This is a genomic window from Streptomyces rectiverticillatus, from assembly GCF_013394065.1.
In the GTDB taxonomy this organism is placed as follows: Bacteria; Actinomycetota; Actinomycetes; order Streptomycetales; family Streptomycetaceae; genus Streptomyces; species Streptomyces rectiverticillatus.
Genome location: NZ_CP040752.1, coordinates 1 through 56515, shown reverse-complemented (window position 1 = coordinate 56515; position 56515 = coordinate 1). Strand labels below are relative to the sequence as shown.

Annotated in this window: 53 protein-coding genes and 3 pseudogenes; 36 read left to right on the top strand and 20 right to left on the bottom strand. The window is 70.2% G+C overall.

Annotation, left to right across the window (positions count from 1 at the left end):
* Positions 1–69: 69 nt before the first annotated feature.
* From FGW37_RS00280 to FGW37_RS00270, 3 genes are read right to left on the bottom strand one after another with little or no spacing between them, the layout of a single operon-like run.
* Positions 70–1362, bottom strand: coding sequence for an FAD-dependent oxidoreductase (locus FGW37_RS00280; protein WP_179079169.1), 1293 nt, complete (start codon positions 1360–1362; stop codon positions 70–72).
* A gap of 6 nt (positions 1363–1368) precedes the next feature.
* Positions 1369–2751: a cytochrome P450 gene (locus tag FGW37_RS00275; protein ID WP_179079168.1), complete on the bottom strand. Its 1383-nt coding sequence runs from the start codon at positions 2749–2751 to the stop codon at positions 1369–1371.
* The gene (locus FGW37_RS00270; protein ID WP_179079167.1) at positions 2748–4844 is read right to left on the bottom strand and encodes a prenyltransferase/squalene oxidase repeat-containing protein; all 2097 of its coding nucleotides are present in this window, start codon (positions 4842–4844) and stop codon (positions 2748–2750) included. Before FGW37_RS00270 ends, FGW37_RS00275 begins: the two co-directional genes overlap by 4 nt.
* Positions 4845–5249: 405 nt before the next feature.
* Between FGW37_RS00270 and FGW37_RS00265 the strand changes: the two genes are divergently transcribed.
* From FGW37_RS00265 to FGW37_RS00215, 11 genes are all read left to right on the top strand, one after another.
* The gene (locus tag FGW37_RS00265) at positions 5250–6311 is read left to right on the top strand and encodes an NAD-dependent epimerase/dehydratase family protein (protein ID WP_179079166.1); all 1062 of its coding nucleotides are present in this window, start codon (positions 5250–5252) and stop codon (positions 6309–6311) included.
* Positions 6308–7759: a cytochrome P450 gene (locus tag FGW37_RS00260; RefSeq protein ID WP_179079165.1), complete on the top strand. Its 1452-nt coding sequence runs from the start codon at positions 6308–6310 to the stop codon at positions 7757–7759. Before FGW37_RS00265 ends, FGW37_RS00260 begins: the two co-directional genes overlap by 4 nt.
* Positions 7756–8940, top strand: coding sequence for an aromatic ring-hydroxylating oxygenase subunit alpha (locus FGW37_RS00255; RefSeq protein ID WP_218650556.1), 1185 nt, complete (start codon positions 7756–7758; stop codon positions 8938–8940). The genes FGW37_RS00260 and FGW37_RS00255 overlap by 4 nt, the downstream gene beginning before the upstream one ends.
* Positions 8937–10472: an FAD-binding oxidoreductase gene (locus FGW37_RS00250; protein ID WP_179079164.1), complete on the top strand. Its 1536-nt coding sequence runs from the start codon at positions 8937–8939 to the stop codon at positions 10470–10472. The genes FGW37_RS00255 and FGW37_RS00250 overlap by 4 nt, the downstream gene beginning before the upstream one ends.
* A 54-nt stretch (positions 10473–10526) precedes the next feature.
* Positions 10527–11036 (top strand): EXPERA domain-containing protein, encoded by a 510-nt coding sequence (locus tag FGW37_RS00245; protein ID WP_179079163.1) that lies wholly within the window; start codon positions 10527–10529, stop codon positions 11034–11036.
* Positions 11033–11944, top strand: coding sequence for a class I SAM-dependent methyltransferase (locus tag FGW37_RS00240; protein WP_179079162.1), 912 nt, complete (start codon positions 11033–11035; stop codon positions 11942–11944). The genes FGW37_RS00245 and FGW37_RS00240 overlap by 4 nt, the downstream gene beginning before the upstream one ends.
* A gap of 16 nt (positions 11945–11960) precedes the next feature.
* The gene (locus tag FGW37_RS00235; RefSeq protein ID WP_179079161.1) at positions 11961–13334 is read left to right on the top strand and encodes an FAD-dependent oxidoreductase; all 1374 of its coding nucleotides are present in this window, start codon (positions 11961–11963) and stop codon (positions 13332–13334) included.
* A 25-nt stretch (positions 13335–13359) separates the two neighbouring features.
* Positions 13360–14712 (top strand): phosphatidylethanolamine N-methyltransferase family domain-containing protein, encoded by a 1353-nt coding sequence (locus FGW37_RS00230; protein ID WP_179079160.1) that lies wholly within the window; start codon positions 13360–13362, stop codon positions 14710–14712.
* Positions 14713–15721: 1009 nt separating this feature from the next.
* A complete protein-coding gene (locus FGW37_RS00225; RefSeq protein WP_179079159.1) occupies positions 15722–16288 on the top strand; it encodes an RNA polymerase sigma factor in 567 nt (188 codons plus the stop codon).
* Positions 16285–17283, top strand: a complete 999-nt coding sequence (locus tag FGW37_RS00220; RefSeq protein ID WP_179079158.1) for a CU044_5270 family protein — start codon at positions 16285–16287, stop codon at positions 17281–17283. The genes FGW37_RS00225 and FGW37_RS00220 overlap by 4 nt, the downstream gene beginning before the upstream one ends.
* Positions 17284–17700: 417 nt before the next feature.
* Positions 17701–18027, top strand: a complete 327-nt coding sequence (locus tag FGW37_RS00215) for a hypothetical protein (protein ID WP_179079157.1) — start codon at positions 17701–17703, stop codon at positions 18025–18027.
* 215 nt (positions 18028–18242) lie between these two features.
* Here the strand turns inward: FGW37_RS00215 and FGW37_RS00210 are convergent, their stop codons facing one another.
* Positions 18243–18386 (bottom strand): zinc-binding dehydrogenase, encoded by a 144-nt coding sequence (locus FGW37_RS00210; protein ID WP_246430178.1) that lies wholly within the window; start codon positions 18384–18386, stop codon positions 18243–18245.
* A gap of 205 nt (positions 18387–18591) precedes the next feature.
* Positions 18592–19284 carry a TetR/AcrR family transcriptional regulator gene (locus tag FGW37_RS00205; protein ID WP_179079156.1) on the bottom strand — a complete coding sequence of 231 codons (693 nt, stop codon included), beginning with the start codon at positions 19282–19284 and terminating at the stop codon, positions 18592–18594.
* 54 nt (positions 19285–19338) lie between these two features.
* Here FGW37_RS00205 and FGW37_RS00200 point away from each other — a divergent pair, with 54 nt between their 5' ends.
* Positions 19339–20463 carry an FAD-dependent oxidoreductase gene (locus tag FGW37_RS00200; protein ID WP_179079155.1) on the top strand — a complete coding sequence of 375 codons (1125 nt, stop codon included), beginning with the start codon at positions 19339–19341 and terminating at the stop codon, positions 20461–20463.
* Between the two features lie 594 nt (positions 20464–21057).
* On the opposite strand, the gene FGW37_RS00195 is transcribed toward FGW37_RS00200, so the two are convergent.
* A complete protein-coding gene (locus tag FGW37_RS00195) occupies positions 21058–21621 on the bottom strand; it encodes a putative immunity protein (RefSeq protein ID WP_246430177.1) in 564 nt (187 codons plus the stop codon).
* Positions 21622–22009: 388 nt separating this feature from the next.
* Here FGW37_RS00195 and FGW37_RS00190 point away from each other — a divergent pair, with 388 nt between their 5' ends.
* A complete protein-coding gene (locus tag FGW37_RS00190; RefSeq protein WP_179079154.1) occupies positions 22010–22162 on the top strand; it encodes a hypothetical protein in 153 nt (50 codons plus the stop codon).
* Positions 22163–22230: 68 nt separating this feature from the next.
* On the opposite strand, the gene FGW37_RS00185 is transcribed toward FGW37_RS00190, so the two are convergent.
* Positions 22231–22680: a winged helix-turn-helix transcriptional regulator gene (locus tag FGW37_RS00185; RefSeq protein ID WP_179079153.1), complete on the bottom strand. Its 450-nt coding sequence runs from the start codon at positions 22678–22680 to the stop codon at positions 22231–22233.
* A 131-nt stretch (positions 22681–22811) separates the two neighbouring features.
* Here FGW37_RS00185 and FGW37_RS00180 point away from each other — a divergent pair, with 131 nt between their 5' ends.
* The gene (locus tag FGW37_RS00180; RefSeq protein WP_179079152.1) at positions 22812–23732 is read left to right on the top strand and encodes an NADP-dependent oxidoreductase; all 921 of its coding nucleotides are present in this window, start codon (positions 22812–22814) and stop codon (positions 23730–23732) included.
* A gap of 269 nt (positions 23733–24001) precedes the next feature.
* Here the strand turns inward: FGW37_RS00180 and FGW37_RS00175 are convergent, their stop codons facing one another.
* From FGW37_RS00175 to FGW37_RS00160, 4 genes are all read right to left on the bottom strand, one after another.
* The gene (locus tag FGW37_RS00175) at positions 24002–24490 is read right to left on the bottom strand and encodes a transposase family protein (RefSeq protein WP_281394918.1); all 489 of its coding nucleotides are present in this window, start codon (positions 24488–24490) and stop codon (positions 24002–24004) included.
* A 5-nt stretch (positions 24491–24495) separates the two neighbouring features.
* Positions 24496–24720: a hypothetical protein gene (locus FGW37_RS00170; RefSeq protein WP_179079151.1), complete on the bottom strand. Its 225-nt coding sequence runs from the start codon at positions 24718–24720 to the stop codon at positions 24496–24498.
* Positions 24721–25000: 280 nt separating this feature from the next.
* On the bottom strand, positions 25001–25741 hold the full coding sequence (locus tag FGW37_RS00165) for a dienelactone hydrolase family protein (RefSeq protein ID WP_179079150.1): 741 nt from the start codon (positions 25739–25741) through the stop codon (positions 25001–25003).
* Positions 25742–26185: 444 nt separating this feature from the next.
* Positions 26186–26422, bottom strand: coding sequence for a hypothetical protein (locus tag FGW37_RS00160; RefSeq protein WP_179079149.1), 237 nt, complete (start codon positions 26420–26422; stop codon positions 26186–26188).
* Between the two features lie 197 nt (positions 26423–26619).
* On the opposite strand from FGW37_RS00160, the pseudogene FGW37_RS00155 reads away from it, so the two are divergent.
* The 5 genes and pseudogenes from FGW37_RS00155 to FGW37_RS00135 form a co-directional block, all read left to right on the top strand.
* Positions 26620–26882, top strand: a pseudogene (locus FGW37_RS00155) (DUF6596 domain-containing protein); the annotation flags it as partial.
* A gap of 392 nt (positions 26883–27274) precedes the next feature.
* On the top strand, positions 27275–28183 hold the full coding sequence (locus FGW37_RS00150; RefSeq protein WP_425506464.1) for an ABC transporter ATP-binding protein: 909 nt from the start codon (positions 27275–27277) through the stop codon (positions 28181–28183).
* 36 nt (positions 28184–28219) lie between these two features.
* Complete coding sequence (locus tag FGW37_RS00145) at positions 28220–28975, top strand: ABC transporter permease (RefSeq protein WP_179079147.1); 756 nt, start codon at positions 28220–28222, stop codon at positions 28973–28975.
* Between the two features lie 123 nt (positions 28976–29098).
* A complete protein-coding gene (locus tag FGW37_RS00140) occupies positions 29099–30382 on the top strand; it encodes a wax ester/triacylglycerol synthase domain-containing protein (RefSeq protein ID WP_179079146.1) in 1284 nt (427 codons plus the stop codon).
* Between the two features lie 138 nt (positions 30383–30520).
* Positions 30521–31600 (top strand): NADAR family protein, encoded by a 1080-nt coding sequence (locus FGW37_RS00135; protein ID WP_179079145.1) that lies wholly within the window; start codon positions 30521–30523, stop codon positions 31598–31600.
* A 155-nt stretch (positions 31601–31755) separates the two neighbouring features.
* On the opposite strand, the gene FGW37_RS00130 is transcribed toward FGW37_RS00135, so the two are convergent.
* A complete protein-coding gene (locus FGW37_RS00130; RefSeq protein WP_179079144.1) occupies positions 31756–33324 on the bottom strand; it encodes a sensor histidine kinase in 1569 nt (522 codons plus the stop codon).
* Positions 33324–34013, bottom strand: coding sequence for a response regulator transcription factor (locus FGW37_RS00125; RefSeq protein WP_179079143.1), 690 nt, complete (start codon positions 34011–34013; stop codon positions 33324–33326). The genes FGW37_RS00130 and FGW37_RS00125 overlap by 1 nt, the downstream gene beginning before the upstream one ends.
* Before the next feature lie 616 nt (positions 34014–34629).
* Between FGW37_RS00125 and FGW37_RS00120 the strand changes: the two genes are divergently transcribed.
* Entirely contained in the window at positions 34630–35910 is a 1281-nt protein-coding gene (locus tag FGW37_RS00120) for a glycosyltransferase family 4 protein (protein WP_179079142.1), read from the top strand.
* A 579-nt stretch (positions 35911–36489) separates the two neighbouring features.
* Here FGW37_RS00120 and FGW37_RS00115 read toward each other — a convergent pair.
* Positions 36490–37332 (bottom strand): sigma factor, encoded by an 843-nt coding sequence (locus tag FGW37_RS00115; protein ID WP_179079141.1) that lies wholly within the window; start codon positions 37330–37332, stop codon positions 36490–36492.
* Between the two features lie 97 nt (positions 37333–37429).
* Between FGW37_RS00115 and FGW37_RS00110 the strand changes: the two genes are divergently transcribed.
* The 4 genes and pseudogenes from FGW37_RS00110 to FGW37_RS00095 form a co-directional block, all read left to right on the top strand.
* Positions 37430–37798, top strand: a complete 369-nt coding sequence (locus tag FGW37_RS00110; RefSeq protein WP_179079140.1) for a hypothetical protein — start codon at positions 37430–37432, stop codon at positions 37796–37798.
* 108 nt (positions 37799–37906) lie between these two features.
* Complete coding sequence (locus tag FGW37_RS00105; protein WP_179079139.1) at positions 37907–38560, top strand: DUF6228 family protein; 654 nt, start codon at positions 37907–37909, stop codon at positions 38558–38560.
* A gap of 796 nt (positions 38561–39356) precedes the next feature.
* Complete coding sequence (locus FGW37_RS00100; protein ID WP_179079138.1) at positions 39357–39680, top strand: hypothetical protein; 324 nt, start codon at positions 39357–39359, stop codon at positions 39678–39680.
* Positions 39681–40070: 390 nt separating this feature from the next.
* Positions 40071–40592 (top strand): annotated as a pseudogene (locus FGW37_RS00095) (IS5 family transposase); the annotation flags it as partial.
* A gap of 60 nt (positions 40593–40652) precedes the next feature.
* Here FGW37_RS00095 and FGW37_RS00090 read toward each other — a convergent pair.
* Entirely contained in the window at positions 40653–41027 is a 375-nt protein-coding gene (locus FGW37_RS00090) for a MerR family DNA-binding transcriptional regulator (RefSeq protein WP_179079137.1), read from the bottom strand.
* A 75-nt stretch (positions 41028–41102) separates the two neighbouring features.
* Here FGW37_RS00090 and FGW37_RS00085 point away from each other — a divergent pair, with 75 nt between their 5' ends.
* Positions 41103–41831: an SDR family oxidoreductase gene (locus FGW37_RS00085; RefSeq protein WP_179079136.1), complete on the top strand. Its 729-nt coding sequence runs from the start codon at positions 41103–41105 to the stop codon at positions 41829–41831.
* A gap of 272 nt (positions 41832–42103) precedes the next feature.
* On the opposite strand, the gene FGW37_RS00080 is transcribed toward FGW37_RS00085, so the two are convergent.
* Positions 42104–42520 carry a MarR family winged helix-turn-helix transcriptional regulator gene (locus FGW37_RS00080; RefSeq protein WP_179079135.1) on the bottom strand — a complete coding sequence of 139 codons (417 nt, stop codon included), beginning with the start codon at positions 42518–42520 and terminating at the stop codon, positions 42104–42106.
* A 56-nt stretch (positions 42521–42576) separates the two neighbouring features.
* On the opposite strand from FGW37_RS00080, the gene FGW37_RS00075 reads away from it, so the two are divergent.
* Positions 42577–43107: a DUF6790 family protein gene (locus FGW37_RS00075; RefSeq protein ID WP_179079134.1), complete on the top strand. Its 531-nt coding sequence runs from the start codon at positions 42577–42579 to the stop codon at positions 43105–43107.
* Between the two features lie 498 nt (positions 43108–43605).
* On the opposite strand, the gene FGW37_RS00070 is transcribed toward FGW37_RS00075, so the two are convergent.
* Positions 43606–44010, bottom strand: coding sequence for a helix-turn-helix domain-containing protein (locus FGW37_RS00070; RefSeq protein WP_179079133.1), 405 nt, complete (start codon positions 44008–44010; stop codon positions 43606–43608).
* A gap of 116 nt (positions 44011–44126) precedes the next feature.
* Between FGW37_RS00070 and FGW37_RS00065 the strand changes: the two genes are divergently transcribed.
* Both FGW37_RS00065 and FGW37_RS00060 read left to right on the top strand, forming a co-directional pair.
* Positions 44127–45050: an LLM class flavin-dependent oxidoreductase gene (locus FGW37_RS00065; protein WP_179079132.1), complete on the top strand. Its 924-nt coding sequence runs from the start codon at positions 44127–44129 to the stop codon at positions 45048–45050.
* A gap of 37 nt (positions 45051–45087) precedes the next feature.
* Positions 45088–45228, top strand: a complete 141-nt coding sequence (locus FGW37_RS00060; protein WP_179079131.1) for a hypothetical protein — start codon at positions 45088–45090, stop codon at positions 45226–45228.
* Between the two features lie 30 nt (positions 45229–45258).
* Here FGW37_RS00060 and FGW37_RS00055 read toward each other — a convergent pair whose 3' ends face one another.
* On the bottom strand, positions 45259–46203 hold the full coding sequence (locus tag FGW37_RS00055) for a methyltransferase domain-containing protein (protein ID WP_179079130.1): 945 nt from the start codon (positions 46201–46203) through the stop codon (positions 45259–45261).
* Positions 46204–46667: 464 nt separating this feature from the next.
* On the opposite strand from FGW37_RS00055, the gene FGW37_RS00050 reads away from it, so the two are divergent.
* The 4 genes from FGW37_RS00050 (at position 46668) to FGW37_RS00035 (ending at position 50708) form a co-directional block, all read left to right on the top strand.
* On the top strand, positions 46668–47549 hold the full coding sequence (locus FGW37_RS00050; protein ID WP_179079129.1) for a hypothetical protein: 882 nt from the start codon (positions 46668–46670) through the stop codon (positions 47547–47549).
* Positions 47550–47943: 394 nt separating this feature from the next.
* Positions 47944–49239: a helix-turn-helix domain-containing protein gene (locus FGW37_RS00045; protein WP_246430176.1), complete on the top strand. Its 1296-nt coding sequence runs from the start codon at positions 47944–47946 to the stop codon at positions 49237–49239.
* Between the two features lie 57 nt (positions 49240–49296).
* Positions 49297–49797, top strand: coding sequence for a hypothetical protein (locus FGW37_RS00040; RefSeq protein ID WP_179079127.1), 501 nt, complete (start codon positions 49297–49299; stop codon positions 49795–49797).
* 50 nt (positions 49798–49847) lie between these two features.
* Entirely contained in the window at positions 49848–50708 is an 861-nt protein-coding gene (locus tag FGW37_RS00035; RefSeq protein WP_179079126.1) for a nucleotidyltransferase domain-containing protein, read from the top strand.
* Between the two features lie 237 nt (positions 50709–50945).
* Here FGW37_RS00035 and FGW37_RS33030 read toward each other — a convergent pair whose 3' ends face one another.
* Positions 50946–51191: a hypothetical protein gene (locus FGW37_RS33030; RefSeq protein WP_246430175.1), complete on the bottom strand. Its 246-nt coding sequence runs from the start codon at positions 51189–51191 to the stop codon at positions 50946–50948.
* 558 nt (positions 51192–51749) lie between these two features.
* On the opposite strand from FGW37_RS33030, the gene FGW37_RS00025 reads away from it, so the two are divergent.
* From FGW37_RS00025 to FGW37_RS00010, 4 genes and pseudogenes are all read left to right on the top strand, one after another.
* A complete protein-coding gene (locus FGW37_RS00025; RefSeq protein ID WP_246430174.1) occupies positions 51750–52388 on the top strand; it encodes a DUF6193 family natural product biosynthesis protein in 639 nt (212 codons plus the stop codon).
* Positions 52389–52532: 144 nt separating this feature from the next.
* Positions 52533–53074: pseudogene (locus FGW37_RS00020) on the top strand (transcriptional regulator).
* A gap of 250 nt (positions 53075–53324) precedes the next feature.
* Positions 53325–53894, top strand: coding sequence for a maleylpyruvate isomerase N-terminal domain-containing protein (locus FGW37_RS00015; protein WP_179079125.1), 570 nt, complete (start codon positions 53325–53327; stop codon positions 53892–53894).
* A gap of 362 nt (positions 53895–54256) precedes the next feature.
* Positions 54257–55201: a hypothetical protein gene (locus tag FGW37_RS00010; protein ID WP_179079124.1), complete on the top strand. Its 945-nt coding sequence runs from the start codon at positions 54257–54259 to the stop codon at positions 55199–55201.
* Between the two features lie 138 nt (positions 55202–55339).
* Here FGW37_RS00010 and FGW37_RS00005 read toward each other — a convergent pair whose 3' ends face one another.
* Positions 55340–56158 carry a hypothetical protein gene (locus FGW37_RS00005; RefSeq protein ID WP_179079123.1) on the bottom strand — a complete coding sequence of 273 codons (819 nt, stop codon included), beginning with the start codon at positions 56156–56158 and terminating at the stop codon, positions 55340–55342.
* Positions 56159–56515: the final 357 nt, after the last annotated feature.

Genomic DNA, 56515 nt, shown 5'->3' with positions numbered 1-56515 from the left:
GGGTCGGCACCCGCCGCCGGTCGGAGGGGCGGCGGCATCCGTCCCCGCTTCCATATCACTTGCCCCATATCACTTGCCCCAGCCGTGCCCCGGGGGACGGCTCATCCACCGCAGCCAGCCGAGGTAGTCCCCGCAGGCCTGTACGGACGTGCGCCATGGGTTCGTGCGGCACCGGCCCGTCACGAGTTGTTCGTGCAGGGCGTGACCGGCCACGTGCAGGACGGCGCCCGTCAGGGGGAGGGGGCCCAGCTCTTCCGCGCACAGCAGCCGCATCATGCGTTCGCGTTCCGTGCCGCTGGCGCGCAGGACGGCGTACATGCTGCGGCGCAGATCCCTCGTGGTCCGGCCCGGGTCGCAGAAGATGCGGTGCAGGGCGGCAGCGAGGTGTTCGTGCGGCCGCACTGCGGCCCGTCGGCGTCGGCCGTGAGCGGTGACGTCCTCGGTGCCGGCGAGGCATTCGGCGTCGCGCAGGCCGATGGTCAGTCCCGAGGCGGTCAGCGGGTGACAGGTGCCGACCGCGTCACCGACCAGGACGTGGGGCTCCCGGCCGTGGAAGGTGCGCAGCCGGACCCGGTTGGCGGCCCACTGCACCGCCTCCTTCCGTTCCAGGGCCGTGCAGAGGAGCCCGGCCAGGTCGGCGGGGAGGAACGGGGAGTAGACGCGCCGTACGTAGGACGGCAGTTCCGCGGCGCGCCGACGTGACAGGGGGACGTCCACGGTCACCCGGACGGTGTCGTCGTCCAGCCGGTAGGCCAGTACGGGGCCGGGGCCGCCCGCGAAGACGTGCCCGTACCCCTCTGCGGGGAGAGCGAGGCCGCGCAGCAGCACACCGGCCGTGCGCGAGACGGTCGTTGCCGGCGCGGCGCAGTGGATCGTACGCCGCACCACGGAGGACTGCCCGTCGGCACCGACGACGCGCCACACGCGCGCGTGCCGCTCGGGTCCGCCCTCGCGGGTGTAGGTGACCGTGGTCCGCCGGATCGAGGTGATACGCGTGCCGAGAGCGAGGGTGATGGCGGGGTCGTCCGCCGCGACGGCCCGGAGGGTGGCGACGAGCTCGCAGTGGCGTGCGGTGGCGGCCCGGTCGCCGCGCGGGCAGGGCAGCGTGATCGGCGGGCTGCTGTCCTCCGGGTGCAGGATGAAGCCCAGGGCCGGGAGGAAGGAGGGCGCGGGCGTGCCGACGCCGAGCCTGCGCAGCACGGCGACTCCGCCGGGGTGGATCCACTCCCCGGCCAGCCGCGTGGGCGGCCGGCGCGAGGCCTCCAGGAGCAGGACGCGGTGGCCGGCGCGGGCGTGGGCGAGTGCGGCGGCGCACCCGACCGGGCCCGCGCCGATGACCGCGACGTCGCATGGCGGGCTCATCGGTGGTCAGCGTTTCCTGCGGCGGTAGCGCACCGTGCACGGCTGCCGGGGAGGGTGGAACACCGAGGCGCGGACCTCGCGGACGTCGGGACCGGCGAGCTCCAGGTCGAAGGCGCGCAGGAGGACGCTCCAGATCACCTTGATCGCTTGCTGGGCGAAGGCCGGGCCCAGGCAGGGGTGACGGCCTCCGCCGAAGCCGATCAGGGCGTGGTGAGCAGTGCCGTGTTCCGTACGATCCGGAAGGTACTGGTCCGGAAGGTAGCGGTCGGGATCGAAGGCCCCGGGGTCGCGGAACACGTCCGGCAGGCGATGCGACGCTCCCGGCGAGGCGCACACCAGGTAGCCGCGCGGGACCCGGTAGCCACGGATGCACAGGTCTCGTACGGCCAGGCGGGGGAGCAGCCAGATGGCCGGGTGGAGGCGCTCGGCCTCCAGGAGGCAGTGGCCCAGGCGCTCGAGCTTGTGGAGCGGGGACAGCGTGGTCGGCGGATAGTCCGTGAAGGCGCTCTCCTGCTCCGCGCGCAGGACGGGAAGCCACTGGGGGTGCTGGAGCAGAAGCACTCCGGTCCAGGCGGCATGGATCGTGATGGGAACCGCGGCGAACAGCCAGGAGAGCATGAGGGCGGCCGCGGTCTCTTCGTCCAGGGAACGGCCGTCCGGGCCCTCGGCACGCATGAGCTCCTCGAAATGGCTGCGCTTCTTGCCCTCGGGGCGGTCGCGGGGAGCGATCTCCTTGATGGCACGGGTGAGGGTCTCACGGGCGCGGTCGGCCCGGCGGTGGTGGGGCAGGAAGGGGCGGGGGCCGATCGCGAAGGACATGAAGAAGGAGGCTTCCAGCCGGCTCAGCAGCGCCGGGAGCACCGGGGCCAGCGTCCGGCCGAACCGTGGTCCGATCAGGCAGTGGGCTGAGATGCGCGCGGTGATGTCGCGCATCACTGCCATGAGGTCGAACGTGCCGTCCCCGTTCCACGGGGCGACGTACCGCTCCATCTGATCGAACATGATCGCGGCGTGCCGGGTCAGGGCGTCCCGCCGGAGATGGGGCAGCAGCAGGGAGTGATGCCACGTCATGACATCGGCGGGGGCGTTGAAGCCCACTCCCCGGCCCAGCAAGGGGGCCAGGAGCGGCTCGTAGACGGGACGGCGGTCCGCTTCGGTGTCATCCAGGCTCAGGACCACGGCATTGGCCTGCGGCCCGCAGAACGAGGCCACGCGCCGGCCCGGCAGTGAGAACGTCACGGCTTCGCCCTGCCTGCCGTGCGCGCGCAACAGGAAGCCCACGGGGTCCTGGAAGAAGGGGATGGCGTGACCGATCACCGGCAGCCCCCCGTCGGCCTTGGGGAGGTTCCGTCCTCCGGGCTGTGCGGCAGCCTGCGCGTCGGTGGTCATGGTGCACCTGCGGGTCCATCGGGTCCTGCGGGTCCTTCGGACGCGACCGGCTCGGCGGTGGTCGAGGGAGCGGACAGGGCGACGGCCCGCAGGTAGCGGCCGACGGCCAGGGCCGGGAAGTACACCGGGTAGAGGTGGTAGACGAGCATCATCGTGCCGAAGAAGACACCGTTGACGTGGCCACCGGTCCAGGAACCGTCCGCTTGCTGGTGGGCGCACAGCCAGCGGATGCCGTTCTCGACGACGGGGTGCCGGGGGCCGAGGGTGTCGAGCCCCGCCAGGACCGCCCAGGCCGTCATCTCGGGCAGTCCTGTGTCCAGCGCGAGGTACCGGCGTTCGAGGCAGCTTCGCCAGTCCTCGCCCCAGGAACCGTCCTTCAGCTGGGACCCCTCCAGCCAGCGGGCCAGCGCGACCGGCGCCGGGTCGTCGGCCGGAACCCCCGCGGCACGCAGCCCGCGGGCTGCGTGGAAGGCGGCGTAGGTGTAGTTGATGCCCCATGTTCCGCTGAACGACCCGTCGGGGTGCTGGCACGCGCGGATGTAGTCGATGCCTCGGGCCATCGCCTGTCCGGCACGGCGGCGCGCGACCGGTTCCAGCAGGGGCCGCATGCGCGACAGAGCGGTGAGGACGGAGCCGGTGCATTCGACCGACGACGTGTCGGTCATGCACCCGGCGAACATCTCCGTCGGGTTGAGGGCCTCCAGCCAGGTGCCGGCACGCCGGCGGTCGAGGGTGCCGAACCCGCCGTCGGGGTTCTGCCGGTCCAGCACGACGTTCAACGCGCCGTGCAGGGCCGGTCGGCCGAGGCGGGCCGAAACCGGAACCCGGTGGCCGCCGGGGCCCGTCACCTCCTGTGCCTGCAACAGGGCGCCCACGGCTTCGGCCGTGCAGTCGCTGACGGGCCAGCGGCTGTCGCCGTCGGAGAACGCCCAGCCGTGGCGGACGGTGCGCAAGGGCGGCACACGTCCGCTGTAGGTGGTGATCTGCGCCTTGCGCAGGAAAGCGTGTGCTCGGTCGATCGCGGAGCCCAGCCGGCGGTCCGGTCCGTGGTCCGCCCCTGCAGCGCCTCCCGACAGGAGCGCTTCCACGGCGAAGGAGGTGTCCCACACCACGGACCGGTCCCCGCAGATGCGCAGGCCGCGCTTGCCGTCCTGCCAACACCAGTAGTGCAGGCGGGCGACGGCGTCGTCCAGCAAGGGGTGGTGCCGGTCGCGGGCGAACAGCACCAGGCACTCCACCAAGGCGTTCACCGAAGACAAGCCGTGGTGCGGTGAGGCGTGCTGCTCCTCGACGACCGCGCGGTGACAGCGCTCCAGGGCAGCGCGGCGCAGGCGGCGGCTGTGCACCCGCTCCCACCCGCGCAGGCACCCCTGCAGCACGCGCAGTGCGGGGCCTCCGGCAACGTACACGTCGGTGCTTCGGCCGGGTGGCACACGGGCTCCTGCGCCCTGGCCGGCGAACAGCTCGCGGCGGAGGTCGCGGACGACGGGACACGGGTCCGCGCGGAACTTCGCGCCGTACAGGTAGGCCATGCCTTGGTAGAGCATCCGGGTCCAGCCCAGGAGCCGTTCGGGGTGCAAGGGCGCCCACGCGGGCAGAAGCATCGCCTCAGGGGGAACCGGCGCCACCTGACGGTAGGGCACCAGGCCCAGCAAGGCGAGCCAGAAGAGCCCCCATTGCGGAACGGAGCGGCAGCCGCCCGGCTGAGCGTGGAGCCACTGCCGGGCACCGGCGGCGAGTGGTTCATGGGGTTCTGTGCCGAGCAGGCGCAGGGCCACGTAGGCCAGCGTCGTGGCGTACGGCGACGGCGGGCCCTGCGGGTGCATGCCCCAGCCTCCCTCAGCCGTACGGGTCGCCCGGAAGCCCTGGAGGATCGCCTTCCGTGCCCGCTCGTCCGGAGGGCGTTGCAGGACGTGCAGGACGATGACGTACTGGGAGAGGATCATGGTGCTCCACTCCATCTCGCCCTCCCACGCACCCCTTTCGTCCTGGAGGCCGAGCAGGCGCCCGCAGGCGGCGTCGTACGTGCGGTGCGCGCCGGGCACGGGCGCGAAGGCCTCGGGGCCGCCGGTGGCGGTATCGGGCATCGCCATGTGCCGTCATCCTCTTTCGGATCTGCCGGGGTACGCGAGCGACTATGGAGAATCTGCCTTCCGCTTCTGATCGATAAGCCGCCGAGGGAGGAGAAAAGAAACTCCCTATAACATGGAAATCTGATGGCCTTATGATTGGCTGCGTCATGGTACGGAGCTCCTGTGATGCTCGTCCGTGAGGCGGTCGGGAGAGGAGCGCGGCTGAATCCGCGCGCCGCCTTCGAGTTCCCGTGCGACCCCGGGTGCGGGATTTTCACCCGAGGGGCCGGGAAGCCTTCCCGTGCATTACCCACAGGATTCGCAGGACCACTGCGGGATGCGCCGAAGCAGTGCCGGGCGTTCTGCCGCCGAGTGGAATCCTTTAGACGGAGGTGTGGCTCCCGAAAGCGGTGGAGGGGGAGATCCGTGATCCTTGTGACAGGCGCAAGCGGCCACCTCGGTGCGAACCTTGTGCGGCGTCTGCTCGCCGACGGTCATGAAGTCCGGGTACTCGTCCGGGCCCCCGGAACGGCCGCCCCGGCCCTGGCCGGACTCCCCGTCCGCCGGACGGTCGGCGACGTGCGCGACCCCGCGGCGGTCGAGGCCGCCGTCGAAGGCTGCGAGAGCGTGTACCACTGCGCCGCGCGCGTCTCGACCTCGGCGCGAGGGAGTCGTGACATCCACGCGGTCAATGTGCTGGGCACGCGCAACGTGCTGGATGCGGCGCGGCGGCACGGCGTGCGCCGCGTCGTGGTGACCGGGTCGTTCAGCGCCACGGGCTCGACCCCGGGCCGGGCGAGCACGGAGCGCGATCTGCACTATCCGTCCGGGCCCCACACCCCGTACACGCGCAGCAAGGTGCTGGTGGAGCACGAGTGCTGCAAGGCCGCGGCCCAGGGGCTCGACGTGGTGGTCGCCGTATCGACGGCGATCATCGGCCCGCACGACTACGTCCCGTCCCGGATGGGGCGCGTGCTGCTGGACTTCGCCCACGGAAGGCTGTTCGCCTACGTCCCCGGTGGCTTCGAGTTCGTCTCCGTCCAGGACCTCGTGCAGGGCCATCTGCTGGCCATGGAACGCGGCCTGCCGGGACACAAGTACCTGCTGTCCACCGAGTTCCGCACGGTCGACCAGATGATGGACCTTTACGCGCAGGTCACCGGACGCCGCAAGCCGCGCCTGCGGATGCCCGCACCGGCCATGGGGGTGCTGGCCCGGCTCGCCGAGGGACCGCGGTCGGTGCTGACACCGCACCGCGAGGCGCGCTTCACCCCCGCCGCCGTGCGCTTCCTGCGCTCCGAGCGGCGGGCGGACTGCTCCCTCGGCCGGGAGGTCCTGGGCTACCGTCCCACGGACATCGCCACCGCCGTCGAGCAGGCCTACCGCTGCTTCGCGAACCGCGGACTGGTGGAACCGCGCGGGGCGGCGAGGCCCGCGCGCGGCCCCGCCGGGCGGCGCGGGCCCGTCGTGGGGGCGGGGCCGCGATGACGGCCGGAACCCACGAGCCGGGCAGCCGGGAGTGCGCTCCCGCACCTCGCCTGCCGGGCCGTCACCTGCCGTGGCTGGGCCCGCTCCCGGCGTTCCACCGCGACCCGGTCGCCCTGCTGCGCGCCGCGCGGGAACGGGTCGGCAACGCATTCTCCTTCCCCTTGCTGGGCCAGGACGTCGTCTTCGTCTGCGGACCCGAGGCGCATGCCGAGGTGTTCGAAGCGGACGAGGCGGTCCTCAGCCCGCGCGAGGCGTACCGTTTCATGAAGCCGGTCTTCGGGCCCGGGATCGGATACGACGCCGCCACCCCGGAGGAGATGGACGCGCAAATCGCCCCCATCCGGCCCGCACTCGGCTCCCGGAACCTCGACGCGTACGCCCGCGTCATGGAGGCGGAGGCGCGGGCCCAGGTGGCGTGCTGGCCGGCGGCGGGCGAGATCGACCTGCTCGCCGAGCTGAACCGGATGAGCGTGGCCATCGCCACGCGCTGTCTCATCGGGGAGGAGTTCCACCGCCGCATGGGCCCGGAGCTGCCCCGTCTCTACCACGAGCTGGAAAGCGGCGTCCGGCTCGCGGGCATGCTCAGCCCGAGACTGCCGATTCCCGCCTTCCGGCGCCGCGACCGGGCCCGCGCGGCCATCGCCGAGGCCATCGGCGAGGTCATCGCAGAGCGCCGCTGCAGGCGTCCCGGGGACGAGCCCGCCGGCCTTCCCGGCTCCGCTTCCGCCGGCCTCCCCGGCTGCGTTTCCGGAGCCGTCCGCGAACAGGACATGCTCGCCGTGCTGCTCGCGGCCCGCACCGAGGACGGCCGGCCCCTGCCCGATCCCGTCGTCACCGGCATCCTCATCGGAATGATCTTCGCGGGCCAGCACACGAGCGCGGTGCTCGCCGCATGGACCGGCGTGCTGCTCATGCGCCACCCGCAGTACGTCCCGCGGCTGCGCGCCGAGCAGGAGGAAGTGTGGCCGCCCGGCAGCCGGCTCGGCACCGGTGCCCTGCACCGCATGGAACTCCTCGACAGCTGTGTCCGCGAGGCCGAGCGGCTGCACCCGCCGCTGATCCTGCTGATGCGCAAGGCGCTGCGCGACACCGCGATCCGCGGCCACCGCGTGCCGGCCGGGTCGCTGGTCATGATCTCGCCCGCGGTGGCGCACCGCATGCCCGAGGTGTTCCGGGACCCCGACCGCTTCGACCCCTCCCGCTACGGGGCCGGGCGCTGCGAGCACCGCCGCCCCTACGGCCTCATCGGCTTCGGCGGGGGCAAGCACCGCTGCATCGGGCTCGCCTTCGCCTACCTCCAGGTCAAGGCGGCGTGGAGCGTCCTGCTGCGCGAGGTGGACCTGTGGCCCGCCGAATCCGGCTACGCGCCCGACTACTCGACCTTCGTCCCCGCCCCGAAGGCCCCCTGCACCGTCCGGTACCGCAAGCGTTCCGCGGAGCCGTCGTGAGCGGCGCCACCCGGCGCGTCCGCCCGGCGCCCGCGGCCCCCTCCGGACCGCCGGCGTTCGCCGAGGCCCGGAGCAAGCGCGCCAAGGTGCGAGCAGCCGGCATGGACCCCGACTACTGGTACGCCGTCGCGTACGAGAGCGAACTGCCCCGCGGCACGACCCTGGCCACCCGCTTCTGGGGCCATCCGATCGTGGTCTACCGCGGTACGGAGGGCAGTCTGCACGCCCTGGAGGACCGCTGCGCGCACAGGCAGCTGAAACTTTCCGCAGGCGAGGTCAACGGCTGCCACCTGACCTGCACGTACCACGGCTGGACCTATGACGGCGACGGCAACGTCGTGCACTACGCCCACGACCTGTTCGGCCGCGCCCGGCCCGAGGTCAAGGTGAGCGGCTATCCGGTGACCACCCGGCACGGCCTGGTCTGGATCTTCCCCGGTGACCCCGCCCTGGCCTCCGTGCGGACCGTCCCGGCCATCCCCGAGCTGTCGGGGAGCAGGCCGTGGGCCCGGCTGGACGCCTCGTACACCTGGCAGGCCCACCACTCAATGATCATCGACAACGTCAGCGACTTCTCCCACAGCTATCTGCACCGCCGCTACCGCCCTTTCTGGGACGCCAAGCTCACGCACCACGAGCTGACCGGGGACCGGGTGGAGCTGTCGTACGAGACCTGCGTGGGCGGCGGGGGCCTCACCTCCCGCTTCGTGGACCGGCGCCATGTGGACACCACCTCCATCGACCTCGCCTTCGACTACCCCTACCAGCGCTCCGACACAGGAGGGTCGATCAAGCACTGGTGCTTCGTGCTGCCGATGGACCGGCGCACCAGCCGGGTGTTCTTCGTCTTCTACTTCGACGCGGTGAAGGTCCCCGGCACCCGGCGGGCGCTGCCCCGCCGGCTGCTGCCGCTGTTCATGTGCCTGGCCGGCGCGCTCGTCGTCAAGCCGCTGCTGTGCGAGGACGGCGTGGCCGTCGAGTCGGAGCAGCTCGGCTACGAGATGCACCACGCCGCCCCGATCGTCGAGCTCAACCCCGCGGTGGGCCTCTTCCAGGACCTCACCATCCGCAAGTGGCAGGAGTTCCTCGACCGCGACCGGGCCCGCCCCCGCCCGTCGGGCATCGCCCTCGCCGACGGGCGCGTCGTCCCCGGCCCCCGCCACAGGAAAGGACGCCCATGAGCCGGACGCCCGTACCCCGTTCCGCCCGGTGGCTGGCCGACCACCGCTGGCTGTACGTCGTCCCGGTCCTGCTGCCGCTGTCCAAGGCGTACGCACTGGCCGAGGCGCTGTCCGCCCGGCTGCGCAGCCGCCGTGCGGGCGCCGTGCGGCGCCACCGGCGCCGGGTGGCCCTCATGCAGGCCCGCGTGCGCGAGCACGCAGCGCAGGGCGGGGAAGGCCGGAGCGGGGGAGGGCTGATGTGCACGGCCCGCCCGCAGTGGCGGTCGATGTCGCATTCCCGCAACAGGTTCTACAAGGACGGGGCGTTCCTGGTCCCGGCACAGCTGGACGACATCCTTCAGGTGGATGCGCAGCGCAGGACCGTGACGGTCGGTCCCGCCGTCACCATGGGACGCCTGATGGCCGGGCTGCCGGACGGCTGGACCCTGCCGGTCGTGCCGGAGATGGAAGACCTCACCGTCGGCGGCCTCGTCATGGGCTACGGCATCGAGACGTCCTCCCACCGCCACGGCCTGTTCGCGGACAACATCGAATCCTGCGAAGTCCTCCTGGCCGGCGGTGAGGTCGTAGTGGCGGACCGCACCCGCCGCGCGGACCTCTTCCACGCCCTGCCGTGGAGCCGCGGCACGCTGGGACTGCTGACCTCGGTCCAGCTGCGGATGATCCCGGCCTCCCCGTGGGTCCGCCTCGCCTACCACCGGCTCGGCAGCGCGGCCGCGCTCACCGACTGCCTCGAGTCGTACTCCTCCGGCCCGGCCCCGCCCGACTTCGTGGAGGGCTTCCGCTTCTCGCCGACGGAGAGCGTCGTGGTCACCGGGACGCTCGCCGACCGCCCGCGCGGAGACGGCACGGTCAACCGGATGGGGCGGTGGCACAAACCCTGGTTCCACGAGCACGTCCGGGCGCAGTGCCGGCTGCGGCGCAACGCCGAGTACGTGCCGCTGCGGGACTACTACTTCCGGCACAGCCGCAGCATCTACTGGGCGGCCGAGATGCTCGTCCCGAGCGGCAACCACCCGCTGTTCCGGTACGCCCTGGGCTGGCTCATGCCGCCCAAGGCCGCGTTCCTCAAGCGCACCGAGACGCCGGGCATCCGCCGGTTGTACCTGCAGAACACGGTGACACAAGAGGCCCTCGTGCCCGTGCGCGCGCTGCCGGAGGCGATCGAGAAGTGCCGCGAGGCGTTCCACGTGGACCGCATGTGGCTGTGCCCGGTGACGCTGCGCCGCTCCGAGCCGGAGGGCCTGGTGAGCCCCGGCACCGCGGACGGCCTCTACGTCGACATCGCCGTCGTCTTCGAGACGCCGGAACCGGTCCGGCTCGGGCGCCGCTGGGACGTCCGGCAAGCCACCAGGGAATTCGAGGCATGGCTGCTGTGCAACGGCGGGTTCCAGGTCCCCTACGTGGCCTCGCACATGACGCGCGAGGAGTTCTGGTCCATGTTCGCCCACCGGCCCTACCTCGCCGCGCGCAAGAAGTACGGAGCGGAGGGCGCCTTCCTCGACATCTACGACAAGGTGAGCTCCAACTGACCCCTCAGGAGGGCGACGACCGTGCCACTATCCCCGCATCCGGCGCCCCCGCCGGTGCGACGTCCGGCCCCGCGCGACCGTCCGGTGCTGGGCTTCCTCGCCTTCTGCCTCCTCGTGGCGCTGTCCATGGAGCTGTACTTCGTCCTCCACTTCCAGGACATCGACGAACGGCACGACCTGCCGGCGCGCGCATTCCAGATCTACGGAGCGGGGGACCGGACGTACTCCGGGCAGGGCGACACCTATCTCCCCTTCGCCCTGGAGACCATCAACGTATTCCTCGTCCAGACACTCAACTGCGCACTGGCCTACGCCATCGTGCGCCCGCGTGCCTGGCGCCACCCCCTCCAGCTCGCCGTCGGCTCCTATCTCTCCGGCTCGGTCGTCATCTACTTCTGGCACGCCCACGCCGCGGGATACCCCGACATGCCGGAGCACCGGTTCTGGAACTACTTCCTCTTCTACGCCCCGAACCTCCCCTGGCTCGTGGGCAGCCTCTGGATGGCCGTCGCCTCGTTTCGGACCCTCGTCCGGTCCGTGAAGGAATGGGAGACCTCCCGATGACCGAAACCACCGAGGCGGCGCTCGAGCGCTACCGGCAACTGGCCGCCGCGGGCGGCGCCGCCCGCACCGGCCACTACCGCGACCTTGTGACGTCCTACTACGACCTGGTCACGGACCTGTACCTGGAGGGCTGGGGGGCCTCCCACCACTTCGCCCCCGTGAAGCCCGGCGACTCCCACGCCGACGCGCTGGCCGCGCGCCAGAAGTTCCTCGCCGGCCGTGCGGGCCTGCACCCCGGTATGAAGGTCCTCGACGTGGGCAGCGGGGTGGGCGGCCCGGCGCTCAACATCGCCGGCGCCTCCGGCGCCCACGTGACCGGCCTGGACATCACCCCGGTGCGGGTCGAGCACGCCCGCCGGCGGGCGTGCGACCTCGGACTGCAGGAGCGGACGGCGTTCGTCGAGGGCGACGCCATGCACATGCCCTTCGAGGACGCCTCGTTCGACGTCGTCTACGCCGTCGAGGCCATCTGCCACACGGCCGACAAGGACCGCAGCCACGCCGAGATCGCCCGGGTCCTCAAGCCCGGCGGACTCTCGATCGGATACGAGTGGCTGGCCGCCGACGGACTGTCCCCCGCAGAAGTCCACCACCTCATCGAGCCCGTCTGCCGCTACTACGCCCTGCCGCACCTCGCCACGCCCGGACAACTCGCCGACCAGCTGCGGCGCGCAGGCCTCACCGACGTCGTCGTGGGCGACGCCGAAGCGACAGGAGACCTCGCCTCCACCTGGGACTACCTGGACCAGCTGGCCGATCTCGGCGAGCAGCTCGACGACTGCCCCGTCAGGAAGTTCATGATCCACGGCGCCCGCGCCCTGACGCGGGCGGCACGGGAAGGCGCCTTCCTCATCGACTTCTGGGAGGCGCGCAAGCCGGAGGCCGGGCCGGGAACGCCCGCCGTGTGAGGCAAGGGGGTGCGCAGTGCGGGAACGGATCGCGATCGTGGGGGCCGGTGCGGCCGGTCTGGGGGCCGCGTGGGCGCTCAGCCGCCACCCCGACCGCTTCGACGTCGAGGTGTACGAGGCCGCCCCCACGCTCGGCGGCAACGCCCGGACCGAGGACTTCCCGCAGCGGGACGGCGGTACCGTACCCGCGGACATCGCCGTCACCGCCTTCATCCCCTCCGTCTACCACCACTACGCCGAACTGCTGCGCCGGCTCGGCATCGAAGCCGTCACCAGCCGCTTCAGCTACGCCGTGCACTACGGCGACGACGTCTACGCCCACGACCTCGACACACCGTTGCGGCGGAGACTGGCCGGCGACATCGCCGCCTTCCGGCGCCTGCTGCGCACCGTCGGAAGGTTCAACACCCTCAGCAAGCGGCCGTCGTTCACCACGGCGGTGTTCAACCCGTTCAACTACGTCACCATGCGCCGGACCCTCGACCTGTGGGGCATCTCGCAGGAGTTCCGCTACAAGATCCTCAAGCCGCTGTTCGTGAACTTCGTCCTCGCCTCGGGCGTCTTCGCCATGCCGGCTTCCGTGTTCGTCCGGTACATGGACTTCTTCGACGTCGAGCACAGCACGCCGATGGTCACCTGGCAGGGCGGCACCCGCGCCGTCTACGCCCGCCTCACCGAAGGGTTCACCGATCGCATCCGTACCGGGCGCCCCGTGACGGAACTGTTCCGCCGACCGGACGGGGTGCGGGTACGCGACGCGAACGGAGTGACCGAACGATTCGACCAGGTGATCCTGGCCTGCAACGCCGACCACGCCCTGGCCGTGCTCCGGCCGCCCGGCGCCCTGGAGCGCCGCGTGCTCGGGGCCGTGCGCTACGAGTCCGGGCCGCACCGGGACGCGGTCGTGCACACCGACGCCTCACTCCTGCCGGACGACGAGCTGGACGTCTCCGCCACCCGCAGCACGTTCGTGCGGCACTACGGTGACCGGCCCGACAACTACGAGATCACGTATGTCATGCACAACCAGCAGCCCTGGGGCGACGGCGCCGCGTCGCCCCGCCTGGTGACCTACAACGCCCGACGGCAACCGGACCCGGACAAGGTCATCAGCCGCCACCGGTTCCAGCACGTCGTCCACGACGTGCGGCACACCGTCCTGCTGCACGCGCTGATGCCCCTGCTGCAGGGTCGCCGCAGGACCTGGTACTGCGGGGCCCACACCACCTTCAACAGCCAGGAGCACGCCTTCGTATCGGGTCTGGCCGTGGCCCGCCAGCTGGGCGCGGACTACCCGTTCCCGGCGGACACCGAGGCCGCCCGGTGGTTCGACTTCTACGGCCGCATGTGTCTGGGCGTGCGCTTCCGCACCGTCCGCCGGCGGACGTGACCGGCCCCGCATCAGAAGAGGCCCCATGGCGAACCGTGCACCGACGAGCCCGGCGTCCGCCGCCGGAACGCCCGGCTGGACCGGTAGCCCGCGGGGTCGCCTGGCCCGGACCGTGCGCCGCACGGTGGGCCCGCTGACCCTGCTGCTGATCACACCGCCGATCGTGCTGCTCCTGTGGGCGCTCGTCGTCGCGTTCGACGGCGCCTGCCGGCCGCTCGCCGAGCCGGCGCGATGGCCCGCCCTGGTGTCCGCGCTCCCGTACCCGAGCCCGTGGGCGGCCCTCACCATCACGGGCTTCACCGTGTTCGAAGCGGCGCTGCTGCGTCTGCTGCCGGGCCCTCAGTGGCAGGGGCCGGTCACACCGGCCGGCGTCCGTCCCGCCTACCGTGCCAACGGCCCGGCCGCGCTGGCCGCGACCCACGCCGCGTATCTCGCCGCGTCCCTGGGGCTCGGCTGGTTCCCGCCCGGCGTGCTCTACGACCGCTCCGGCGAGCTGCTGGCCACGGCATGCGTCCTGGCCTGGGCGCTGTCGGCCGCCCTGTACGTCAAGGGCCTGCGACGGCCCTCCGGGCCCGATCACGGGACGACGGGTCACGTGCTCCTCGACGTCTTCCGGGGCACGGAGCTGCATCCGTCCCTCGGCCGCATCGATCTGAAGCAGCTCTTCAACTGCCGGGTCGGGATGATGTCGTGGGGGCTGCTGCTGGTGTCGTTCGCCGCCGCACAGCACGAACGGTTCCACGGCATCTTGTCGTCGATGGCGGTGGCGGCCGGGCTGCAGCTCGCCTACATCGTGAAATTCTTCCACTGGGAGACCGGCTACTTCGCGACCCTCGACATCACGCACGACCGCTTCGGGTACTACCTGTGCTGGGGCGTGACGGTATGGCTGCCCGGCGTATACACCCTCAGCACCCTCTACCTCGTCACCCATCCGCGCCGCCTGCCGCTGTGGGAGACCGTGCTGCTGCTGACCACCGGACTCGTCGCGCTCGCCGTCAACTACTCGGCCGACGAACAGCGCCAGCGCGTACGGCGCACCGGCGGCGACACCCGGATCTGGGGGCGCCCGGCGAAGACGCTGCCCGCACGCTACGTGACGAGCGACGGGAGGGAGCACTCGACGGTGCTGCTCTGCTCGGGTTGGTGGGGTCTGTCCCGGCACTTCCACTACCTGCCGGAGCTGGTGCTGGCCGTGTGCTGGGTGACTCCGGCCGGCGGCGCCCGGATCCTGCCCTACTTCTACCCGGTGTACCTGGCCGCCCTGCTGGCCGACCGCGCCGGCCGCGACGAGCGACGCTGCCTGCAGAAGTACGGCGACGCCTACCGCGACTACTGCCGTCGGGTGCGCTGGAAGGTGATCCCGTACCTCCACTGAGGGGCGCACTCGCCGGCCGCGTAGAGCGGGTCGGGCGGAGAGACTGAGGAGTAGCCGCGGGCGGTGTCCCGGATGCGTCCAGGGCGGTTCAGGTGCAGTCTGGATATGTGTCCGGATTTGCGCGGATAGTCGTGCACCCGCCGTCGCCGTCCGGTGGCCGGCGGGTGACGGTCGGCGCTGAGGTTCTGGGCGTGGCGTACGGCGTCGTCGACGTGCTTGTGTTCTTGAGGCGTGCAGGTGCGGATCCGGACGAGGTTCAGCTGGATGATCCGAAACAGATCGAGTGGCTCGGTGGCGGGCCTGGGGTCTGGTCATGACAGCGGCCTTGACGTGGGTGTAGATCGCCGTGGAACCGTCGCACTCGTGGCCGACTTGCTGTTGGATGGGCAGCCCGAGCGCGGCCCGGTATGTCGTCCATCACTGGCAGCACGTTCTGCCGTCGCGGCGGCCGGCCCTTCTTTGCCTTGCCTTGGCGGACGTTGAGCGTGCGTGTACCAGCTGAACTGCGGAGCCTTCGGGTTCCGTCCGAAGCCGACCGGATCGAGCTTGGACGACTCACGCCTCACGCCGCCGAAGGCCCCATCCGTAGATGACCTTGAAAAGGGTCGCGTCGCGGTAGGCGGCGAGAGCGCCCTCGCGCTACGCGCGCACCGCGCGGTCGACCTGGCCATCGGCGTAGTCGAGGAAACGCTGGAGTTCCTCCCGCGTGGGTCGGGCCTCTGGCTGCCCTCGTAGTCCTGCAGGTGCGGGATGGTGTTCCACTCATGGCAGATCGCCACAGGGAAGGCGAGGTGGGCGGGTCGTCGGCGCAGGTGTCGGCGTGCCACTTTGCGGGGGAGCGGCCGTCGCCCGGGGGCGGCAAAGGCGATGCGACGGGCTGACCTGACGGGCGCCGTCGTACCGTAAGCGGCCGCCATTGCCTGGCTCCCGGGCCGCGAACGCTTTTGCGGGGCGGACACAAGAAGGGGGAGGGGGCCGCGGAAGGCGTGGCCCGTGGAAGGGGAGGTCCGTGGCGACGGACGAGGAACTGCTGGCGCGCTCGGGAACCGACGCGTCGGCCTTCGAACCGCTCGTGGAGCGCCATTCGAGAGCGCTGCACGGCTACTTCGCGCGGCGTGCGCCCGGCGCGGCCGACGACCTGCTGGCCGAGGCGTGGCTGCGGGCCTACGCGGGACGCGGCACCTACGACGCGGCCCGCGGGCCGGTTAGGGCGTGGCTCTTCGGCGTGGCCCGCAACGTGCTGGCGGCGCACTGGCGCGGGCAGGAACGGCCCGCTGCCGCTGCCGCTGCCGCGTTCGTCGGCGAGGCGAGCAGCAACCCGTGGCAAGCCGTCGACCGGAGGCTGGACGCGGCGGCGGTCGCGCCGCTGATGCGCCGGACTTTGGCCGAGTTGCCGGCAGTGGAGCGGGAGCTGCTACTCCTGATCGCGTGGGAGCAGCTCAGCCCCACCGAGGCCGCGGCCGTCGTCGGCATCCCCGCGGGGACGGCCAGGTCCCGGTTGCACCGGGCGCGCACCCGGCTGCGCGCGGCGCTCGGCCCCTCTGTCCCGCTTTCCCTGACAGGAGACCTCGCATGACCGGGCAGGACAGGAACACGGACGACGCTGACTTCCTCGACTTCCCCGGTGCCGGGCGGTTGAGGTCCGCGGGTAAGGTCGCGCCGCCGTCAGCGGACGCGGTCGCCGCGGCGCTGGCGGCGGTGCGGTCGGCGGCCGGCGGGGCGGAGGCGGACGGGCCGGCCGTGGAACTCGAGTGGGAGCCGGAGGCGGTGGTCGTCCCGGTGCGGACGTGGAGGCGGCGGCTTCCCGTGCTCGTCTCGGTGGCGGCGGTCCTGGCGATCGCGCTGGGTGTCGCGTTCCAGCCCTGGTCGGACTCCGGGGACGTGCAGGTCTCCCCGGCGGCGGAGCGGACGGGGACGGCGACCGGGACGGCGCCGACGCCGGCGCCGTACTGGAAGGTGCGGACCTTCCAGTGGAACCGGAGCGCCGAGAAGGACGAGCGGGACGAGTCGTACGAGACCGTCTGGCTGAGCCGGAGCGGCACACGTGGGCAATTCGGTGACGGACCGGTCCGGGAGTACTCCCAAGGGGAGGTGGCAGGGACGGCCTACTGGGTCGGCCGCCATCCGATCATGTGGGACGAGCTCGAGAAGCTGCCCACTGACCCGGCGGCGCTGCAGGCCCGGCTCGTCGGGAAGGCCACCGGGGAGTCGGTACCGGAAGCGCTCTTCGACGGCATTGAGGATCTCCTCGCCCGGTCCCCCGCCGAACCGCAGCTGCGGGCCGCGCTGTTCAAGGTCCTCGCCGGGATTCCCGGAGCGCGGGTGACGGAGGGGGTGAAGGACAGCACCGGGCGAACCGGCACGGCCGTCGACCTGGACGCCGGTACCTGGCTCCGGCGACTGATTATCGACACCGGGGCGCTCCACGTGCTGGAGTCCGTGGACACGGCGCGGAACGACGGCCTGAAGTGGGGGACGCAGAAACTCCGGGCCGGGGACCTCATCCACCGCACCACCTACCTCTCCGTCGGGCCCGCCTGGGAGGCACCGAAGCCGTCCCCGCGGCCGTAGCGGCCCCCTTCCGCATCAGGCCTTGCCTTCCGGAGATTCGGCCGCAGCCAGTCGCTGCTGGACGCGATCGGCAACACCGCCGGGACGCCGCCCTCGCCCGGCGCCGCGCGGAACAGGAAGCCGCAGGGCGCGAGGCGAGGCGGCCGGTGTGCAGGGACTGAGGGCAGAAGTCCACCGATGACCAGTGGGAGCGGGTCGATTTCCGGGACTGGAACCAGCCGCAGCAGACCCGCCCGCCCGCCGCGGGCCCAGGGTCGCCGCCGGGGTCGGATCTCGTCGAACTGAAGGGTGGCCGCGTCAAGTCCCGTCCAGCCGTGGCCGAGTCCTCGTCGTCGTGGCTTCCGGCCGGCCGGCCGCCTCCTTGGCCGCCAGCGGGCGGCGACCTGTGGCGGCGCGGCCTCGGGGCTCATGCCGGTGGTGACCTGTCCGGAGTCCAGGGTGCGGGCGTACGTGCTCGGCCCGTACGCGGCGAGCGCTTCGCCGAGGGCGGCGGCTACGGTGGCCGCCGCCCTCGGCGCCCCACGCCTGGGCGTCGGCGGCATCCAGGGTGATCGTGACGAGCACGGCCCCGAGCTGGTAGACCCGCCCGGCAACGCGGTGGCCAGCGCCCGACGCAGCTCCGTCACCGCCGCATCAGCCAGTGCACATGCGGCGAGCACCACCGCCTCGGCGTGCTGCTCCGCTCCCGGCTGGGTCTCGGAGGTCGGCTCCCTCACCACCTCGGTCTCATCCCGCACGCCCTAGCGGACGGTAATCCAAGGTGCGGCTGGACGGTGCGGTGGGCACCGACGATGCGGCGCACTGAGACCCGCCAACTTCAAGTCGCAGGTCACATTTGTCAGTGGCCAGTTGGCATTCCCGGCTGGCGGCCACCTGATGGGGAGTCATCTGGCCGCCGGTGGTGACGCTGCGTTGATGTTCGGGGATGCGTACTCGCTGCTCGCCTCGGGCAGCCGCGGCTAGGGCCGGAGCACGATCTTGCCGTAGGTGCGCTCCTGTTCCGGCTCGCGGAAGGCGTCTTGCACCTGTTCCAGCGGGTAGGTGCGGGCGATCGGCACTTCCAGCTGCCCGTGCTCGGCAAGCTGGGCCAGCTCGCCGAGCACGCCGCCGCACCTTCTTCCTGGGCCGCTACGCCTTCCCGCAACAACTAGGGCGCCGGCTTGCGGCCCTTCCGCGACCCGGCTCAAGAAGCAGACGCACCTGCCGCGCCCTGATGGCAGCACCAACGTTGTGAAGGGGTGGCGGCGCAGGCCCGCACGCCCGTGGACACCGACCTCGGCCTCGCTCACCTTCGGCAGGAGCTGAGCGTCACGCCGGCGGCCGGGGGAGTTTGGCGGCCACGGCGTCGAGGACCCAGTCCAGGCCGGTCGCGAAGGATGTCTCGGCGTCCACGTCCGTGCCGTCGTACACGGCCCTGGCAAGGGCCGGGAAACGGCCCGTGGCCAGCATTTTCGTCATGTACGGGCCGCGGGCGCGCTGCCAGTCGTGCTTGGACAGGCCGGTGGCGCGCTCGGCCCTCAGGTTCGCGATCTCGCGCCTGATCGCGCCCGTGAAATAGGCACTGACCGTCTCCACGGCGCGCATGGCGGTGTCGATGTCGGCGAGGCCGTCGAGGGCGGCCAGCGTGACCTCGCCGACGGCGAGGCCGTTCGGTCCCAGGGTCGGGCGGCCGCCGAGCAGGTCGGCCAGCCATTCGTGCCGGAGAGCGGTCTGCCTGGTGCGGTGGGCGAGAATACGCAGCGCCTCCCGCCAGTCTCCCGGCTGCTCCTCGGGGAGGATCTCGCCGTAGACCTCGTCGATCATGAGGTCGAACAGCTCCTCCTTGGTGGAGATGTATCCGTACAGCCGCATCGGACCGGCGTTCAGCCGGGCGGCGACCTTACGCAACGACACCGCCTCAAGGCCGCCCTCGTCGGCCAGCGCGACGGCGGCGGCGACGATCCGCTCCCGGTCGAGCGGCACCGGGCGAGTCGGCGGCTCCGGCCGGTCCCAGACAGTCATGGACACACCCTACTTGTTGCGATGCACCGCAATGGAGCAATACAGTGTATCGATATGAGACACCGCATCGCCGTGGTCGGGAGCGGACCCGCCGGCCTGACCTTCGCCCGCGTCCTGCACCGCCACGGTCACCCCGTCACCGTCCTCGAACGCGACCCCTCGCCCACTGCCCGACCCCCGGGCGGCACTCTGGACCTGCACGAAGGGCTGGGCCAGCGCGCGCTGGAGAAGGCGGGGCTACTGACGGAGTTCCAGGCACTGTCCCGTCCCGAGGGACAGGCCATGCGCATCCTGGACACGGACGGGACCGTCCTGCGCGACTGGCTGCCCCGACCGGACGACCGGGCCAATCCCGAGATCGATCGCGGGCAACTGCGTGACCTGTTGCTCGGCCCGCTCGACGTCCGCTGGGGACGGGGCGTGACGCGGGTGGTGCCGGGGCCCGCCGAGGGCGTACTGGTCCATTTCGCGGACGGGCAACGGGAGACGTTCGACCTCGTGGTCGGTGCGGACGGCGCCTGGTCCAAGATCCGCCCGGCAGTCTCGTCGGTGACGCCGCACTACACCGGCGTCACCTTGGTCGAGACCTCCCTGGACGACGTCGACGCCCACCACCCTGACCTCGCCCGGTTGATCGGCGACGGTTCCGTGGCTGTGTACGGCGTGAACCGCGCTCTCGTCGCCCAGCGCAACAGCGGCGGCCACGTCAAGGTGTACGCCCAGTTCCGCGCGCCGCTGGACTGGCACGCAACCGCGAACCTGGACCTCGCCGACGCCGAGGCCGTGCGATCGAGCCTGCTGACGCTCTTCGACGGCTGGGCCGCTCCCGTACTCGAACTCCTGCGCCGGGGCACCGATTTCACCCACCGCCCCCTCTACGCCCTGCCCGTGTCCCACACCTGGACTCATGTCCCCGGGGTGACGCTCCTGGGCGACGCCGCCCACCTGATGCCCCCCTTGGGGGCGGGCGCGAACCTCGCGATGCTCGAAGGCGCCGAACTCGCCGAGGCCATCGCCACCGGCCCTGGAGATCTGGACGAGACCGTCCGCGCCTTCGAGGAACAGATGTGGGCACGGGCCGGCCGGTGGGCACAGATAACGACAGCCGGCCTGGAACGCCTGGTGAGCCCGGACCCCGCCGAAGCCCTCGCCCTCTTCGACCAAGTCCAGCCATCCTGATTGCCAAGCGCGAGAGCACCAGCACTAACAGCTCGCCACCGTTAGACGAACGCACGAACGCCGGCTCCGAGCGCAGCCCTCAGCCCGCTACCGCCAAAATCCGGTCCGATCCTCCTCGCAGGCCTACCCGACGGCGTTGCCGGGGAAGCCACCGACGCGCCTATGGCCAGACACGCGCCGCGCAAATCGGACCCAAGAGTGTCGGCGGAGAGTGACGGTGGAGGTGGCCGTACGTGGGGAATTCTCAATGGCCGCCGACACACATTCTGGCCCACCTGCGCGCCGCTGGTTCTCGGCGCCCCTCGCCGACCTCGGCTTCCGCGGCCTGGACAACGACGTACGCGACCCCGTGATCGTCACCGGCTTCCACGCCAGCCACACCCACAAGCTCACACCCGGCCAGAGACGCCGACCGAGTCCTCGCCACCGGACGAGCACTGGCCGAGTACGGCTTCGCCCACCTCAAGAACTGGCGAACCCTCACCAAGCTCCGCACCGACCTCGCCCGCGCCACCCACCTCCTGCGCGCGCCCGGTCGTACTGACGAACCCCGAAGTCAACCGCTGAAGGATGTGCGGCCGCGCCATCTGAAAGTCACTCAGCGAAGGTGAGTGAACGAAGGTCAGCGTCCAGCATGCGGATCAACTCACCGACTCGTCCGCCGCCGCTCGGCGCCGCGGGGAACCGTTTGAGCACGTCAACGACGATGGGGGTCGCACGATGCACCGTCTGCTCAAGGTGCCCGACGCCAATGCTCCGATCGTCGTCGGCGACGAGTTCGGCTGCTCTGGCCGCATAGGCGCCGGCTCCGAGAATGTGCTTGACCTGGGTGGCCTTGGCCAATGGGTGCAGGTAGGCGGCGCCTGCCGCGGACGTCGCTGCCCACGCTGCCTCGCGCGCAGCCGCAGTGTCCGCGCTCTTGGCTGCCTTGAGGGCCGCCGACGCTGTGTCGCGCAGAGATTTTCCGCGTGTGCCGCCCTGGGCGAACTCCCACGCGGCACTGACAGCATCTCGAGGCCGCGAGTCGCCCGGCTGATCGGTCTCGAATATCTCGAGCACCACCTCTGCACACGTTGCGGCGAACGTGGCGACCTCACGAAGGTCCTGCTTGCTCAGAACGATCTCGTTCGCTTCCGCTGTCATCGTTTCATCTTCCATGATCGGACTGAGCGGTGGGGCGGCTCGGGGCCGCCCATGCCGACGGGCAAGGAATCGTAGAAGGCCGTCCGGCCACAGCGAGCAGGAACCGGCCGGCCGACGACTCCGTCAGACGATCTACTCCGCAGACTGCCGCCCACGGCCGGCACGAGCATCCCTGAAGCCCGTCATACGCCGCATGGCCCCGGTGCGCACCATGATGCGCACCGAGGTGCCATCTGGTTCCGTGTGGTGGGCTACACGTCTCGTGCATGTAGGTGGGGGCATGCTGGCTGTGAGGACCAGGGCCCCGGGCATCGCGCCCGGCGACCAGCACGCCGTTCTTCGACCGCTTCCACCGAGGCCCCCGGACCAGGGCGACGTCCGGCTCCGGCCTCGGTTGGCCATCGTGCACGACATCGCCGCGGCCGACGCCGGAAGCGTCTTCGCCACCACGGCGACCGGCGGCGGCGCGGAGGTCGGCTTCACCCTCCCGCCCCACGGCCATGACGGGCGGACGAACGGTCCGACGGCGTGGAGAGGTTTCCGCAGAGCATCGTGAACCGGCGGTGGGGGCGGGGGAGGGAGGCGTCTCGGTGCTCGACGCCGAAAAAGGGAGGACGTGACGCGTCACGAGGGTGATCCGAACGAACGCCCCGGGTCGTCGGCCGTCCGCACGGCCTCCACCTCCGCTGCCGCCCGCCGGTCGTAGGTCCGGCGGGCGGCGAGTACCTCGCCTTGGTGTTTCTCGGACCAGTCCTGAATTGCCGTCAGCAGGCCGGTGAGGCTGCGGCCGAGCTCGGTGAGTTCGTAGACGACCTTCGGCGGGATCGTGGGGTAGACGGTGCGGGTGACCAGGCCGTCGCGCTCCAGGGTGCGCAGTGCTTGCGTGAGCATCTTCTGCGTGACGCCGTCCAGGCTGCGGCGCAGTGCGTTGAAGCGCAGCGGCCCCTGCTGGAGGGCTCCGACCGTGAGTAGTGCCCATTTGCTGGTGAGTAGCGACAGCACCGGGCGGGAGGGACAGGTCTGGAAGTAGGCGTTAGCGCCACCGTATTGCCGCAGGTCATTGCAAGTATCCATAGGGAACCTGGGTATCAGGAGGGTGCCTTCTTCTCAAGTGCCGGTGTCTGGCGCAGGCTGGTGTGCGCCGCGCGGCGACCGTGAGAGATCAGCGAGACGATCAGTAAGAGGGGTACGTGATGGGTGTGCGTATGCGCGCTGTCAGTCAGCTTGCCTTCGGCGGTCCGGAGGAGTTGCGCGTGGCGGAGGTGGAGCGTCCGGAGCCGGTGGCCACCGAGGTGCTGGTGCGGGTCGAAGCAGCCGGCGTGAACCCGGTGGACGCGAAGTTCCGGGCAGGCGCGGTCCCTTGGGGGACGCTGCCGTTCATCCCCGGCTGGGACGTGTCGGGGGTGGTCGAGGCGGTCACCCCCGGCGTCACCCGCTTCGCGCCGGGCGACGAGGTGTACGGACTGGTGCATTTCCCGTGGCGCGGCGGCGGCTACGCCGAGTACGTGACCGCACCGCCACGCCATCTGGCCCACAAGCCCGCCGCCCTCACCCATACAGAGGCCGCGGCACTGCCGATGGCGGCGCTCACCGCCTGGCAAGGCTTGGTGGACACGGCGCGGGTGGCGAGCGGGCAGCGGGTGCTGGTGCTCGGGGCGGCCGGCGGGACGGGTCACCTGGCCGTACAGATCGCCAAGGCCTTCGGCGCGTACGTCATCGGTACCGCGCGGGCCGAGAAGCACGCGTTCGTGCGCGGCTTCGGCGCGGACGAGGTCGTCGACTACACCGCGACCGATGTCGGTACGGCCGTACGGGACGTCGACATGCTCTTCGACCTGGTCGCAGGTGACGACGCGGCGCGGGCGGTGGAGGCGCTGCGGCCCGGCGGGATCCTGGTGAGCGCAACACGTGCGGCGGCCGTGCCGGGCCTTGCCGAGCGGGGGGCTCGCTTCGCGAGCCTCGGCGTCGAGCCCGACTACGCCTCGCTGGAGAAGCTCAACGCGCTCATCGCACAGGGGCGGCTGCGGGTGCATGTCGAAGGCGTCATGCCGCTGACAGAGGTGGCCGAGGCTCACCGTCTGATCGAGAGCGGGCGGGTGAAGGGAAAGATCGTCCTCGTTCCCTAGGACGGGACTCCGTCGGGGCGGGCAGGGCGGCGGCGTACGGGCTGCCCGCCGGGGGTTCCTTCCGGCTGTCGTGCGTTGACCGCACTGAATGGGCGCGCTGCACAGGCCGACCCGCACCTGGTGCACCGCACCGACCCGTGATGCGGTGCGCACATGCGAGGCGGAGTGAGTCCCCGTCAACTTTAAGTCGCAGGTCAAAGGGCTGGTGTGATCGGTTCCCGTGCTTCTCGTGCTGGTCGCGGGCGGAAGTCTGCGGACAAGATCGGCCGTCAGCGGTCGACTTCGAGGTTCGTCAGGACGAGCAGAGCACGCAGGAGTTGGGTGGCGTGGGCGGGATCGGTACGGAGTTTGGTGAGGATCCGCCAGTTCTTGAGGTGGGCGAAGCCGTGCTCGACCGGTGCGCGTCCGACGGCGAGGACGCGGTTAGCTTCCTTCTGACCGGCGGTGAGTTTGTGGGTGCGGCTGGCGGTGTAGCCGGTGGTGATCACGGGAGCGCGGATGTCGTTGTCCAGGCCGCAGAAGCCAAGGTCGGCCAGAGCGCCGAGGGCGGCGGCGCGTAAGTGGGCGAGGATGTGGTCGTGGCGGGCGGCGGTGTTGTCGTGGGTGCGGCCGGGCCGGGCGGCGGATATCCAGATCAGGCGGCCTCTCTCGTCGGTCAGGGCGAGGAAGTGCAGGCCGTGGCTGCGGTGTTTTCCGGAGTAGTTGCGCCGGTCGGCCGGTCCGGTGCGGCGCTGGGTGCGGATGAGGGTGCCGTCGATCAGAACTACCTCCCCGCCCCGGCTCGTCCGGCCACCTGCCCGGGCGCCGGCAGGTCCGAGGCGCGTTCCTCGGCGAGCTGTCCGGACACCCGTTCAAGGACCCGTTCGGTGACAGCTAGCTCATTCCGCTCAGCCCGCACCTCCGCCAACTCCTTGGCCAGCTGTTCTTCAATTTCGTCCAGTGCCGCGCGCCGCGCGGTGATCCGTTCCAGCAGCTCGGGACCCAGCATGCACAGATCGTAGAAGCCGGTTAATGGGCTTTTCCGGAAAAGGGTGTGATCGAGTGGCTTTGTTAACGAGCCGACAGCACCTGTACACGAGGTCGGATTGGGCAGCACTCGAAGCTCTGCAGACGTCGAGCAATTCATGGCTTCGGGCACCACGGGCCCCTGCCAAGGGTCTGGCAAGGGCCCGTAGCGTAGAGAGCCGAGGAGGGCCGGGACCTGTCCCTGGATGAGCAGCATCCTGGCCAACACGGCTACCGTCTGCTGGTGGCCTGACGGCCCGGCGTCACTTCAGGTGTCGGGTGAAGAACTGGGCCGCGGCGTCCCCCGCGAACTGCGGGACGCCGGTATGCCCGCCCATATTGGCATGCAGCGTCTTCTCCTTGGAGCCGAAGGCGTCGAACAGGTTCAGGGCCGCCTGCCGGTCGTTCCCTTCGTCGTCCCACTGCAGCAGGACGTGCAGAGGAATGGTGACCTGGCGGGCCTCCTCGACCGTGGCGCGAGGGACGAAACTCCCGGCGAACAGAACAGCGGCCGAGATGCGCGGCTCCACCACCGCCAGCCGGGTCCCAATGGAGATCACTCCCCCCGAGTACCCGACCGGGCCGCCGATCTCGGGCAGCGACAGCAGGGCGTCCAGGGCGGCCTGCCATTCCAGGACCGCCTTGTCGACCAGGGGGAGGATGAGGGCGTCGATGATCTCGTCGCTGACCGGCTCGCCGGCCTCCATAGCCCGGCGCAGGTCGGCGAGGGCCTGCTCGGCGGTGGGCAGGCGGGGCCGGTCGCCGCTTCCGGGGAGCTCGATGGTGGCCGTGGCGAAGCCGTCAGCCACGGAGTGCCGGGCTCGGGCCACCAGTCGGGGGTACGTCTTGCGCAGCCCGAGAGGAGGGGGGCTGAGCAGAATCAGCGGCGCCGGTGCGGATGTGGATGCGGATCCGGGCGTCCACAGGATGCCAGGGATCTCGCCGAGGGTGAATTCGCGCTCGAGGACAGCGTCGTCGAGACGCTGTTCAGAAGTGAATCGCATGGCCGTGCCTTTCGGGAGTGCCATTGAACGGCCCTCCCGGACGACCTATCGCCCGGCCGTGACCCCGGAGGGGAGCACCCATGTCGATACGTTCACGGGTACCACCTCCTCACTCTCTTGCACGGCCTCCGGAAACGTAGCAGTGGCTGCCGCGCCCGCCAACGGGTTTTTTGCGGAGGCTCTGTGGCCGAACACCACGGCGTCGGAGTCACGCCTGTCACTGCTCGGGAAGCGCACGTCCGCCACCGATGCGAGCACCGAAAAACCGGCAACCAACCGCTGACGGACGATCTACTGCGCAGACAGCCGCCCATGACCCAGCGCGTGAGCACCCTGAGCACCGGTCACACCAGCCCTTTGACCTGCGACTTCAAGTTGACGGGGGCTCCGTGATGTGCACCGGATGGGCATCCACCGCACCGCACCCGGTGCACGGAGGCGCGCTTACGGGTACGCACCGGTTCCGGAGTGGACCGTGCGGGCCCGCTCCAGATGTTCGTCGCGGATCGTCTCCAGGGTGTCGGTCGTGCCGTCACTGTCCGGGATGACGTTCACGACGAAGCGGATGATGCTGCGGGCGATGCCCGGCGCCGCCGTGGTGGGGGAGTCCCGGGCCGAGATGATGTCCTCGGCCAGTCGCAGCATCAGGAAGGCCGGCTTCGGCTCCTTCCATGGAGCCATGTCCTCGCCCCCCTCGTCTGGGCCGGTAACGACGCCGACCACAGTGCGACCTCGCCCCTCCGCCGGCTCTCGTCGCGGATGCCACGAGACGGCTCGCCGCCCCTCGTCGACAAGGGTCCGAAAAAAGATCTGACGGTGATGCCCGAGGCGACCATGGCGATGGGGGTCCCCCCATGCCGTTCAGGCTATGGGGGAGCATCAGCCGGGCCAAACGCATCGTGGCCGAGCACGGTTCGACCGGCCCGGCGATGTCGCCACCGTGCTGCGTGTCCTGTACCTGGTCTTCAACGAGGGCTACTCCGGCGACGTCGACCTCGCCGCCGAGGCCATCCGCCTCACCCGGCAGCTCGCGGCCCAGGTCGACCACTCCGAGGTGGCGGGGCTGCTCGCCCTCATGCTCCTCCACCACGCCCGGCGCGCCGCCCGGACCGCGCCTGAGGGCAGCCTGGTGCCGCTCGCCTCTACGCCGAAGCCGCCCGCGCAGCCCCCAACCTCGCCGAAAGCAACCACCTGCCCCGCCAGGCCGCCCGCCTCAACGCCCGCCGACGCCGCTGACGGGTCACGCTCGGTTCAGCCTGCGGCGCCAAGCGCGCCGCCGTGGCCAATGACCTGGGACGCTGTCGGCCTGTCGGCCTGTCGGCCTGTCAGCCTGTCGGCCTGTCGGCCTGTCGGCCTGTCCGGCTATCCGGTCGGGTGGTGGCTGCTGATGCAGGCGTCCGCGCGCCCGCCATTACGCGGAGAGTGCTCTCTGCGCGGGTGGACAGCGCCGCACGCTTGCCGGATGGGGTGATTCCTGGCCGTGGTGCGTTGACGCGTCTATGCGACTGGGCACGTTCCTACCAGCGGCTTCGCATGAGGACAGGGGCGGATGCCGCGGTTGTCCGCCGGGGAGGGGCACGCATGACGAGTCACGCTGCGCATGCCGGACCACCGGAGGGTTCTGTCACCAATCGCTGCGCGCAAGGGGACCAACCGATGGTCACCACCCGCGGCCCGGCACAGCCACACCCCACCGTTCCCGCGTCACGCCCCGGCGGCGACACGGTAGCCGTCGACATCACTGATCTGTGGATCTGCCGAGGCCGGCACACCATCCTGCGCGGCGTCGACCTCGCCGTCGCCCGCGGCTCCATCACCGGGCTGGTGGGCCCGAGCGGGTGCGGAAAGACGACGCTCATGCGCGCCGTCGCCGGCACCCAGCGGATCGCCCGCGGATCGATCCGGGTCCTGGGGCGGCCGGCCGGCGACGCCTCCTTGCGGGGGCGGATCGGCTACGACCCACAGGCGGCCGCCTTGCACGCCGACCTGACCGTCACCGAGGAGCTCCGGTACTTCGCCGCGGTGCTGGGCGCCCCGCGCGGCGACGTCCAGCGCGTCATCGCCGAACTGCACCTTGAGGACCACGCCGGTCAGCTCATCGGCAAGCTCTCCGGCGGCCAGCGTAGCCGGGCCAGCCTCGCCGCGGCCCTGCTCGGCACACCGGAGCTGCTCATCCTCGACGAGCCGACCGTCGGCCTGGACCCCTTGCTCCGGGACGAGCTCTGGCACATGTTCGGAGCCCTGACCGAGTGCGGCATCACCCTGCTCGTCTCCACCCACGTGATGGACGAGGCGGTCCGCTGCCCGCACATCGTGCTGATGCACCACGGCAACGTGCTCGCCTGCGCAAGTCCCGCCGAACTGTGCGCCGGCACGGGGCGAACCGGCCTGGAGAACGCCTTCAAGGACTTCATCACGGCGAGCATGAACGGACCGCGATGACAATGAACGGACCGCGATGACAATGGACGGACCGCGATGACAGCGGTGCGGGCCTTGCAGGCCTCCGCGACAGTCACCCTGTGCACCACCCACCGCGTCCTGCGCCAGCTCCTCCACGACCCGATGTCGTTGATCATGACGCTGGCGGTCCCCGCCCTCCTGGTCGTCCTCGTGCGCTTCATCCTGCCGACGCAGGACGCCTTCCAGCGCTCCGCGCCCGCGCTGCTCGGTCTCTTTCCCCTCGTCCTCGTCTTCACCCTGGCGGCCATCAGCACACTGCGGGAACGCTCGGCCGGCGTGCTCGAACGTCTCATGCTCATCGCCCCGCGCAAAGTGGACCTGTACTTCGGCTACTCCCTTGCCTACGCGGTCATCGCCCTGCCGTCGACCGCGCTGACCATCTGGATCTCCGTCGACTGGCTCGGCCTGCGCGTCAGGGGACCCCTGTGGCCCCTGGGCCTGGCAGCCCTGGCCTCCGCGTTGTTCGGCCTCGGCCTCGGCCTGCTCGCCGGAGCCTTCGCCGGCAGCGAGATGCAGGCCATGCAGTACGTTCCCGTCCTGATATTCCCGCAGGCCCTGCTGTGCGGCCTGTTCGCCCCCCGCCGCTCCATGTCCCGCCCCCTGCAGGCCGTCTCGGATTTCATGCCGCTGTCGTACGCCGTCGACAGCCTCACCACATCGGCGCGCGCGCTCAGGCCCGACGACACCTACGTCCGCAACGTGGCCATCCTGGTCGGCAGCGCACTCGTCACTGTCGTCCTGGGAGCACTGGCCCAGCGCAGAACCCTGTGACGACCTCCCCCCTTCGCGCTGACGGCGTACGCGCACGCCCGCACACAATCACGGCCGGACACCACACCGGCACCGTGCCGAGCGAGAGGCCTTCACCAGGTCATGAGTCCCCATGAGTGCCCCATGAGTGACACAACAGAGCACTGCCACCTGCCGCTGACGGTGGGCGATCGCATTCTGGCCCTCCACGCGCGAAAGGTGAAACACGCCGCCCACGCGCAGATCGCAGCGGTGGCCCGCATTCCGCGCCCCGCTCCGAACCGGACGGAGTACGAGCGGCTGGTGCGCGAGGCAACAGCCCGGGCACCGGTTCTCCGCTACCGAGTGACGGGAACGGGATGGAGGTCGCGATTCGGACCGGATCCCCGGTTCAACCCGCTCCGGCATCTCGAATTCGTCCACGCCCTGCCGGGCCGGGCCGCGGAGCAATGCCTGCAGGAAGCGCGGGGCCGGCCGCTGCCGAAAGGCAGCCCGCTGTGGAGCCTGCAGGTGGTCCATGGCTATGCCCCGAACGAGCACATCGTGTGCCTGCGCATGGAGCACACCATGTTCGACGGCATGGGGGCTCTCCAAGTCCTGGCCGCCTTCTTCGCGGCGCGGAACCTACCGGCCCCCTCCCCACAGCCTCCTCCCGACTTCCCTCCGCTCTCTGTCATCCGGCGCACACTGCCGCCCCTGCACCAAGTCGCCCGGCCACCCGCCCGGTGGCTACCGGCCAAGCCTTCGCGCAGGCACGGCCTGACCCATCACACCCTCACCCTGGATGTGACGCTCTACCGGGACATCAAAGACCGCACCGGTGCGACCACCGCACAGGTCAGCACTGCCGCCCTCGCCGGCGCCCTGCGCGCCTGGGCACCCCAGCACTGGGGCACCCCCCTGGCCCGTCGGCAGCGACACGGCCTGCGCACAGGAATGACGCTCAACGTTCGCCACCCCCTCAACCCGAGTCCGCTGGGCAACCACGTGGGCGTGTTGCCGGTGACCCTCCCCTGCCCCGAAGCCGACCCGCTGCTCCGCCTGGAACAGGTCATGGCACGCGTCAACCAGCGGAAGAAGGACGACTACCGGCGAATGTGCCGCTACGTCAACAACCTGGCTCCTGTCCCTGCGTGGCTGCTCAGCCGAGCCGTCCGGTCGGTGACGCCTCTCCTTCCTTGGAACATCGGCGTCACCATGATGCGCGGCCCCGGCAACCGCCCCACCGTCGACAGCCTGCCGCTGACCCTGAGTGGCCCAGTCGTCCTGCGCCCCGCCCTCGGCGTCGTCGGATTCATGGCGTACCGCGATGCCGTCGCAGTGACGCTGACCTTCGACCACATGGCCCCCGCGCACGTCGGTCGACTCGCCTGCCTGCTGCCGTACGCGCTCACCGAGCTGCATGCCCGCGTGTCCGGCGCGGCGTGACCCGAACCGACGGCCACGCCCCGACGGATCCCACTACAGGGCGAGGAGGCGGTCCATACCTGTCCCGGCGCCTCGACCACTCGGCCGTGGCGAAGGGCCGGTGGCTCGAGGCCGTGGCGAAGGCGGCAGAATGACCGGATGTCCTCCGAAGACCGGCTCACTCATCGCATGGCGGACGGCGTCCGCGTCCCGGGCACGTGGCGGCACGCCTTCATCCGCAACGGTGACTACCACCTCACCGACCTCGTCGTGTACGCGGACGGACTCGTCGACTGCTGGGGGCTGGTCACCTTCGAGGAGTTCGAGGAGAAGGTACGGAGCGGGTGGGTGGCCGTCGAACCGCCGGCCGGAGCCCGCGCCTCCGCCTACGGGATGGCATCGTGGCGGTTCGCCGAGCCGCGGGCGTGGATCAGCGCCGATGACCTGATCGGCGAGGTCCGCGACACCATCGACCGCCTGAACGGCCGCCCTGACTCCACGGACCGGTGCCTGGCCGCCGTCGACGTCTTCCTCGCCGACCGGACGGAAGAGAACCGGTCCGCCGCCCGTGCCGCCTACCTGGCCATCCCCGAGTCCCAGCGGATGTACGCACTCGGCGACATGGACCAGCACGACATGCCGCTGCACGCGCTGGTGGAAGGGCCCGGCTCCGGGGAGATCACGCCGGAGGAGTACGAGGAGGCGCTCGCATACTTCGACGAGTGGGGGCCGGGGGAGAAACCGGGGGACAACCCGGCCCGGGCCCCCGAGTCGCACGCGCCGGCGATCCAGCTGGACGAGTGGTTCGTGCGAAAGCCGGAAGACGCCCCGGGCCGGAAGGGGCTCCGCAACGACTACCCCGCGCCGATCGATGCCGACGGCGTCACCTATCCGTCCGTCGCCCACGCCTACTGGGCGCTGTCGGTCACCGACCCGGAGGTCCGGGCCGCGATCGCGGCGGCGAGCTCGACGTATGCGGCACGCGGCCTGGCCGCAGGCACAGCGCGCCGCGAGGGGTGGGAACAGGTCCATGTCGCCGTGATGGCCGGTCTACTGCGGGCCAAGTACGCCCGATATCCGGAGCTGGCGGAGATCCTGGTCGACACGGGCGATGCCACCCTGATCTACGCCGACGGCAGCTCCCGGTTCTGGGGCAACGCCGGCGGCAGCGGACGCAACTGGGCGGGACGGCTGCTGGAGCTGGCACGCGCCGAGCTGCAGATGAATCGATTCGGCTGACAGCCGTGTATCTGGCGGTAGGGGGAGGGGGCCACGGGGTGTGGTTGGCCGGCTGGTGGCACCGACCAGCAGAGCCGTCCCGCCCTGGCCGGCTCCCCCGCGACTCGCCCGGGTGGTTTCCCCGGTAGGGGTCCGTGATCGGCCGGGCAACCGGTTCATGGAGTGGTATCCGGTGAGCCAGGGAGGAGCAGGGTGAAGGTGGTGCCGGGGTGGGGGTGGTCGGAGTGGGCGGTGAGGGTGCCGTGGTGGCGTTCGGCGATGTCGCGGGCGATGGCGAGGCCGAGGCCGCTGCCGCCTGTGTCGCGGGTGCGAGCCTCGTCGAGGCGGGTGAACCGCTCGAAGATGTGCTCGTAGTCGTCCGGGGCCAGGGGCGTGCCGTCGTTGTGGATGGTGATGGTGTGTGCTCGGCCGTCGGTGGTGATGTCCAGGGTGACCGTGGTGTGTGCGTGGCGTACGGCGTTGTCGAGGAGGTTGCGCAGCAGGCGGTGGAGCTGTGCTCCGTCGCCGCGGACGGGGGCCTGGCCTGGGCGGGCGCGCAGTGAGACGGGGTGACCGCGGTGCTGGTACTCGTGGACGAGTTCCGCGGCGAGGCCGGCGAGGTCGATCAGGGAGTGGGTGGCGGGGTGGTCGGGGCGGGCGAGTAGGAGCAGGTCTTCGGTGAGGGTGTGGATGCGTCGCGTGGCGGAGAGGGCGTTGTGGAGCGTCTGGTGCGCGTCGATGGTGTCGGGGTGGGCGAGAGCGGTTTCGAGTTCGTAGCGCAGCGCGGCGATGGGTGAGCGCAGTTCGTGTGAGGCGTCGGCGACGAAGCGGCGTTGGGTTTCTACGGCGGTTTCCAGCCGGTCCAGTGTGGTGTTGGTGGTCAGTGCCAGGAGGCGGACGGGGTCGCGGGCGTCGGGGACGGGGACTCGGCGGTCGAGGCTGGTGTCGGTGATCTCGGCGACTTCCTGCCGGATGGCCTCGACCGGGCGCAGGGAGCGGCGTGCGGCGGTCCAGGCGAGGGCGGCGACCAGCAGCGCGGCCAGCGGGACTCCTGCCATGAGCGGGGTGCGCAAGGGAGCGGCGGCCCGTTCGGCGTCGTCCGAGGGCACGAGGACGTAGAGGGTGGAGCGGCACGACCGGTCGGCTTCGGTGGGCAGGCGGCATGCGTGCGCGGGGGTGTGCACGGCGGTGGCGAAGACGGTGGTGGTGCGGTGGGCGAGAACGTGGGCTTGCCGGTGGGCGATGAGAGCCTTCTGCTCGGCAGAGGTGTCGCTGCTCGGTGGCGGCTTCAGCGTGCCGTCGGGACGGTGGAAGCGGCTGTGGTCGCGTTCGTCGACCGCGCCGATGTGGACCGTACCCCGTTGCGGGCTGCCGGTGGCCCGGCGGGGAGGCGGGACGGGGGGCGGGGGGAGCAGAGCCGGCAGGTCGGTGAGGTGCTGGGTGCCGCCGGCCGCGGCGATGGTGCGGCCGACCCGGTCGATCTCGATGAGGGGCCAGCCGCGCAGGGGGTCGCTGAGGATTTCCTTGCCTTCGGCAGCTTGGGTGGCAAGTTGAACGGACAGCTCGAAGGCCCGGTTGTCCGTCGTGCGGTAGGCGTCCGCGCGGACGTGCTGGAACAGCCACCACGCCCCGGTGCCGAACAGCACGAGGGCGGCGATTCCCGCCACGAGTGCGATGCGCGCCTGTCCGGGCAGGCGGTGGAGCAGGGCCGGTGTGCGACGCGAGGGATGCTGCCGGGCGGTCATCAGGGTTGTTCACGGGGCGTGAGGCGGTATCCGCGTCCGCGGACGGTTTCGATGCTGTGGGTGGCGAAGGGGGCGTCCACTTTCTTGCGCAGCGCGGAGATGTAGACCTCCACGATGGCGGTGCCCCCGGTGTAGGCCGGGTCCCAGACCTCGTCGAGGATTTCCTCCTTCGATACCGGGCGGTCCGGTGCGTGCAGCAGACAGGTGAGGATCGCGAATTCCTTCGGTGTCAGGGCGAACTCGACGGCGCCCCGGCCCGCGCGGCGGGAGGTCACGTCCGCCCACAGGTCGCCGACGCGCAGCACGGACCGGCCGGTCGCGGCGGCGGTGCCCCTGCGCAGCAGAGCTCGCAGCCGTGCGAGCAGGACCACCGAGGAGAACGGCTTGACCAGATAGTCATCGGCGCCGGTGTCCAGGCCCTCCGCCTCGTCGTACTCGCCGTCTTTCGCGGTGAGCATCAGCACGGGCGTGTGGACGCCCGCGGCGCGCAGAGCGGAGCAGATGCGGTAGCCGTTCAGGCCGGGGAGCATGATGTCCAGCACGATGACCGAGTGGCCGCCGGTCAGGGCTCGTTCCAGTCCGGTGGTGCCGTCGCGGACGAGTTCGACGCGGTAGCCCTCCGCTGTCAGGCCGCGGTGCAGGGCGGGCCCGAGCTGCGGATCGTCCTCGACGACCAGGATGCCTTTCACAGGGTGCAGCCTGTCATGCTGTACGCCTTTTCCCTAAAGATGACCTTTAGGTTTTTTAGATCATCTTTGGGTTGGTTCATGCATGCTGTGTCTCCGCCACACCGGACGGAGGCGCCCTTCTGCGCACAGTCAACCAGGGCCCGGCGGGTCCGTTCCGGGCCGGCCCCTGCCGCACCTTGATCGCCCGGAAAGCTGTCCTCATGCCGAGCTCCGCCGTTCGTCCAAGCCACCGCGGCGTTGCCCGGCGGTGGCTGACAAGGAGTGACCACGGCACGTTGCGCGGTCACCGGGGCGGCCCTCCCGAGCGGGTGCGGGCCGCGACTACCGGCCCCGGCCCACGACGCCTCGCGTCGGCCCGGGCGCGTGCCAGGCATCGGCGACCGCGTCCTCAGCCAGGCATCCCCCGCATCGTCCACCCCGTTCCCTAACCCCTACGCCGGCACCGTCCCCCACCGTCCCCAGGACCGCCGACGGGCCGGGTGCCCGGGGGCGCGACTTGCCCACCGTCCCCCGACTCCTGTCCCCGGCCGCTCCGCGTCCCGGCACCGTCCACCGTCCGTGACCCTCTCCACCGCCCGTGACCCTCTCCACCAGCCAGCCGGAGGTGTGCAAACGCATGCGTATTTCCTTCCTGCTCCACAACGCCTACACCATTGGCGGCACGATCAGATCGACGTTCAACCTTGCCTCCGCACTGGCCGACCACCACGACGTGGAGATCGTCTCGGTCCTCCGCTACCGCAAGACGCCGGCCATGGGGGCACCACCGCGGGTGCGGCTGACACATCTGGTGGACCTGCGCCGCGGTTCCGCGCACTACGACGGCGACGATCCCCGCCACGCCCAGCCCGCCCGGGTCTTTCCCCGCGCGGACGGCCGTCACCGTCAGTACAGCCGCCTCACGGATGAACGCATCGGCCGCCATCTCTCCTCCCTGGAGGCGGACGTGATCGTCGGCACCAGACCGGGACTGAACGTGCACATCGCCCGGCAGGCCCACCCCGCCGCCATCAGAGTGGGACAAGAGCACCTCACCCTCTCCGGTCACGGGCTGCGCATGCGCCACGAGATACGCCACCGTTACCCCTTGCTCGACGCGCTGACCACCGTGACCGAAGCCGACGCGCGCGCCTACCGGCAACTCGGTCTGCCCGGCGTGCGGGTGCAGGCGATTGCCAACAGCGTCCCCGCCATGACCACAAGGCCGGCCGAGCACACCGGCAAGATCGTCGTAGCCGCGGGACGGCTCGTCCCGGTGAAACGCTACGACCTCCTCATCAAGGCCTTCGCCGGCGTCGTCGCCTCCCACCCGGACTGGCAGCTGCGGATCTTCGGCAGAGGCGACACCACCGGCAACGAAAGACGCGCCCTGAGCACCCTCATCGACCACCTCGGGCTGAACGGCCACGTCTTCCTCAACGACCATGTCGGCGCACTGGCGACCGAGCTGGGGAAGGCGTCCATCGCCGTCTCCGCCTCCGACCGGGAGTCTTTCGGCATGACCATCGTCGAGGCCATGCGCTGCGGCCTCCCCGTCGTCGCGACCGACTGCCCCAACGGGCCGCGCGAGATCATCACCGACGGCGTCGACGGACGCCTGGTCCCTCCCGGCGACGCCGAAGGGCTCGCCGCCGCGCTGCGCGACCTCATTCGTGATGCCTCCCTGCGCCGGCGCATGGGAGAGGCGGCCGGGCGAAACTCGGTCCGCTTCGCCCCGGACCACATCGCCGAGCAACATCTCGCCCTCTACCAGGACCTGCTCAAGCGCGGCCCCGGCAAACGCTCACTCAGCCCGCTGCGGGAAGCCGCTCACCGGACGCGTACCGCGGCCATCGACACCGCGCACACCCTACGGTCGACTACACGCCGGGCGGCAAGGAGCCAGCCCGCCGGTTGACCCGTGTGCTTCCCGGTGCGTTCCGGCGGCGGGCGCGGCGGTCGCTCCGGGCGGGTCAGGCGGCCCGGTGGAGGCCGAGCGCCCTGGATGATCTCCTTGTCGTCGTAGGCCCTCGATGCCGGGCCGGCCAGGGCGGCGGAGGCGGTGAGGAAGATGGCGCGTTCGGGCTGCTTGTTTCCTCGCCGGGAGGGCTGTTCGCCGCAGATCGACGCCTCCCGCGCGGCCAGGGGTGTAGTGGTAGGCCCGGTGTCAGGAGAACGAAGTGTCATCGACGATCCATAACCGGTCCGCGGCGTCGATGGTCGGCCGGTCGGCTCAAGGCCGAGCAGAGAGCACGGCCACGGGGATACCCGCCGGCCCGCCGCCGACGAGACGCTGAATAACGGCACCGGCTGCGCAGGGTGAGGTCGGTCCGGTAGTACAAGGACATCAGCAGCACCCGGCCCGCAGGCGGGCAGGCACCACGGTCGGCTGATCCCTGGCCCGTCACCGCCGCACTCGCGTTCCCCACACCCGATGAGCCTCACCACTTCGGTCATACCTAGGAAATGCCCTGGTCACAGGGTTCTGCAACGCGCTTTAGCCGGTTCTCCCGCGCCACGGCCGCAGCTTCTCCGGGTTGCGGACGGCCCAGATCCGGGTGACGTGCCCGTCGAAGACGTCGAACGAGGCTACGGTTACGACGAGGCTGGCACGCCGGGCCACCAGGCCCGGCACACCGTTGACCGACCGTTCCAGGAGTTCGAGCCCCGGCGCCTTGTCGGCAATGGCGGTCATGTACTGGGCGATGCGTGCGCCGCCCTTGACCGGGCGCAGGACGGTGCCGACCATGCCGCCGCCGTCGGCGGTCATCACGGCAGCCGGGTTGAGGAGACCGATAAGGGCTGCGATGTCCTTGGTCTCCCATGCCTCTTTGACGCGCCGGACCACGTCGGCCTGGCCGGCCGCCGTCACCGGAGTGTGCGCGATGCTCACCCGCCGCCGGGCGGAGGCTGCCAGCTGCTTGCAGGCTGCAGGGGTCCGGCCGAGGACGCCGGCGATCTCGGCGTGCGGGTACTGGAAGACCTCGTGCAGGACGAATGCCACCCGCTCTGCGGGGCGGCTGGGGCGGGCGCCGCCCGACTGGTCCCACGTGGTGCGGTCGGGCAGCGGCTCGGGCAGCCACGCGCCGACGTAGCGTTCACGGCGGACCCGAGCAGATCTGAGCTGGTCCAGGCAGATGCGGCTGGTCACCGTCGTCAGCCAGGCGCCGGGTGAGAGGATCTCCTCCCGCCGGCTTGGCGGCAGCCCGTACCAGCGTGTGTAGGCAGCCTGCACCGCGTCCTCGGCCTCGGCCACCGAACCGAGCAACCGGTAAGCGATATTGATCAGTTGGCGCCGCTCACCGGCCACCTCATCTGCCCCGGCCCCTACAGTCCCCATGCTTCCGGCCGCCCCCTCGCCTTACCTTTCGCAAGCCCGCGTCGTCGGACTGGTGAGACCTTACCGAGCTCCTGCCACGCGGCGGAAAAGGGGAGACATGGCTACTCAGGTGCCGGCGAGGACACAACGCAGCTCCTCGTTCCTGAAGACAGCGATCGCCCTGCAGACCCTGACCATCTTCCTTCAGGCGGCTTCCGCCGGAGTGCTCCTCACCTCGTCTTACGGAGAGACGCTGCACGGCGTCGGAGCCCGCGTGATGTACGGGGCGTCGATGCTTTACGTGCTCGCCGCGGTGCTGGCGTGGAAACCGGGCGGCAGCTCGCCCCGGCCCATCCGGCACGCGTCAGGATTCCTCGTACTCGCCTCGGTTCAGGTCGTGCTGGGCATCGCGCATGTCCCCTCGGTCCATATTCCCCTGGGCGTCTTGATGTTCGGCCTGAGCGTACTGGCGCTGGCCCGTCGTTGAGGCCGCACTCCCAGCGAAGGCCACCTGCAAGCCCCGGTGTGGGCAGCGCGCGCCAATATCGTCCTCACTGCGACTTCGCCGGCACCATCGACGCAGTCGGTCCCGGGGGTGTCCGGATTCACCATCGGCCAGGCTGTGGTCGGCATGTCCAACTGGCCGGAGACCAAGGCAGGTACCCAGGTCGAGTTCATCTCCCTGCCCGCGGCCCAGCTGGCTTCGGCACCCACCAAAGTGCCGGCGGCGACAGCTGCCACGCTACCGCTCAACGCTCTGACCGCCCTACAGGCCTTGGACATCCTCGGCCTGGCCGAGGGGGATACGCTCGCGGTCACTGGGGCCGGCGGGGGCGTGGGCGGCTTCGCCGTGGAGCTCGCGCGCGGTCGGGGCCTCGAGGCCGTAGGCCTTGCCTCCGCCCAGGACGGGGAGTTCCTCACCCGGCTCGGCGCCACGTTCGTCCCACGCTCCGAGGACCCGGCCGCCGCCCTCCGCAAGGTGGTGCCCGGTGGCGTAGACGGGCTGCTCGACTGCGCGGCGATCGGCGACCCAGTGATGGCGGCCGTACGCGACAGCGGAGCCTCCGCCGCCGTCAGTCTCTCCGCGGAACACCGCCAAGGCGGCTACGTCCATCTGACGTGGGGTATCCACGACCGGTCTCCGTCCGAGGCCTGGCACTTCGAAGCCACCACCATGCACGCAGCCGGCGAGGAGATGCGGAACCTCGCTACCGAGATCCACGCCTTCCTCACGAGTGTTGCCCAGTAGCCGGAATGCCTGCGGGGCCCGCTCCCGTCATGGCGAGACCAGGCGCTAACGACTTCGGTCCAACCTAGCTGAAGGTGATGAGGCAGACGACCCTGTCCGCACCCCGGGTCCCGTCCTTTACCGTGCGGGCGACCCCATCTCAGGGGACCTTAGCACTCGAACCCGGAAACCCGGCGCTACGGTTCCCGTCTGCATGAGGGGGGGCTGTGCGGCCTGGCTGGTCGGTGTCCTGCCCGGTTTAGGCACATGGCCGCCGTTGCCGGTGGCGCACATCGCTACAGTCGCGGCCGCGCTGAAGGCATGCCCCTGCCCCACTGCACCGCAAACTGCTCGGCTTGGTGACTGTCCCGGACGCTCCGCCAGCTCGGACGGCCAGCGCCCGGCCCGGTCTTCCTGTACTCAGAGGCTAGGCCACGAGGCGGCCCGCCCGGCCGACGTGCGAAGGGACCCAGGCGGGCTCAGTGTCTACGGTCGTATCCCTCCGGAGCTGCCATGCGGCGCCAGTCCGGCCTGCAGGTCGATGTCCACCGATTGGCACCGACCCCTCGTCGCGGATCCTCGGGGCGCTGGACATGGGCAACGACAGACTCCGTACCCCTTTCCTGCTGGCTGCTGTCGCCGGTAGCGGCCTGGTCGATCTGGCGCGACCTGCGCCGGGCCGGCGCCCAGTAAGGAGGCCGTCCATCCTTCCGAGCCCGAGCCGCCGCCCACCGAGTCCGTGAACTCCTCGGCGCAGCAGAGCCGGGCCCTGCCGAACCCGCAGCGCCCGGCGGGGACAAGGGAGCACGGCGCCGAGGTGGACCAGGATACGGAGGACGACGAGCACCCTTCCGACGAGGAGGACGCGCAAGAGCCCGCCGAGGTGCCCGGCATCGATGTGGGCAGCGCGCAGCCCGGCGAGACGAAGAGTCAGAAGGCCGAACGGATCTACCTTGCCCACCAGAAGGCCGGCGTGGAGCTGAAGAAGCCCGACCTCGCGCGGTGGGCCGGCTACAAGCAGGAAGGTTCCGGCCGCACGCAGTATGCAAAGCTCGAGAAGGGCCGTGGCCCGATCGTCGTCCGCGAAGGCGCCGACCAGCTCAACGATTGGCGGCAGCAGAGCAGCACCCCTTCGATGTGACCTGCTGAGAGACAGCACGCAGGGCAACTCGAGGTGTCCCCAGCCTGAGATCCTGTACCGACACGGACAGTGAATTCCGAAGGAGCAGAAGGAACTGTGGCCCAACACGGAATAGCCCGCCTGAAGAGTCTGGTTGGGGCTGCCACCATCGCCCTGGCTCTCTCTGCCTGGGTCCTCGCAGATCCCCGGCCGCTCGCCCGACACTGATGCCAAGCCAGCCGACCCCCACGCTGAGCCGACGGAACACCCCGTCGGCGCGGGTGGCACCCGCTCGCCGCCCAGAGAAGCTGCGGCAACGGCTGCTGACAGCCTCTGACTTAGAGATCGTCTCAACTGGCTTGATTACTAGGCTGACTGCCGTGATGGCGATGGTGGAGCGTCTGGGTACCAGTGGTACCAGACCGGTTGTGGGAGTTGTTTCAGCAGGTGGTACCGGCCCCTCCGGTACGGCCTCAGGGTGGGGGCGACGTAGGTATCGGGACCGACAGGTGCTGGCGGCCATCGTGTTCGTGGCCACGTGTACGTGGCGCCAACTGCCACCGGGCTTCGGCCCGTCCGGGCCGACCGTGCACCGGCGATTCACCGAGTGGAGCCAGGCCCGCGTGTGGGGCAAACTCCATCACCTAGTCCTGGACGAACTCGGCGCCCGAGGCCAGCTGGACTGGTCGTGATGCGCGATCGACTCGGTGAACATGCGGGCGACGAAAGGGGGGATCTGACGGGTCCGAATCCCGTAGATCGCGGCAAGAAGGGATCAAAGATCCACTTGATCACCGAGCGGACCGGTCTGGCCCTCTCCGTCGGGATCTCCGCCGCGAACACCCACGACAGCCAGGGACTGGAACCCCTGGTGCGGGGCATCCCGCCGATCCGCTCCCGGAGCGGACCCGCCGGCGGCGGCCCGCCTCGCTGTCAGATCGTGCGCTAATACTCCAGCCGTAGATCGCTGGTGCGACGTCCGACCGACCGCGCCTACGGGTGCGTGTCTGTGATCGCGATGACCTCGTCGAGGCGGTCCAGGGCAGCCTGCAAGTCGTCGACCTTGGCCTGGATGCGGTCCCGCTCGGCGCGCAGCATGGCTCGTTGCTCGGCGTCGGTGTGCCCGGAGTCCCAGCACGGAAGGAGTTCCGTGATCCTTCGGCTGGTCAGGCCAGCGGCGAACATCTGCTGGAAGAAACGGACCAGGGGGACGGCATCCTGCCGGTAGAGGCGCTGGCCGGATGGGCTGCGCTCCGCGATGAGCAGCCCCTGCTGCTCGTAGTAGCGCACGGCGCGTACCGAGACGCCGGCACCCCGCGCCACCTCGCCGATGCGGATCAGCCGCTCGGCCGCGGCTGTGACGGTCATGGTGTTTCCTCTCATCCCGGCCCTGGTGACCAGCACTTGCCCCTGACGTTAACGTCAGGTTTTAGCGTACCGGGCATGGACATCAACGACTCAGTTGCCCTTGTCACCGGAGCCAACCGCGGCCTGGGCCGCGCCTTCGCCCAGCGCCTGCTCGAACGGGGCGCCCGCAAGGTCTACGCGACGGCTCGCCGGCCCGAGACCGTGGACCTGCCCGGGGCCGACGTGCTGCCCCTCGACATCGCCGATCCCGCATCCGTGAGGGCCGCAGCCGAGGCCGCCCCGGACGTCTCGCTGCTCATCAACAACGCGGGGATCCAGACGGGGACCGACCTGGTGAACGGTTCGCTGGACGCGGTACGGCACGAGCTGGAGACCAACATGTTCGGCCACTTGGGAATGATCCGGGAGTTCGCGCCGGCGCTCGCCAGGAACGGCGGGGGCGCGATCGTCAACGTCCTCTCCGCCATGTCATGGTTCGGGGGCAAGGGCGCCAATGCCTACCACCTGACCAAGGCCGCCGCCTGGGCCATGACCAACGGCGTTCGCCTGGAACTCGCCGAGCAGGGCACGCTCGTGACAGCGGTGCACCTCGGCCTGGCCGACACCGACATGGCCGCGGGCTGGCCCGTGGCCAAGATCGCGCCGTCGGACCTGGCCGACGCGGCGCTCGACGGTGTCGAGGCGGGCTCCGCCGAGGTCCTCGCCGACCAGTGGAGTCGGGACGTCAAGTCCCGGCTGCCGCTGACGCCGGAAGAATTCAACGCCGCGATGAACCGCGCCCTGGCGGCGCTGACGGCGGCATGAGGGGCCCCTCGGGCCGCACTGACTTCGCTCGGTTGCTTCTGAGGTCAGTCAATTAATACTCCATCCGCAGTTGTGGATCTTCATGTTGTGGCCTCGCGTCGGCGGTAGTGGCAGTCACGGGCGCGGGACTGGTGTCGACGACGCCCGGGCCCGGCGCAGGGCGGCGGCCTCGGTAGCCGCGGCCTGGCGGCGGCGCTGGGGCGGGCACGCTTCGATCGGGGCTGGCGCATCGCGGCGGACCGGGAAGACCTGCACCGTATCCGCCCGCCACTTCACTTCTCCAGGATCTGTACCAGCCGGACGGTGTCGGACAGGTACCGCTCGTAGGGGAAGCCGGCCTCGAGCAGGGCGTTGCGCAGTTCGTCGTAGAGCGGTTTCCCGCTTTCGTGGAAGGCTTTGCGGCCGGCGTCGGTGATGCTGACCAGCCGTCGCCGTCCGTGGTCGGGATCGGGGCGGACCTGGACGAGCCCGGCTGCCTCCAGCGGGCGCAGTGCGCGGCTGATCGCCGGGTCGGAGACCGACAGCGCCTGGGCCAGACGGTGCTGAGTCACCGGTTGCAGGTCTTCCAGGGTCCCCAGCAGGCGCATCTGACTGTAACTCAGCCCGGCGGAGCCGTCGTCGCGCTGTCGCGCGGCCTCCCCGAGCAGGAACACCACGCGATGCAGCAAGTCAGCGAGCCCGTCGTCCATGGGCCGAGCGTACCAGAGTCTTGCGGAGTTAATATTAACCATGCAAGACTCTTGGTATGAGTGAGTTCTCCTACGCGGTGCAGTCCGCGTTACCTCTGGTCTGGGTGCTCGTAGCGGCTGTCGGTGCGCTGATCCGCACCCGGCACAGCCCCTCCCGCCGAGCGGCACTGGAAACCTGGCAGCGGTGGTGGGCCGTCGCCGCACTCGGCTGCGGAAGCCTGTGGCTGACGATCGCGTTCGTCACCATCCCGGACGGGATGGCCGCCACGATCGGCTTCAACCGAAGCCCGTTCGAGTTCGAGATCGCCTTCGCCAACCTCGCTCTCGCCGTCATGGGCTTTCGCGCCGCCTCGCCCTCGGCCACGGCCCGTGAGCGCATCACCGTCGGCCTCGGCGCCGGCATGTTCCTCTGGGGCGCAGTGATCGGCCACGTGTACCAGTGGTTCGCCAACGGCAACCACGCTCCGGGCAACGGCGGCGGGGTCCTGGTCTGCGACGTGCTCTTCCCCGCCGTCATGATCATCCTTGCCCGTCGCTCGCAACGTCTGTCCACGTCCGAGCGGCCCGCCACCGCAGCCCACGCCTGAGGGCAGCCGACACAATCCGCCGAGCTGGTTTCACCATGTTCAAGCCCGGTTCCTTCCCGCGTACCCCGAGCTCGGACCGGTCAGTGGCGGTTGCCCCTGTTCGGCGGTTGGAAGAGATGAGCGCGAAGAGCACACGTCAGAATTCACTGCCAAACTGACGCCTTCTCAGGGGTTCATGTCACAGCCTGGCCGTCGACCGTAGTTCGTCAGTGACCGCCCCCGGTCTCCCTTGGGATCGGTCACAGCAGGTGCCGTGTCCGAAGGTCCGCCACGTACTGGGTGATCAGGTTCTGCGTCAGGTGCGGGATGTCGTTGTCCTTGGTGAGGGCGGCTGCCCGTACTGCCGCGCCATCGAAGCCGCCGCCCTACCCAGCACATCGCGGGCACCCGCTACGGCGCCACCAGCCTCACCTACGTCAATGGCTGAGGCCCACACAGCGCCCGGACGGCCGCGCCGAACAGCACTACGCGCCCCGGGATGTGCCCGAACGGTACGCGTCACTGATGATTCTTTGCCGGGAGAGTGACCTGGGCGCGGAAGCCTTCGCAATGCTCGAGCGCATCGTCGTGCCGGCATTCGAGCAGACCGCGCAGGTAGCTGCGTGCGGTATCCAGTTGGGTCAGCTGCGCTTCGATGGCGGCTATCCGGGCGGTGACGGTCTCGCGCCAGCCGGAGGTATCCGGACGCTCGGAAAGGACCGCGGCGATTTCGTCGAGGGACATCTGCCCGGTAGCCCGCCACAGACGGATCAGCGCGATCCGGTAAATCTGATCGGCGTTGTAGTGGCGATGACCGAAGTGCCGGTAGGGCGTGATGAGTCCGCGGCGCTCCCAGTAGTGCAACGTCGAGATGGGCAGATCGAAGTGGTCGGCGACTTGCCGGATCGATGCCAGATCGTTCATCGAACCAGTTGAGCTCAACCCTGGTTGAGCAGGCAAGGTCAGCCTCACCGAACGTCGAAGGCCGCCACCCCTCGAAGGGCTGAGTAGCGCGGCCGCCCACACGGGAAAGGACCGGCATGCCAGTGAACCTTGGTGTCTGCCTTCCGACTTTCGTCGAGCGCGGCGATAAGAACATCGGTGAGATCCCCTCGTTGGCCCGGCATATCGAGCAGGTCGGGCTGGACATGGTGTGGGCAGGCGACCACCTGTGCGCGCACACCCCCTTCCTGGAGAGCGTGGTCGCGCTGAGCGCGGCCGCCGCGGTCACCGAGCGCGTGCGGATCGGCTTCGGGGTCTTGCTGCTGGCGCTGCGGCAGCAGGCCTGGGCGGTCAAACAGCTGTCGTCGTTGCAGTATCTGTCCGGTGGCCGCGTGGTCCTGGGAGTCGGCGCGGGCGTACACCCGCAGGACTGGCCGGTGGGCGGGGTCCCATTCGCCGGGCGGGGCCACCGGACCGAGGAGATGCTACGGGCGCTGCCCGACCTGTTCGCGGGCCGGCCGACGAAGTTGCTGACCGTACCCGGTGAGCCGGTGATGACGCTCGAACCCGCCGTTGCCGCGCCGCCGCTGTGGGTGGGCGGCATGTCCGACCGCGCCTTACGGCGCGCCCTCGACCACGGCGTCGGATGGCTTGCATCGCTGCTCGAACCCGCACAACTGGGCGAGAGAGCTGCCAAACTGACGACGATGGCAGCCGAAGCAGGCGCTCAGACACCCGAGATCGGCACCACGGTGTTCGCCGCACTGAGCACCGACACCGAGCAGAACCGCCAGGAACACCAGCGCCTGATCCGCTACCTGCGCTCGCTGACCGGTGAACAGGGCCTGTCCGAGCAGCAGGCGACCCGCCTTGTGGTCAGCGGACCACCCGAGAAGCTGGCCGAACGACTTGATCAATACCTCCAAGCGGGTGCACACACATTCGTCATCAACCTGTCAGGCAGCAACCTGCGCGGACAGTACGACCTGCTCGCTCGTACCCACGAGCTCCTGCTCAGCTGAGCCCCTGCAAGCGAGACACACACAAATGAACAGACAGATGAGCACCTCGGCGGCGCCCCAGAAGCTGATGTCATCCCGCAGGAAGCTCCGCATCGCCCGGAACCGGGGGCGGGATCTCCTCAGGGCGGGGTCCGGGCTGCTCGCGGAGTCGGTCAAGAGCAGCCAGGACCGGGCATGATGCGTCGGCAGGCACGCTCTTCCACCCGGATCACGGGGCGCCGAGAACTCCATGATCTTCGGACAACGCCTGGATCCGCACTTCACCGAGTGCCGGAGGGTGCTCGGCTGGACGGCGTCCCCAGGCTGAGATCAGCGGTGCGAGTGTCAGGTCGAGTTTGCCCGCGTGGATGGCGGCCAGGTGTGCGTCGATCTCGGCGTCGTCGGCCAGGCCGGCCGCGAGTAGCTCGCCGCGCACGTGCCGGATGGTCGCCGCCTCCAGCCGGTCGCAAGCCAGGCCGCCGACCGGGAAAGAGCCCGCCGCGGCGACATCTACCAAGCCGGCCTGACGCAATGCCCGCGGCAGTGTCCGGCCGTAGCGCAGGTCCGCGCCGCGGCGCGTCAGCAGTTCCCGGACCGCGTCGCGCAGCCGGTTGGCCCGCCGCTGCGCAGGGCCGCTGTCGTCCAGGCATGCCAGTGGCTGCAGAGCGGTATCGGCGTCCTCGACCAGCAGCCAGCCGCCGGGCCGTAGCGCTGCCGCCATCGTGGCCAACGCGCGGGCCCGGTCGGGTACATGGACCAGCACGAGCCGGGCGTGCACCAGGTCGAACGTCCCTGGCTCCGGGGGCGGATCAGCGGCGACGTCGTGCTGGCGCACCTCGTACCCGTCACCTGCTTTCAGCCACGACGGGTCGATGTCCGTGGCCAGCACGTGCCCGGTCGGACCGACGGCCGCCGCGAGCGCCTCCGGGATACCGGGGCCGCCGGCCCCCACTTCCCAGCAGCGCGAGCCGGCCCTGACGCCCAGTCGATCGAAGTGCCCGCGCGTCACACCGTCGAACAGCTCGGCCAGCCAAACGAATCGCTCGCCCGCCTCGGCGCGCGCGTTGTCCAGCAGGTACCCGCGGGCGGGAGCGGACTCTCCGCCGAGCGCGGTAGTCCCGCCTATCGGATCCGGTGGGCCACCGACGTGCGGCGGGCGGGGCGAGGAGGTCATGACTACATGGTCAACCTTCCCGGGCCACCAGCGCCACGACGACGGGAGAGGGATGTCTCACACAGCCGGCGAACCCCGCACTGACAGATCCGTTAGTGATCACTGTGGGAATGGTGTGCTGGCCTGGGGATCCAGCGATCGTTTCAGGATTCTCTGCTGTGGTGTGGTGTGTATCTGAGCTGGGTTTTCCGTGGACGTCCGCAGTCGGGGAGGCTCCGGGGTGCACGTTCAGTGATCGTCTCGGAATGTAGTGATCAGTGTGGGATTCCTTTGTTGTTGCGTGGTCCGGGGTGGATTGGTCGTCTGACAGGTCGTGGCTGAGTGGCGGCGGCAGGGCCAGGCGCGTGGCCTTCCGGGCCGCTGGCAGAGCTGACCGAGCGGTGTCGGCCCGCGAGGAGGGAACTGTTCTTCGATATACCGATGACACGGCTCGCTCCCGGTCTGGAGGCCAGAGGGGCCGGCCGGTGTCCGGGATCGCGCTCGGACCGTTTCCCTGCAGGACGTCGGTGCCCGCTTCTGGTCTCTCTGCCATGACATCAGCACGGTTCACACGGCCGGCCACCGAGCTCCCGGGCGATCCCGCTCGTCTTCACCTCCACTACGCACATGGTCATCCCGCGGTGCCGTACGACTACGAGGACACTCTGGAACCCTGGCATGTCGCGGTCACCTACGGTCTGGCGGGTGAGGAGGAGTGGGAAGAGGAAGAAGGGGGAGGCGGAGGCGGACACACTCCGGCCGCGGGCTCCGAGGTCGGGCACCTCACCTTGTGGAGACTGCGTGACCACACTGGCGGCAATCGGTGGCAGGCGGCGGACGCCGAGTCCGGCGATCTCGAGGTAATCGCTTCCGCCGTCCTTGGCCGAACCGGACACCACGGCTACAGCGCCGCGTTCGAGAAGGTGGTCACTCATCCTGTCGGGGATCTGCTGCTCCTCGACCGCGTCAGCCTCGACAAGGCATGGCGAGGCTTCGGGCTGGGCCCGGTCCTGGCAGCCGAAGCGATCCGCCGCCTATCCGCAGGCTGCTGTGCGGTAGCGGTGTACTCCGCCATGGGTGAGTACCCCGAAGACGGTGAGCAGGTCACCGAGGCCTATCGCCGCCGGGCGAAGAAGAAGATTGCCGCGCTGTGGGAGAGCATCGGCTTCCAGCCGTTCCGCGGTGGTGTGTGGCTTCTGGACACGGCCCTGCGCCGACCCGAGGAGCTCCTCCGGGCCCGCCGTGCCGAGCTGCACGCGCTCAGCGCAGCGTTCCGGCGCCCCGCTTCGCCGGAGAGCGCCCCGGCGGACCACCTTGTCGCCGCAGGAGACAGCGCCGGGGCACCGACGAGTCCGGGCTCGAGCTGACTCGCAGTCGCTGCGGTGAGCGGCTGAACAGGAACACCGAAGTGCCGAGGGGGAGCGGAGAACCATGGGGGAAACAGCCGGTGGGCGAGGACATCCAGGACGCGCTGGACTGGGCACGGCAGCGTCTTAGGGAGATGGCCTTCGCAACGGCGGACGGACTGCGGTGGGCAGCGGCCCAGCACACACGCCACCTCGTCGGCCGTATCCGCGGGAGTGCGGGCCGGATGTCTTAGGCATCGTGCAGGATGGGGGCTTGCCTCCATACCACGGTGCGAGGCAGTTGGGGTCTGCTGCATTCAGGGGGTCGTTCGTGTTCCAGCGTCATCTTCACCGTCACGATGACGTCACTCTGGTGATATCCGCGCTGGGGGACGATCCTCAGTGCCTGCCGGTCTTGATCACACTGGGTGCGGCCCTGCGCCGTGACGTGGCTTCGTCGCTGCGGGAGGTCATCGCGACCGGAGCGTGGCAGAGCGACGTCCGCGTCCGCAGCGCCGCGGCCCACTGGCGTGAGGAACCCCGCTTCCAGGTCTTCCTCGACCACGGGCTCGAGAAGCGCCGCGACCGCGGCCCCAAAAATGAGCACCTGAACACCGCTCTGCTGACGTTCCCCGAGACCCGGGCCGCCCTCTACCGGGTGCACGCGGCAGAATGCCCGCAGCACTGCCGTACACAGACCGGCGCCTTCTCCGTAGACCGGCACATCGACGACTACCGGGAGGCTTTGTTCGGCTGGTACGCCGTCATCCAGCACGCGCACGCCTGTGTGGTGCGGGCAGCGCGGTGGTTCGAGAACGCGGATCTTCCCGACCCCCGGCACCCGCACACGTTCACTGACTGGCTGGCCCACACCGGATCACGGCGCGGCCGACGGGCCGCAGCCGAGACGCCACCAGCCGCTCGCGAGGAGGCAGTGCGGGAGATTCTCCTGATGGTGCATGCCTGGAGCCCCCACACGTTCGAGGCCATCGGCGTGGCTTTCCAAAAGGCAGAGGGGGCACACGCGTCCCATGCCTGGGGTGGTGGCTTCGAACCCGCCGGCCGGCCCGAGGCCCAGGCGGCCGCGGAGGCACTCGCGAGTGTCTTGTCTCCACAGGAACGCCAGCAGGTCCGGGACGTCATCGACGAGATCGAGACCGACGACGAGTACCGCGACATGGACCTTGCGAAGGACAGCACGCTGGCCTGCACCAGTGACCGGCACCGCACCTACGGCGCTGGCCCCGGTGAGCGCGAGGACTGCGCCAAGGCCCGGGACCGCGTGTACGAAGAGGCCTCCCAGCCCTGGAGCGAGGGCGTCGACCGCGAGGCCAACGCTGCCCGGCTGGCCCGGTTCCTGCTCGGCCCCCGTACCGACCGAATCCAGGCCGTCCTCGCCACTGCCCGCGCAGCCGTTGCCCGGGACACCGCCGAGGCCGCGCCGCAGGTCTGGCACGACAACGCTGAAACCTTCCGGGAAGCCCGCGAAGCCGCAGGGCTCGATCTCCACGATGCCGCCGGCCACCTCGGCATCAAGCCCGCTACCCTCCAGCGATTCGAACAGGCAACTGGCAAGCTCCCCGGGCGGCCCGTCTCCCTCGGCTACCTCCAACTCCTCGCCCTGATCTGTGCCCAGGCGGGCCACACCGTCCCCGCCTGCATCCCGCAGGCCATATCCCAGCCGGTGATCTCGCTGCCGGTCACCCTGTAGTACGCCACCGCGCCCACACCCCCTGCTGCCAGTCCACCACCCCCGTGAGGAATTCTCGTGTTCGAAGAGGTACATCACCGGCCCTGCGGGCGCCCCACCAAGTCCGGCGCTCCCTGCCGTGCACAGTTCTCCGGTCCAGGATTCGCGTGCAAACTGCACACCACCGACCACGAAAGAACCCTCGTGGAGGCGTACCGGCAGGGCCTTGAGACCGGCCGGGCGCAGGAAAGAGAGTGGAGACAACGCACAGAGGCCGCACAGGTCGAACACCTTGAGCGTCAGATACGGGCCCTGCGGGAAGAACTCGACGCCAGGAACCGCCGCTTCGAGGTCGACAGTGACCAGGCCGTCACCGTCGACGGCTACGGATACCGCTGGAGGGGCCCCGGCAGACTCGAAGTCGGTGACCGTGTGCTCCTGCCCGAGAACTACGTCAGCGCCCTGCGCCATGGCCCGGGCCCCTTCCCCGGAACCGTGACCGAACTGGGCACCACCTACACCGGGAACCTCAGCACGATCATCTCCCGAGCCCCCGCCGCCTCACGGCAGACTGGCTGAAACCCCAAGGCCAAGGCACCGGCAATCGAAGCGACCAGCGGAGGTCTTCCGTGAAACGCGAGCGCGCCACCACGCTCCTGAACAAGATGTTCGACCGCCTGGAGGAGGGAGGCTGGCCGCTGGACCTCGTCGACGAGATCCTCGTCTTCGGATCCTACGCACGCGGCGCACTGAACCCCTCAGACGTCGACATGGTCGTAGAGCACCGCACGGACGACCGTCTCACCTCCGAATTCCTCCACGCCCTGTCCTACGGCCGTGACCCCTCCGCGTCGATGAAACGCGCCCTCAAGGGCAACAACCGTGGCCTGCAGATCCACTTCGGCGAACGCAAGACCCTCGAAGCGGAAGGCTTCGAACTGACCATGCTGTGGACCCGAGGCGAACCCGTGGCCGCAGCCCGCGCCAGACTCGCTGCCATCACCCCGGATCCCGCAGCAGGCCGCGCACCACGCGACCACATGATCGAGGCCTTCGACGGCATCGACCGCTGGGCCCCGCGCCCGGTCCGCATCGATCTCACCGCCCTGGTCGACCGCAAGGCCGCTACCGTCCAGCAACTCCAGCTGGCCGATGCCCACCCGAGCCACCCCGCAGCCCTTGAGGCACTCGCCCGCTGGAGCGACACCAGCCCGCTGCGCCGCGCCGCGGCAGCTGTCCTTGCCCATCTAGAAGCCAACGCCCGGCCTCTCGACTCCGTCTACCTCCACGGCGATCCGGTCATCGGCAGCCGCTACAGCGACACGGTGTGGCAGACCGGGGTCGGATTCGGCTGGCGTCACTACTGCAGCATCGCCCACCACCTGAAAGAGGGCACCGACTGGTTCGAGGTCATCCGCCCGACCCGCACCCAGCCACTCCACGCCCTCCACATCACCGTCCAGGATCGCTCCGCCCTGCCCTACCCGTGACAGGTGCGCCCCGGTGTGGGGATCAAGCCGGACTCCTGTCCGGGAGCTACGAGCGGGGCCGATGATTGCCGGTCACCGGCCGAGGCGAGGAAGTGGACCCTGCCGGGGCGGACAGCGCGCAGCGGTCGGGCTCTGGCCATCCGGCAGTTCTGGGTGGGAGCGCCGGACCAGCGCGGCCAACTGCGGGCTACGGTTTGTTTCAGGTGCTGAGCTGGGTGGTTGCGGCGTCGATCTCCTTCATGCTGATGTTTTCGGTGCCGGTGCGGATCGCGGTGACGGCGGTGGTGGAGATGAGGTGGGTGAGGGAGATGCAGGTGCCGCGGGGCGGCCGGCCTGTTCGAGCCGTGCCTGGTTCTCCTTGCTGATGCGGGTCAGGTCGCGGGCCAGGATGCGGGCCTGGTGCAGGAGGTGGCTGGCGCCGGTGCCACAGAAGACGAGTGAGATGCCCATCTTGTCGCGCAGGTAGTCGAAGTAGGGCAGCATGCCTGCCAGGTCCTGCGGGGAGGCGCGGTTGATGTCGTCGACGAGTAGCAGGCGGGCCTGTCGTCTCCAGGATGTAGTTGACCGGCAGGGTGAGGTCCGGGTGCCGGCGCATCTCCAGGACTTCGGCCATGCTGTGATTGGGCGGTGTGGTGTCAGTGGGTTGGGTGTCGGCGGGCTTGGGTTTCGGTTAAAGGGGTGTTGGCCTGCTCTTGCCGGGTGCCGATAGCACGGCTTCGTGGCTGTCATGGGGTGAGGAAATGGCTGTCATGGTTTGCGTGTTACGCGTAGCACACCTGATGGACGGCTGACGTGGGGATGCCCGTTCCTGTGTCTGGGGTGGGGTTCCAGCCGCCGGGACGGCATGTCCAGGACGCTTTGACAGAAGCACAGTTGACGGCACAGACGCAGGCGCAGGCACGGGCAGGCTTGTCGTCGGGCAGGCCGGGGGCGCTGCGATGACGAGGGGCCGGGCGCTGTGGGTATCGGCGGGTCGTGCACAATCGGGGTCCGTGCCCAGTTCTGTTGATCCCGACGCCCTGTACCCCGATGTCGTGGCCTGTGGCAGTCTCGCCACTGGACTCCGCTCCCCTCTTCCACGCGACCGTTGCGAGCACCCTGCCGCACCGCGAGCCGCTGCAGATCACCGCATGGTCGCATGAGCGGCGGTGGTCGGTCCGCGGCACGGAGCCGTTCCAGGGCTCGTCCCTCATCGACGGCACGACGCACGACCTGGCGGATGTCGCCAGGTCCGCCCGGGCCTGGCACGACGGAGCGTCTTTGAACGACATCCACCGGGAGGCACCTTTCGTGCACCTGACCGGCCGCTTCGAGGTGCCCGACCATGATCCCGCGACTCTGACGGAATCCGAATGGCGCATGTTGCGCCAGGAGGCGGGCGAGTTGGAGTACGTCTGGCAGGGGTCCTACCAAGCCTTGATCGAGGCGGCGCATGCCGAGCCGGCGCTGCGCGCCCTTTATCCGTTTACGAGCCACTGGGTGCTGCGTTTGTCGACTACCACCCGCCCGCGCCTTAACGTCGTCGGACCGTGCCTGACCGCGAACAGCGATGGCACCTACGGGGTGGGCAGGGGCTTGGCCGGTCAGGATCTCGGCCGGTTCGCCACGGCGAACGAGGCCGTGGCGCTGGCCGTGCGCCAGTTGCCGTCCGGCCTCGGCCCGGTCACGCTCGGCGGATGACCCTGATGTGTGCCAAGTGATCGTTCTTGGTGACGCCTGCCGACCAGGCATGCGCCGCGTCACCACCGAGCACGCCGCAACGGAGGGGGAGGAGGAGTAGCGCCGGGGAAGAACCTCGACTTCGGGAAGTTCGGGGCCCGGGGCATCAGGGGCAGTGACGCGGTTGCCCGCAAGCTTGATGAGCTCGCGGGCGGCATCGCGCCGCCGGTGACTGCCAGGCGCGGCTGGATAGCGCGTCTGCATTACCTGACGAGGTCGGGCAGGAGCCGTCAGGCCGCGCGGGAGGCGGGGCTGGCGGTCACTGACCGGACGCTGAAGGCGTGGCTGGAGGGCAAGAGAGTGCCGTCGAAGGCGCACCTGGCCCGGATCGACACGGCGTACCGGGTGGTGCGCCGGCAGAACGTCGCCCGTCACCTCCTCAAACGCCTGAACCGGGACGGTCGTGGCACGCGGGTGAAGATCCAAGATCCAAGATCCACCCCCTCAACCAGTCCCAGGTTCCCCGCCCGCTTCAGCCCGTCGTGGAGTACCGGGCGATGAACGTCCGCCGCTGGGACAGGATCTTCGGTTCCTGGGCGGCCGGCGACGACCAGGGCCTCGACGCGGTCTGGGATGACACGATCGTCGACCTGGGCTCGCAGTGGGGCCAGTACAAGTACGTCGCGAACGTTGGCTTCGCCGCGTAGAAGACCGGCCCGCGGCAGGAGGTGGTCGGTGGCGTTGGCTGCGCTGGCGAAACGCCAACGCCCGCCACCCCCGGCGTACTCGCCGCACAACGCCGGGAATGTGACCGTATCCGCAGCGAGATAGACATCCGCTGGGGTGGTCGTGCCAGATGCCCGGCGGAGTGAGAATCGAGTGGGCGCCCGCGTCGCTGCACGCGGAGCCGCCAACGGTAGAGACCACTCCCGCAACACCGGCCGCGAGGAGCTCTTCATGGACTATCAGGACGTCGACGCCGCCCTGGCAGAGATGCTGCGGGTGCTTGGCCCCCATACCGCCGGGGACTGGACGGTGCCGGCGGGGCTGCTCGAATGGACCTGCTGGCAGACAGCAGCCCACATCGGCCACGACCTGCTGGCCTACGCAGGACAGCTGGCAGCACAGCCCGCCGACGCCTACCTTCCCATCGACCTGAACGTTCGCCCCACTGCGTCACCGGCCGAAGTACTCCAGGCCGTCACCGCCTGCGGCAGACTGCTCAGCAGCGCCCTGGCCACAGCCAGCCCGGCCCTGAGGGCCTGGCACTGGGGCCCGTGCGACCCTGAAGGGTTCGCGGCGATGGGCGTCGCCGAAACCCTGCTCCACACCTACGACATCACGCAGGGACTGTCTGTGGACTGGCTGCCTCCAGCACCGCTGTGCGCAGCAGTACTCGACCGGCTCTTCCTCGCCGCCCCGTCCGGAGACCCCACTCAGGTACTCCTGTGGTGCACCGGCCGCGGAGAACTCGACGGTCTCCCTCGCCAAAGCTCATGGAGGTGGGAAGCAGCACGATCTAACTGATCGACCTGACCCCGGCGAAGACCAGCCGACCGGGGCGGGGCATACGGCACGGGCCCGGTCCTCCGACGGCGCGGAAGTCCGGGCCCGTCCTGTGGGCAGCCTGGGTCTTCGGGCGCTGCTGATGACAGTGCGGGGCTTGCTCTGCGCTGGTGTGTCCGGGCTGTCTCGATCAGGTGAGGGCTGGTGCCAGCACGGCCCGGAGCGCGATGAACAGCGTCATGGCGCTAGAACACCAGGCTGCCGCGTCCGAGGGCGTCGGTGAACCGACGCTCCGCCCGCGAAGGGCGACTCTGTAGAGGACTGGCACACCGCCGTCCGCTGCTGGCACCTTGACATCCTTGCCTGAAGACGAAAGAGGCCGCATGCACACCGAGCCCGAATCCGTCGCCCCGGTTCACCCGCCCTCCGCCCTGCCCGTGTCTTCTGCGGCGCCTGAGGGGGACGTGCTGCCGGAACTCGACTCCATCCGCGCCGGCCTGGCCGGATGGGCGGCTTCTCACGGCCTGCGCCTGCTGCGGGCGGTCCTCACAGGCCACTACGCCGTGTGTGAGATCAGCCCCGTGGCCATGTCAGCTGAGGACTTCCTCGCCTTGGCCGCACACGTGAACGCGCCCTTCGTCTACTACAACGATGACCTCTTCGACGCCGCCCAGTTCGGCCCCGAGGAGGAGACGCTCGCTCTCATGGACGTCCGCGACCGGAAGAAGGTAACGGCACTCCAGGGCCGGGCCCGCGAACAGCACGGTCGGTGCCGGACACTCGTCCTGCAGTTCGCGGCCGGCGCGGTCGTGCACAGCTGGCACGCCGACGCGCTGTGGTGGCAGGAACTGGCCGGCGAACTGGACGAGGTCGAGGAGAACCCCCACGAGGAAGAACAGGAAGCCCGGGAGGAAGACCCGCCCTCCACCCCCGAGGAGATCGACCGGATCGCCCGCCACCTCGAAGAGCTCCCGGCCTTCCGCGAGGCGACGAAGAGGGCCGAGCGTGAACGGATCCTGCTGCGCGAGTTCCCGGAACTGCGCTCACGGCGGTACAACGGGCTGAGCCGGCTGGGGTACGACGCCGGCGAAGAGGCCACGGCCCGGGTCGCCGAGGCAGCAAAGCATATGTACGACGGATTCACCGCCAACCTGCCGGACCTGGCCCAGGAAGCTGCTGACCAAGGTGTCCTTGCCCAGGCGACGACTGCGGCAGCCCGTCGCGCCGCGTTGCGGGCCTTCGCCAAGGAGCGCTCCGGCGGCTACCCGCCGAGTAAGGACTTCGTCGAGCTCCTCTACAGCGAACCGGCACTGAAGAAGCCCCGATAGCTTTGGCACCGGCAGCTGAACCGGAAGAGCAGAAGCCCTGCGGCACCACCCGGACTACGACAGGGCGTAACGGGACGGACCGGATACTCCCCAAGACTCTCCCTGCAGCCGGTCCGGCTGCGGGGAGCCTCCGGCGGGTTATGCCAGGTCGGCGGGGAGGCCGGGGATGTAGCGGTCGGTCTTGTCCACCAGAACCTGGCGGACTGCCGGGACAGGCTGGTCGGGTGGGTCGTTGACCGCGCAGATCACCTGCTGCACGTGCCCTTGGTTATCGGGCCGGATCGCGCAGTCGACGAGAACGTGCAGCAGCGTCTCGCAGGCTTCCAGGTCATGCCCGTGGGTGCCGAGGCCGCTCAGTGGGGAATCGATCATGAGGAAGCCCGGCAGCCGGACGGCCGGGACCTCGCACATCAGGTCCCGCAGCGCGAGCATGGCGTTGATGCTGACTCTGACGAGAACCGCGCCGGCCACGGCCTGGTCTTCGAAGGAGCGGCCGTTGACCAGGGGAGAGAAGTCCTCGGCGTCGACGGAGGCACTGCGCACCTGCGCGTCGGTGGCCTTCATGCGCTTCTTGAAGAAGAGCGACCACCGCGTCACCAGGGCCTTGACGTGGTCACTCACGTCCTCCTCCGCCCTCTTGAACTCCTCCTGCGCGGTGTTCTTCGCCACCTCCAGACGATCGCGGTCACGCTCCAGGTTACGCAGGACGTCGACTTCCCTGAGGTGCTCCGCGAGCTCCTCGAGCCGCGCCGCCGGCTCACGTGCTGCCGCCTCGAGCCCCCGTACCGCCTCCCGCTGTGGCTCGACAGCATCCCTGACGAACTCCGCAGCACGCGCGTATGCCTCACGCACCGCCTGGTCGGCCTGCAGCGCCTTCAGCCGCGCGGCCGCAGCCGCGGCGTCCGCCCGTCCCCGGGCCGCCCGGGGACGGTCCCGCTGCCCGCGGGCCTGCCGCACACGCTCCTCGTCCTGCCGGCTGCGCTGCGCCCGGCCGGGGGGCTGGTTCTGGTGGTTTCGTAGGCGTCGCCGCGCCCTGGCGTCTGCGTTTCGAAGGCATTTCAGTGGCCTTGCTTTTGTTTGCTGGGTTCCAGGTGGTGTAGGGACTTGTCGGCGGGTGGTTGGGTGGTGTGGTGCCGGGACCGGTTTGCAGAGGACCGTTGATGTGTTTTCCCGCCGCCGGGATCCGCCGGGATCCGCGCGGCGTGGCCAGCGAGGGCGGCTCGGGTGGGAAAGGCCGGCGCGCGCCTGCTCGACGGGCTCGGCATGCACACGGGCGGCGTTCCCGCCGCACTGGGCTGGCAGCCGACGGTTTTC

Coding starts and splice junctions, on each gene's coding strand:
- FGW37_RS00010 (WP_179079124.1), top strand. CDS start 54,257: ATGCACACCGAGCCCGAATCCGTCGCCCCGGTTCACCCGCCCTCCGCC.
- FGW37_RS00160 (WP_179079149.1), bottom strand. CDS start 26,422: ATGGCTCCATGGAAGGAGCCGAAGCCGGCCTTCCTGATGCTGCGACTG.
- FGW37_RS00065 (WP_179079132.1), top strand. CDS start 44,127: ATGCCAGTGAACCTTGGTGTCTGCCTTCCGACTTTCGTCGAGCGCGGC.
- FGW37_RS00115 (WP_179079141.1), bottom strand. CDS start 37,332: ATGGGGACTGTAGGGGCCGGGGCAGATGAGGTGGCCGGTGAGCGGCGC.
- FGW37_RS00240 (WP_179079162.1), top strand. CDS start 11,033: ATGACCGAAACCACCGAGGCGGCGCTCGAGCGCTACCGGCAACTGGCC.
- FGW37_RS00250 (WP_179079164.1), top strand. CDS start 8,937: ATGAGCCGGACGCCCGTACCCCGTTCCGCCCGGTGGCTGGCCGACCAC.
- FGW37_RS00260 (WP_179079165.1), top strand. CDS start 6,308: ATGACGGCCGGAACCCACGAGCCGGGCAGCCGGGAGTGCGCTCCCGCA.
- FGW37_RS00280 (WP_179079169.1), bottom strand. CDS start 1,362: ATGAGCCCGCCATGCGACGTCGCGGTCATCGGCGCGGGCCCGGTCGGG.
- FGW37_RS00220 (WP_179079158.1), top strand. CDS start 16,285: ATGACCGGGCAGGACAGGAACACGGACGACGCTGACTTCCTCGACTTC.
- FGW37_RS00070 (WP_179079133.1), bottom strand. CDS start 44,010: ATGAACGATCTGGCATCGATCCGGCAAGTCGCCGACCACTTCGATCTG.
- FGW37_RS00055 (WP_179079130.1), bottom strand. CDS start 46,203: ATGACCTCCTCGCCCCGCCCGCCGCACGTCGGTGGCCCACCGGATCCG.
- FGW37_RS00135 (WP_179079145.1), top strand. CDS start 30,521: ATGTCCTCCGAAGACCGGCTCACTCATCGCATGGCGGACGGCGTCCGC.
- FGW37_RS00205 (WP_179079156.1), bottom strand. CDS start 19,284: ATGACTGTCTGGGACCGGCCGGAGCCGCCGACTCGCCCGGTGCCGCTC.
- FGW37_RS00075 (WP_179079134.1), top strand. CDS start 42,577: ATGAGTGAGTTCTCCTACGCGGTGCAGTCCGCGTTACCTCTGGTCTGG.
- FGW37_RS00110 (WP_179079140.1), top strand. CDS start 37,430: ATGGCTACTCAGGTGCCGGCGAGGACACAACGCAGCTCCTCGTTCCTG.
- FGW37_RS00145 (WP_179079147.1), top strand. CDS start 28,220: ATGACAGCGGTGCGGGCCTTGCAGGCCTCCGCGACAGTCACCCTGTGC.
- FGW37_RS00120 (WP_179079142.1), top strand. CDS start 34,630: ATGCGTATTTCCTTCCTGCTCCACAACGCCTACACCATTGGCGGCACG.
- FGW37_RS00140 (WP_179079146.1), top strand. CDS start 29,099: ATGAGTGACACAACAGAGCACTGCCACCTGCCGCTGACGGTGGGCGAT.
- FGW37_RS00270 (WP_179079167.1), bottom strand. CDS start 4,844: ATGGCGATGCCCGATACCGCCACCGGCGGCCCCGAGGCCTTCGCGCCC.
- FGW37_RS00130 (WP_179079144.1), bottom strand. CDS start 33,324: ATGACCGCCCGGCAGCATCCCTCGCGTCGCACACCGGCCCTGCTCCAC.
- FGW37_RS00200 (WP_179079155.1), top strand. CDS start 19,339: ATGAGACACCGCATCGCCGTGGTCGGGAGCGGACCCGCCGGCCTGACC.
- FGW37_RS00275 (WP_179079168.1), bottom strand. CDS start 2,751: ATGACCACCGACGCGCAGGCTGCCGCACAGCCCGGAGGACGGAACCTC.
- FGW37_RS00085 (WP_179079136.1), top strand. CDS start 41,103: ATGGACATCAACGACTCAGTTGCCCTTGTCACCGGAGCCAACCGCGGC.
- FGW37_RS00015 (WP_179079125.1), top strand. CDS start 53,325: ATGGACTATCAGGACGTCGACGCCGCCCTGGCAGAGATGCTGCGGGTG.
- FGW37_RS00170 (WP_179079151.1), bottom strand. CDS start 24,720: ATGCTGGGTCCCGAGCTGCTGGAACGGATCACCGCGCGGCGCGCGGCA.
- FGW37_RS00185 (WP_179079153.1), bottom strand. CDS start 22,680: ATGGATACTTGCAATGACCTGCGGCAATACGGTGGCGCTAACGCCTAC.
- FGW37_RS00090 (WP_179079137.1), bottom strand. CDS start 41,027: ATGACCGTCACAGCCGCGGCCGAGCGGCTGATCCGCATCGGCGAGGTG.
- FGW37_RS00080 (WP_179079135.1), bottom strand. CDS start 42,520: ATGGACGACGGGCTCGCTGACTTGCTGCATCGCGTGGTGTTCCTGCTC.
- FGW37_RS00165 (WP_179079150.1), bottom strand. CDS start 25,741: ATGCGATTCACTTCTGAACAGCGTCTCGACGACGCTGTCCTCGAGCGC.
- FGW37_RS00150 (WP_425506464.1), top strand. CDS start 27,275: ATGAGGACAGGGGCGGATGCCGCGGTTGTCCGCCGGGGAGGGGCACGC.
- FGW37_RS00195 (WP_246430177.1), bottom strand. CDS start 21,621: ATGGAAGATGAAACGATGACAGCGGAAGCGAACGAGATCGTTCTGAGC.
- FGW37_RS00230 (WP_179079160.1), top strand. CDS start 13,360: ATGGCGAACCGTGCACCGACGAGCCCGGCGTCCGCCGCCGGAACGCCC.
- FGW37_RS00060 (WP_179079131.1), top strand. CDS start 45,088: ATGAGCACCTCGGCGGCGCCCCAGAAGCTGATGTCATCCCGCAGGAAG.
- FGW37_RS33030 (WP_246430175.1), bottom strand. CDS start 51,191: ATGCTGCCCTACTTCGACTACCTGCGCGACAAGATGGGCATCTCACTC.
- FGW37_RS00180 (WP_179079152.1), top strand. CDS start 22,812: ATGCGCGCTGTCAGTCAGCTTGCCTTCGGCGGTCCGGAGGAGTTGCGC.